This window comes from Alcaligenes ammonioxydans (assembly GCF_019343455.1).
Taxonomy (GTDB): Bacteria; Pseudomonadota; Gammaproteobacteria; order Burkholderiales; family Burkholderiaceae_B; genus Alcaligenes; species Alcaligenes ammonioxydans.
Window position 1 is genome coordinate 3,162,839 of the sequence record NZ_CP049362.1, and the last position, 56,077, is coordinate 3,218,915.

56 protein-coding genes (2 of these 56 cut by a window edge) are annotated in these 56,077 nt (G+C 57.2%); 30 read left to right on the top strand and 26 right to left on the bottom strand.

Annotation, left to right across the window (positions count from 1 at the left end; genetic code table 11):
- Positions 1-587: the 3' portion of an LPS export ABC transporter permease LptG gene (gene lptG, locus FE795_RS14460; RefSeq protein WP_059318252.1), read on the top strand. The gene continues 574 nt to the left of window position 1, outside the view; only the last 587 of its 1,161 coding nucleotides appear in the window; its start codon lies beyond the left edge, outside the window; the stop codon is at positions 585-587.
- Between the two features lie 3 nt (positions 588-590).
- Positions 591-1,427, top strand: coding sequence for a symmetrical bis(5'-nucleosyl)-tetraphosphatase (locus FE795_RS14465; protein WP_003801888.1), 837 nt, complete (start codon positions 591-593; stop codon positions 1,425-1,427).
- On the opposite strand, the gene FE795_RS14470 is transcribed toward FE795_RS14465, so the two are convergent.
- The 4 genes from FE795_RS14470 to FE795_RS14485 form a co-directional block, all read right to left on the bottom strand.
- Entirely contained in the window at positions 1,424-2,197 is a 774-nt protein-coding gene (locus tag FE795_RS14470; RefSeq protein ID WP_219235121.1) for a lysophospholipid acyltransferase family protein, read from the bottom strand. The genes FE795_RS14465 and FE795_RS14470 overlap by 4 nt on opposite strands.
- A 23-nt stretch (positions 2,198-2,220) precedes the next feature.
- Positions 2,221-2,652: a Holliday junction resolvase RuvX gene (gene ruvX / locus FE795_RS14475; protein WP_219235123.1), complete on the bottom strand. Its 432-nt coding sequence runs from the start codon at positions 2,650-2,652 to the stop codon at positions 2,221-2,223.
- On the bottom strand, positions 2,645-3,166 hold the full coding sequence (locus tag FE795_RS14480; protein ID WP_003801891.1) for a YqgE/AlgH family protein: 522 nt from the start codon (positions 3,164-3,166) through the stop codon (positions 2,645-2,647). The genes ruvX and FE795_RS14480 overlap by 8 nt, the downstream gene beginning before the upstream one ends.
- Before the next feature lie 112 nt (positions 3,167-3,278).
- Positions 3,279-3,443, bottom strand: a complete 165-nt coding sequence (locus FE795_RS14485; RefSeq protein ID WP_003801892.1) for a rubredoxin — start codon at positions 3,441-3,443, stop codon at positions 3,279-3,281.
- Positions 3,444-3,583: 140 nt separating this feature from the next.
- Between FE795_RS14485 and FE795_RS14490 the strand changes: the two genes are divergently transcribed.
- Genes FE795_RS14490 through hemL form a run of 3 tightly spaced genes read left to right on the top strand, consistent with a single transcriptional unit; the run spans position 3,584 to position 6,399 of the window.
- Positions 3,584-4,393, top strand: coding sequence for a bifunctional hydroxymethylpyrimidine kinase/phosphomethylpyrimidine kinase (locus FE795_RS14490; RefSeq protein WP_003801893.1), 810 nt, complete (start codon positions 3,584-3,586; stop codon positions 4,391-4,393).
- Entirely contained in the window at positions 4,386-5,072 is a 687-nt protein-coding gene (gene thiE, locus FE795_RS14495; protein ID WP_003801894.1) for a thiamine phosphate synthase, read from the top strand. Before FE795_RS14490 ends, thiE begins: the two co-directional genes overlap by 8 nt.
- Before the next feature lie 43 nt (positions 5,073-5,115).
- Positions 5,116-6,399, top strand: coding sequence for a glutamate-1-semialdehyde 2,1-aminomutase (gene hemL / locus FE795_RS14500; RefSeq protein ID WP_059318251.1), 1,284 nt, complete (start codon positions 5,116-5,118; stop codon positions 6,397-6,399).
- Between the two features lie 53 nt (positions 6,400-6,452).
- Here the strand turns inward: hemL and FE795_RS14505 are convergent, their stop codons facing one another.
- The gene (locus FE795_RS14505; protein WP_059318250.1) at positions 6,453-8,102 is read right to left on the bottom strand and encodes an AMP-binding protein; all 1,650 of its coding nucleotides are present in this window, start codon (positions 8,100-8,102) and stop codon (positions 6,453-6,455) included.
- Between the two features lie 731 nt (positions 8,103-8,833).
- On the opposite strand from FE795_RS14505, the gene FE795_RS14510 reads away from it, so the two are divergent.
- Positions 8,834-9,364 (top strand): MarR family winged helix-turn-helix transcriptional regulator, encoded by a 531-nt coding sequence (locus FE795_RS14510; protein ID WP_003801897.1) that lies wholly within the window; start codon positions 8,834-8,836, stop codon positions 9,362-9,364.
- A gap of 93 nt (positions 9,365-9,457) precedes the next feature.
- Complete coding sequence (argJ, locus tag FE795_RS14515) at positions 9,458-10,684, top strand: bifunctional glutamate N-acetyltransferase/amino-acid acetyltransferase ArgJ (protein ID WP_003801898.1); 1,227 nt, start codon at positions 9,458-9,460, stop codon at positions 10,682-10,684.
- Positions 10,685-10,758: 74 nt separating this feature from the next.
- Here argJ and FE795_RS14520 read toward each other — a convergent pair whose 3' ends face one another.
- Entirely contained in the window at positions 10,759-10,920 is a 162-nt protein-coding gene (locus FE795_RS14520; protein ID WP_003801899.1) for a DUF1328 domain-containing protein, read from the bottom strand.
- Positions 10,921-11,023: 103 nt separating this feature from the next.
- Positions 11,024-11,227: a CsbD family protein gene (locus FE795_RS14525; protein WP_003801900.1), complete on the bottom strand. Its 204-nt coding sequence runs from the start codon at positions 11,225-11,227 to the stop codon at positions 11,024-11,026.
- A gap of 395 nt (positions 11,228-11,622) precedes the next feature.
- Between FE795_RS14525 and rplU the strand changes: the two genes are divergently transcribed.
- The 5 genes from rplU (at position 11,623) to FE795_RS14550 (ending at position 16,292) form a co-directional block, all read left to right on the top strand.
- Positions 11,623-11,934: a 50S ribosomal protein L21 gene (gene rplU / locus FE795_RS14530; protein WP_003801901.1), complete on the top strand. Its 312-nt coding sequence runs from the start codon at positions 11,623-11,625 to the stop codon at positions 11,932-11,934.
- Positions 11,935-11,984: 50 nt separating this feature from the next.
- Positions 11,985-12,245 (top strand): 50S ribosomal protein L27, encoded by a 261-nt coding sequence (rpmA, locus tag FE795_RS14535; protein ID WP_003801903.1) that lies wholly within the window; start codon positions 11,985-11,987, stop codon positions 12,243-12,245.
- Positions 12,246-12,529: 284 nt separating this feature from the next.
- Entirely contained in the window at positions 12,530-13,618 is a 1,089-nt protein-coding gene (gene obgE / locus FE795_RS14540) for a GTPase ObgE (RefSeq protein ID WP_003801905.1), read from the top strand.
- A gap of 133 nt (positions 13,619-13,751) precedes the next feature.
- Positions 13,752-14,909, top strand: coding sequence for a glutamate 5-kinase (gene proB, locus FE795_RS14545; protein ID WP_003801907.1), 1,158 nt, complete (start codon positions 13,752-13,754; stop codon positions 14,907-14,909).
- Positions 14,910-15,038: 129 nt separating this feature from the next.
- Positions 15,039-16,292, top strand: a complete 1,254-nt coding sequence (locus FE795_RS14550) for a D-amino acid dehydrogenase (protein ID WP_131070916.1) — start codon at positions 15,039-15,041, stop codon at positions 16,290-16,292.
- Between the two features lie 72 nt (positions 16,293-16,364).
- On the opposite strand, the gene FE795_RS14555 is transcribed toward FE795_RS14550, so the two are convergent.
- The gene (locus tag FE795_RS14555) at positions 16,365-17,141 is read right to left on the bottom strand and encodes a DNA-binding response regulator (protein ID WP_219235125.1); all 777 of its coding nucleotides are present in this window, start codon (positions 17,139-17,141) and stop codon (positions 16,365-16,367) included.
- A 112-nt stretch (positions 17,142-17,253) separates the two neighbouring features.
- Here FE795_RS14555 and FE795_RS14560 point away from each other — a divergent pair, with 112 nt between their 5' ends.
- The 3 genes from FE795_RS14560 to thiC all read left to right on the top strand — a co-directional run bounded on the left by FE795_RS14560 (position 17,254) and on the right by thiC (position 20,223).
- A complete protein-coding gene (locus FE795_RS14560; protein ID WP_003801914.1) occupies positions 17,254-17,628 on the top strand; it encodes a helix-turn-helix domain-containing protein in 375 nt (124 codons plus the stop codon).
- A 110-nt stretch (positions 17,629-17,738) separates the two neighbouring features.
- The gene (locus FE795_RS14565) at positions 17,739-18,116 is read left to right on the top strand and encodes a helix-turn-helix domain-containing protein (RefSeq protein WP_003801916.1); all 378 of its coding nucleotides are present in this window, start codon (positions 17,739-17,741) and stop codon (positions 18,114-18,116) included.
- Positions 18,117-18,306: 190 nt separating this feature from the next.
- Positions 18,307-20,223, top strand: a complete 1,917-nt coding sequence (gene thiC / locus FE795_RS14570; protein ID WP_131070917.1) for a phosphomethylpyrimidine synthase ThiC — start codon at positions 18,307-18,309, stop codon at positions 20,221-20,223.
- Between the two features lie 1,108 nt (positions 20,224-21,331).
- Here thiC and FE795_RS14575 read toward each other — a convergent pair.
- From FE795_RS14575 to FE795_RS14600, 6 genes are all read right to left on the bottom strand, one after another.
- Entirely contained in the window at positions 21,332-21,910 is a 579-nt protein-coding gene (locus FE795_RS14575) for an OmpA family protein (RefSeq protein WP_003801921.1), read from the bottom strand.
- Positions 21,911-22,176: 266 nt separating this feature from the next.
- On the bottom strand, positions 22,177-23,166 hold the full coding sequence (locus FE795_RS14580) for a Bug family tripartite tricarboxylate transporter substrate binding protein (protein ID WP_003801922.1): 990 nt from the start codon (positions 23,164-23,166) through the stop codon (positions 22,177-22,179).
- A gap of 69 nt (positions 23,167-23,235) precedes the next feature.
- Positions 23,236-23,973 carry an amino acid ABC transporter ATP-binding protein gene (locus FE795_RS14585; protein WP_003801924.1) on the bottom strand — a complete coding sequence of 246 codons (738 nt, stop codon included), beginning with the start codon at positions 23,971-23,973 and terminating at the stop codon, positions 23,236-23,238.
- A 60-nt stretch (positions 23,974-24,033) separates the two neighbouring features.
- The gene (locus FE795_RS14590) at positions 24,034-25,128 is read right to left on the bottom strand and encodes an amino acid ABC transporter permease (protein ID WP_003801926.1); all 1,095 of its coding nucleotides are present in this window, start codon (positions 25,126-25,128) and stop codon (positions 24,034-24,036) included.
- Positions 25,129-26,316 (bottom strand): amino acid ABC transporter permease, encoded by a 1,188-nt coding sequence (locus FE795_RS14595; RefSeq protein ID WP_131070919.1) that lies wholly within the window; start codon positions 26,314-26,316, stop codon positions 25,129-25,131. It abuts the gene before it with no gap.
- Between the two features lie 98 nt (positions 26,317-26,414).
- Positions 26,415-27,431 (bottom strand): amino acid ABC transporter substrate-binding protein, encoded by a 1,017-nt coding sequence (locus tag FE795_RS14600; protein ID WP_003801927.1) that lies wholly within the window; start codon positions 27,429-27,431, stop codon positions 26,415-26,417.
- Positions 27,432-27,651: 220 nt separating this feature from the next.
- On the opposite strand from FE795_RS14600, the gene FE795_RS14605 reads away from it, so the two are divergent.
- Genes FE795_RS14605 through mutY form a run of 3 tightly spaced genes read left to right on the top strand, consistent with a single transcriptional unit; the run spans position 27,652 to position 30,319 of the window.
- Positions 27,652-28,323 (top strand): cell division ATP-binding protein FtsE, encoded by a 672-nt coding sequence (locus tag FE795_RS14605; RefSeq protein WP_003801931.1) that lies wholly within the window; start codon positions 27,652-27,654, stop codon positions 28,321-28,323.
- Complete coding sequence (locus FE795_RS14610; protein WP_059318245.1) at positions 28,320-29,228, top strand: cell division protein FtsX; 909 nt, start codon at positions 28,320-28,322, stop codon at positions 29,226-29,228. The genes FE795_RS14605 and FE795_RS14610 overlap by 4 nt, the downstream gene beginning before the upstream one ends.
- Positions 29,228-30,319, top strand: a complete 1,092-nt coding sequence (mutY, locus tag FE795_RS14615; RefSeq protein ID WP_219235127.1) for an A/G-specific adenine glycosylase — start codon at positions 29,228-29,230, stop codon at positions 30,317-30,319. Before FE795_RS14610 ends, mutY begins: the two co-directional genes overlap by 1 nt.
- A 63-nt stretch (positions 30,320-30,382) precedes the next feature.
- Here the strand turns inward: mutY and rodA are convergent, their stop codons facing one another.
- The 5 genes from rodA to FE795_RS14640 all read right to left on the bottom strand — a co-directional run bounded on the left by rodA (position 30,383) and on the right by FE795_RS14640 (position 35,948).
- A complete protein-coding gene (gene rodA / locus FE795_RS14620; protein ID WP_003801938.1) occupies positions 30,383-31,525 on the bottom strand; it encodes a rod shape-determining protein RodA in 1,143 nt (380 codons plus the stop codon).
- Positions 31,522-33,381: a penicillin-binding protein 2 gene (gene mrdA / locus FE795_RS14625; RefSeq protein WP_003801940.1), complete on the bottom strand. Its 1,860-nt coding sequence runs from the start codon at positions 33,379-33,381 to the stop codon at positions 31,522-31,524. The genes rodA and mrdA overlap by 4 nt, the downstream gene beginning before the upstream one ends.
- A 14-nt stretch (positions 33,382-33,395) precedes the next feature.
- The gene (mreD, locus tag FE795_RS14630) at positions 33,396-33,977 is read right to left on the bottom strand and encodes a rod shape-determining protein MreD (protein ID WP_131070921.1); all 582 of its coding nucleotides are present in this window, start codon (positions 33,975-33,977) and stop codon (positions 33,396-33,398) included.
- The gene (mreC, locus tag FE795_RS14635; RefSeq protein WP_131070922.1) at positions 33,961-34,842 is read right to left on the bottom strand and encodes a rod shape-determining protein MreC; all 882 of its coding nucleotides are present in this window, start codon (positions 34,840-34,842) and stop codon (positions 33,961-33,963) included. Before mreC ends, mreD begins: the two co-directional genes overlap by 17 nt.
- A 62-nt stretch (positions 34,843-34,904) precedes the next feature.
- Positions 34,905-35,948 carry a rod shape-determining protein gene (locus FE795_RS14640; RefSeq protein ID WP_003801946.1) on the bottom strand — a complete coding sequence of 348 codons (1,044 nt, stop codon included), beginning with the start codon at positions 35,946-35,948 and terminating at the stop codon, positions 34,905-34,907.
- A 272-nt stretch (positions 35,949-36,220) separates the two neighbouring features.
- Between FE795_RS14640 and gatC the strand changes: the two genes are divergently transcribed.
- Genes gatC through gatB form a run of 3 tightly spaced genes read left to right on the top strand, consistent with a single transcriptional unit; the run spans position 36,221 to position 39,516 of the window.
- Entirely contained in the window at positions 36,221-36,529 is a 309-nt protein-coding gene (gene gatC, locus FE795_RS14645; protein ID WP_003801948.1) for an Asp-tRNA(Asn)/Glu-tRNA(Gln) amidotransferase subunit GatC, read from the top strand.
- A gap of 9 nt (positions 36,530-36,538) precedes the next feature.
- The gene (gene gatA / locus FE795_RS14650; protein ID WP_219235130.1) at positions 36,539-38,059 is read left to right on the top strand and encodes an Asp-tRNA(Asn)/Glu-tRNA(Gln) amidotransferase subunit GatA; all 1,521 of its coding nucleotides are present in this window, start codon (positions 36,539-36,541) and stop codon (positions 38,057-38,059) included.
- Positions 38,059-39,516, top strand: coding sequence for an Asp-tRNA(Asn)/Glu-tRNA(Gln) amidotransferase subunit GatB (gatB, locus tag FE795_RS14655; RefSeq protein ID WP_003801953.1), 1,458 nt, complete (start codon positions 38,059-38,061; stop codon positions 39,514-39,516). The genes gatA and gatB overlap by 1 nt, the downstream gene beginning before the upstream one ends.
- Positions 39,517-39,607: 91 nt before the next feature.
- On the opposite strand, the gene pyrE is transcribed toward gatB, so the two are convergent.
- The gene (pyrE, locus tag FE795_RS14660; RefSeq protein ID WP_003801955.1) at positions 39,608-40,282 is read right to left on the bottom strand and encodes an orotate phosphoribosyltransferase; all 675 of its coding nucleotides are present in this window, start codon (positions 40,280-40,282) and stop codon (positions 39,608-39,610) included.
- Between the two features lie 52 nt (positions 40,283-40,334).
- Positions 40,335-41,225 (bottom strand): LysR family transcriptional regulator, encoded by an 891-nt coding sequence (locus FE795_RS14665; protein WP_219235131.1) that lies wholly within the window; start codon positions 41,223-41,225, stop codon positions 40,335-40,337.
- 202 nt (positions 41,226-41,427) lie between these two features.
- Here FE795_RS14665 and FE795_RS14670 point away from each other — a divergent pair, with 202 nt between their 5' ends.
- From FE795_RS14670 to FE795_RS14680, 3 genes are all read left to right on the top strand, one after another.
- Positions 41,428-41,829: a DoxX family protein gene (locus FE795_RS14670; protein ID WP_003801958.1), complete on the top strand. Its 402-nt coding sequence runs from the start codon at positions 41,428-41,430 to the stop codon at positions 41,827-41,829.
- 59 nt (positions 41,830-41,888) lie between these two features.
- A complete protein-coding gene (locus FE795_RS14675) occupies positions 41,889-42,689 on the top strand; it encodes a DODA-type extradiol aromatic ring-opening family dioxygenase (protein ID WP_219235133.1) in 801 nt (266 codons plus the stop codon).
- Positions 42,690-42,770: 81 nt separating this feature from the next.
- On the top strand, positions 42,771-43,565 hold the full coding sequence (locus tag FE795_RS14680; protein WP_003801962.1) for an exodeoxyribonuclease III: 795 nt from the start codon (positions 42,771-42,773) through the stop codon (positions 43,563-43,565).
- A gap of 23 nt (positions 43,566-43,588) precedes the next feature.
- Here the strand turns inward: FE795_RS14680 and FE795_RS14685 are convergent, their stop codons facing one another.
- The 3 genes from FE795_RS14685 to FE795_RS14695 all read right to left on the bottom strand — a co-directional run bounded on the left by FE795_RS14685 (position 43,589) and on the right by FE795_RS14695 (position 47,751).
- Positions 43,589-43,918: a c-type cytochrome gene (locus FE795_RS14685; protein ID WP_003801964.1), complete on the bottom strand. Its 330-nt coding sequence runs from the start codon at positions 43,916-43,918 to the stop codon at positions 43,589-43,591.
- A 198-nt stretch (positions 43,919-44,116) separates the two neighbouring features.
- Positions 44,117-45,262 carry a copper-containing nitrite reductase gene (gene nirK / locus FE795_RS14690; protein WP_003801966.1) on the bottom strand — a complete coding sequence of 382 codons (1,146 nt, stop codon included), beginning with the start codon at positions 45,260-45,262 and terminating at the stop codon, positions 44,117-44,119.
- A gap of 206 nt (positions 45,263-45,468) precedes the next feature.
- Entirely contained in the window at positions 45,469-47,751 is a 2,283-nt protein-coding gene (locus FE795_RS14695; protein WP_003801969.1) for a nitric-oxide reductase large subunit, read from the bottom strand.
- A 531-nt stretch (positions 47,752-48,282) separates the two neighbouring features.
- Between FE795_RS14695 and norR the strand changes: the two genes are divergently transcribed.
- Positions 48,283-49,824 (top strand): nitric oxide reductase transcriptional regulator NorR, encoded by a 1,542-nt coding sequence (gene norR, locus FE795_RS14700; RefSeq protein WP_003801971.1) that lies wholly within the window; start codon positions 48,283-48,285, stop codon positions 49,822-49,824.
- Complete coding sequence (locus tag FE795_RS14705) at positions 49,817-50,515, top strand: Crp/Fnr family transcriptional regulator (protein WP_003801973.1); 699 nt, start codon at positions 49,817-49,819, stop codon at positions 50,513-50,515. Before norR ends, FE795_RS14705 begins: the two co-directional genes overlap by 8 nt.
- A 6-nt stretch (positions 50,516-50,521) precedes the next feature.
- On the opposite strand, the gene FE795_RS14710 is transcribed toward FE795_RS14705, so the two are convergent.
- Positions 50,522-51,325 carry a formylglycine-generating enzyme family protein gene (locus FE795_RS14710; RefSeq protein ID WP_003801976.1) on the bottom strand — a complete coding sequence of 268 codons (804 nt, stop codon included), beginning with the start codon at positions 51,323-51,325 and terminating at the stop codon, positions 50,522-50,524.
- Between the two features lie 173 nt (positions 51,326-51,498).
- On the opposite strand from FE795_RS14710, the gene FE795_RS14715 reads away from it, so the two are divergent.
- On the top strand, positions 51,499-51,969 hold the full coding sequence (locus FE795_RS14715; protein WP_131070925.1) for a nuclear transport factor 2 family protein: 471 nt from the start codon (positions 51,499-51,501) through the stop codon (positions 51,967-51,969).
- Between the two features lie 141 nt (positions 51,970-52,110).
- Here FE795_RS14715 and FE795_RS14720 read toward each other — a convergent pair whose 3' ends face one another.
- Positions 52,111-52,767: a TetR/AcrR family transcriptional regulator gene (locus FE795_RS14720; RefSeq protein WP_039943394.1), complete on the bottom strand. Its 657-nt coding sequence runs from the start codon at positions 52,765-52,767 to the stop codon at positions 52,111-52,113.
- 144 nt (positions 52,768-52,911) lie between these two features.
- On the opposite strand from FE795_RS14720, the gene FE795_RS14725 reads away from it, so the two are divergent.
- The 3 genes in view from FE795_RS14725 to FE795_RS14735 are tightly spaced (each overlapping or abutting the next) and all read left to right on the top strand, a layout consistent with a single transcriptional unit that may run on beyond the window.
- The gene (locus FE795_RS14725) at positions 52,912-54,261 is read left to right on the top strand and encodes an NAD(P)/FAD-dependent oxidoreductase (protein WP_219235135.1); all 1,350 of its coding nucleotides are present in this window, start codon (positions 52,912-52,914) and stop codon (positions 54,259-54,261) included.
- On the top strand, positions 54,258-55,010 hold the full coding sequence (locus tag FE795_RS14730) for a DUF1365 domain-containing protein (RefSeq protein WP_009458773.1): 753 nt from the start codon (positions 54,258-54,260) through the stop codon (positions 55,008-55,010). Before FE795_RS14725 ends, FE795_RS14730 begins: the two co-directional genes overlap by 4 nt.
- A protein-coding gene (locus tag FE795_RS14735) for an SAM-dependent methyltransferase (protein WP_131070928.1) crosses the window boundary here: on the top strand, positions 55,007-56,077 show its 5' portion. 201 nt of this gene lie beyond the right edge of the window; 1,071 of the gene's 1,272 nt are visible here — the first part of the coding sequence; its start codon is at positions 55,007-55,009; the stop codon falls past the right edge of the window. The genes FE795_RS14730 and FE795_RS14735 overlap by 4 nt, the downstream gene beginning before the upstream one ends.

The window sequence follows — 56,077 nt, forward strand, 5'->3', positions numbered from 1 at the left end:
AGGCACCGAGCGGGCAATTTCACAAAAACCAGCTGGACTTGCAAGACGTCACCGAAACGCATGTCAGCGAGCAGTCACACACCGTCCTGAGCCAGGACAAAGCCCCTGAGCAAGCGCTGGTGAAAATTGAAAAGCGCCCCACCCTGACGCTGACCACTACGCTAACCCCGGACCGACTGATCGCGCGCGTCGTCACGCCCGAACGCATGTCCATTCTGGATTTGAAGGACTATATTGGTTATCTGGACGCCAACAAACTGCAAACCAAACGTCAGGTTGTAGCGCTGTGGCGCAAAGTTGCCTATCCGTTCACCTTGCTGGTCATGATTACCATTGCCGCACCCATCGGCTTTATGCAGACACGCCATGGCGGTGTGGGCACCAAGGTCTTTACCGGCATTTTACTGGGCGTGGGCTTTTTCATGATCAACCAGCTTGCCTTGAACGTGGCCATGCTCAGCAATCTGGCACCCTGGGTCACCGCTCTGGTACCGAATCTGATCGCCATGGCGCTGGCCTTGAGCGCTCTTATCCTGATGGAAAACCGGCACAACCGGCGACGTCGCAAACCCAGTGCAACACATTAAACCATGTCTTTAGCTACTTCCCCTGCCATCTGGGCAATTGGTGATGTTCAGGGCTGCTGCCGCCCCCTGGACAGCTTGCTCGGCCATCCGGATGTGGCCGCTGACAGCCAGGCCACTTTCTGGTTTGCTGGCGATCTTGTCAACCGTGGCCCCGACTCTCTGGGTGCTCTGCGCCTGATTCGCTCCCTGGGGGAGCGCGCTGTTTGCGTGCTGGGTAACCATGACATTCACTGCCTGGCGGTTGCCGCCGGGGTACGTAAATCCAGCAAGCAAGATACGCTGCAGGACTTGCTGGCTGCGCCCGACGCCCAGGAGCTACTGGACTGGTTGCGCCATCAGCCCCTGGCCCATTACGAACACGGGCATTTGATGGTTCATGCAGGGGTTCATCCAGCCTGGAGTCCCGAGCAGACACTGGAATATGCACAGGAGCTGGAAACATTGTTGCGTGCCGATGACTGGCAGCACACGATCATCGAACTGTTTGGCAACAAACCGGATCGCTGGGAAGCAGGGCTCAAAGGCTACGACCGGCTACGCGCCATTGTCAGCACCCTGACCCGCATGCGCATGTGCGACGCAGCCGGACACATGGATTTCAAGCACAAAGGCGCCCCCGATGCCGAATCAGGCTTGCTGCCCTGGTATGAGTTACCGCAACGTGCCTGCGCTCAGGTGCCCATCATTTTTGGTCATTGGTCTACGCTGGGCTTGTTGAACACCCCTACGCTCATCAGCCTGGATACCGGTTGCGTCTGGGGCCGACAACTCAGTGCAGTCCGCCTGCAAGACCGGCACCTGGTTCAGATTCACTGCCCGGAAAGCAAAAAACCCGGTTAACGCGCTGGGCCGGCGTCAGCAGCCGACTCGTGACAAACCACTGCGCGTATCCGCTCGCGGGCCTGATGGGCCGTTTGTGAGCGCCCCCATTGCGTGCAGGAGAGCGCGGGCATCACATCCAGAAAGTGGCAGTGCACAGACACATGGCGAGCACTGAGCAGGACCCAGATGTTGCCTACCAGGGACTGCTCGCCCACAAAGGCAAAACGCTCACTGCGCCGTCCCTGATGCTCAAACACCAGCGCCACAGGCTGAATATCCACATTCAGGCTGATCGCTGTCTCAAACAAGCTGGCATGAAACGGTCGCACCTCCCACCCCGTGGAGGTGGTGCCTTCGGGAAACAGACCTACCGCGTCGCCCCGTTCGAAACAAACCGCCATTTGCTGGCTAACAATCTGAATGGCCCGACGTTGGCCACGTTCAATGAACACCGTTCCCGCGCCAGCAACCAGCCAACCGATCACGGGCCAGCGACGGATATCACTTTTTGCAATGAAGGAAGTGCAGCGCACGCTGTTGAGCACAAAAATGTCCAACCATGAAATATGGTTGGACACATAAAGCACGGAGCGATCCTGAACCGCCTGACCATGCAGGATGACGCGCACACCGCAAATAGTCATCAACAGGCGGGACATGCGTAGCACCATCAGACGGCGTCCGCCGGAGCGCAAGACGGGAAAAAGCAGGCCAACACTGAACAGGCCGACCACAATCCACACGATCAGAGCGACAGCACGCCAACTAAAACGAAATAAACTAATCAAAAGGCTGCAACCTTGTAGAGAGCTCAAGCCGCAGGCAGGCTATCCAGATATCGCTGCAGGATCACGCACGCTGCCATGGCATCATCATCGTCATTATTGCCCAGCAATTCTTGAGCCTCCATGCTGGAGCCCCGCTCATCGACCAGGTCTACCGCAACGCCATAACGACCGTGCAACTGGTTGGCAAAACGTCGACACCGCAGCGAAGCATACTGTTCGCCACCGTCCAGGGTCAAAGGCAAGCCGACCACAACCCGATCGGGCTGCCATTCCTTGAGTAAAGCCTCAATAGCCGCAAAGCGCTGCTCCCGTGTAACGGGCCGCAAAATCGTATAAGGCCGGGCCTGACGCGTCAAGGTATTGCCCAATGCAACGCCAATTTTTTTCAGGCCATAGTCAAAAGCCAGCAAGGTCTGTGCCGAGCTGGCCGTTGATGGTGTGTCGTGTTCAGGCATGGCCTGCCGCACCTGTCAGAGTAAAAGGACTGATTCCCAACAGGGCCAGGGCGCGATCATACCGCTCCCCAACAGGCGTGGAAAACAAGATTTCATGAGTCGCCTTGATGCTCAGCCAGGCATTATCGGCCATCTCGCTTTCCAGCTGACCGGCGCCCCATCCGGCATAACCCAGGGTCACCAGCATGTGGACCGGTCCCTTTCCCTGTGCCACATCCTGCAAGACATCGCGGGATGTGGTCAGGGTCAGATCGCCCACCCCCAGGCTGGAGGTATAGGTTTTATCCGAGTCATGCAGCACAAAGCCGCGATCCGTCTGTACCGGCCCACCGAAGTACACCGAGGTTCCGGCCAGATCGGCGCGTTTATCCACATCAACCTCGATGCGCGACAACAGCTCAACCAGACTCAGATCTGTTGGTCGATTGATGACCAGGCCCAAAGCACCTTGTTCATTATGTTCACAGACATAAATCACCGTGTCGGCCAAGCTGCCCGATACCACACCGGGCATGGCAAGTAACAGGTGGTGCGTAAGATTAGCGCTTTCTTGGATTAGCGGGGACTGGCTAGTGGCACTCATACACACCTCCCGTCAAAACAAACCACCTTGGAACCTGAAATGATCACACCTGGATCATTTCGAAGTCTTCCTTACGAGCGCCGCATTCGGGACAGACCCAGTTTGGAGGGACATCTTCCCAACGTGTGCCCGGTGCAATGCCTTCTTCAGGCAAACCCGTTTCTTCATCATAAATCCAGCCGCAAATCAGGCACATCCACGTACGCATAGTATTCCTACTGTATTTGTAAACATAGTCCGATCCGCGTGCAAATCGGGGCAATCCATTAAAATGGGGTTCATATTACTAAATTACTCAACCCGTGACATCCAGAGCCTTGTCGGCCCTGCCGGTGTATCCAAGATAAGATGGCTGCTGAAATCAAAAATTCAAGTCCTGCCCTGGCGCTCGTGCTGGCCCCTTATGATCCCAGTGGCGGCGCCCATCTGCCGGCAGATGCTCTCACTGGTGCCCGTCTGGGCTGCCATATCGTCAGTGTGCCCACCGCCTTGCTGGTACGCGACAGCGCGCAGCAGGAAAACATCCAGACGCTGGCCGAGGACATCGCCGATGACCAGGCACGTTGCCTGCTGGAAGACATGAACATTCAGGCCATCAAGTGCGGCCCCGTTTACAGTCCTGAAATCGCCAGCATGGTTGCCGAGCTGTGTTCCGACTACCCGGAGCTGCCTTTGGTCCTGCACCTGAGCGCCATGCCCACTGGCCTGGACGAGCTGGACGCGGACGACGCCCTGGACGCCAGTTTACGCCTGCTTTTACCACTGAGCTCCTTATTGTTGATCGACCACCCCAGCCTGGAGCGCTGGCAGGCCGACGAGCTGTTGGGCGACACGCCCGACGCCGTGGAAACCTTGCTGAACAATGGGGCCAATGCCGTGCTGGTGACGGGCGTACCGGGCACAGCCGGGCAATGGCACACCCGTTTCCAGGGTCATCATGGCCGTCTGGATTACAGCATGCCGCTCGATGGTGGCGTGCGTCAGCAGGATATCGACAGTTTGCTGGCTACAGCCTGCCTGAGCTTTCTGGCCCAGGGTCATGAGCTGGATAACGCGGTAGAATCAGCCTTGTTGCACCTGCAGGAACGTGCCGGTGACACTTTTCAGCCCGGTATGGGCCACCGCCTGTTCAACCCTGTTGCTCCCCAAAATGACTGACGCCACCTCCCTGCGCTTTCCTGCCGGTCTTTACGGCATTACTCCCGAATGGGACGACACAGCCCGCCTGCTGAACGCAGTGCGCGCCGCTCACGAGGGTGGTTTGCAGGTCTTGCAGTTTCGCCGCAAAAACGGCCCGGAACCCATCCGCCAGCAACAACTCAAAGAGTTGGTCAAGCTGTGCCTGTCTTTGGATCTGCCGCTCTTGGTCAACGATCACTGGAGTTGGGCGCAAGAGTTTGATGTGCAAGGCGCGCACCTGGGCAAAAGCGATGGCGACCTGAGGCAGGCACGCCAGGCTCTGGGACCGCAAGCCCTGCTGGGACGCTCGTGCTACAACAGTCTGGACCTGGCGCGCCAGGCTCTGGCTGACGATGCAGACTACATTGCCTTTGGTGCCATGTATCCGTCCAGCGTCAAACCCGAAGCGCCCCCGGCAGAACTGGATACCTTGCGACAAGCACGACAGCTTTGCCAAGAACAAGAACACGAGGGACGGCGTGCCGCCATTGTGGCCATCGGCGGCATCACACCCGAGAAAATGCCCGAACTGCTGCAAGCAGGCGTCGATAGCGTTGCCGTTATCAGCAGCCTGTTTGAGACCAGCGATATACGCGCCACGGCGCAACGCTTTACCGACTACTTTCACGCCCAGGCCCCCTCGCGCTTTATGCGCTGATCTTTTGCCTGGCCCCGACCTTTTACCTCTGGATTTTTGCCTCATGTCCCGTAATTCCGAACTTTTTGAACGTGCCTGCAAAGTCATCCCCGGCGGCGTCAACTCGCCCGTCCGCGCCTTCGGTTCTGTGGGTGGCACACCTTGTTTTATCGAACGCGCCCAAGGCCCTTACATCTGGGATGCAGACGGCCAGCGATACACGGACTACGTGGGTTCCTGGGGCCCGGCCATTCTGGGCCACTCCGATCCGGACGTGATCAAAGCGGTACAGGACGCTGCCGTACACGGCCTGTCCTATGGGGCGCCCACCGAAGGCGAAGTGGTTCTGGCCGAAACGCTGACCAAGATGCTGCCATCCATCGAGCAGGTTCGTCTGGTCAGCTCGGGCACCGAGGCCACCATGAGCGCCATTCGTCTGGCCCGTGGCTTTACCGGCCGCAACACCATCATCAAATTCGAAGGCTGCTACCATGGCCACGCCGACAGCCTGCTGGTCAAAGCCGGCTCCGGCTTGCTGACCTTTGGCAACCCCACCTCCGCCGGCGTGCCGGCCGAGTTTGTCGGTCACACCCTGGTTCTGGACTACAACGATCTGGACGCCGTGCGCGATGCCTTCAAACAGAAAGGCAGCGAAATCGCCTGCGTTATCGTTGAGCCCTTTGCCGGCAATATGAACCTGGTCCGCCCAGCCCCCGGTTTCCTGGAAGGCTTGCGCGAGCTATGTACCGAGTATGGCGCCGTGCTGATTTTTGACGAGGTCATGACAGGCTTTCGCGTGGGCCCGCAAGGCGTACAAGGCCTGACCGGCATTCGTCCTGACCTGACCACACTGGCTAAAGTGATTGGTGGTGGCATGCCCGTAGGCGCTTTTGGTGGTCGCCGCGACATCATGCAATGCGTGGCTCCCGTCGGTGGCGTTTACCAGGCAGGCACCCTATCCGGTAACCCTGTTGCTGTCGCTGCGGGGCTGGCAACCTTGAAGAAACTGGCTCAACCCGGTTTCTATGACACCCTCACAGCCAACACAGCCAACCTGATCCAGGGCCTGAAGACCGCAGCACAAGAAGCAGGCGTTCCTTTTACGGCAGACCATCAGGGCGGCCTGTTCGGCATCTACTTCAGCGAAAACGTTCCTACGTCCCTGGCCGAGGTCTCGGCTGGCGACATCGAACGCTTCAAGCAGTTCTTCCACGCCATGCTGGACAAGGGGGTGTACTTTGCCCCCTCAGCCTTTGAAGCCGGTTTTGTGTCGGTGCAGCATACCGCCGATATTACCGACGCGACGGTGCAAGCCGCCCGTGAGGTCTTTGCCTCCTTCAAGAACTAGTACGCCGGATGCAAAAAAGCGGGCCTGAGCCCGCTTTTTTTTTCCTGAAAGAATCAATGCTGTGCCATTTGGCGCAGCACAAATCGCTGCAACTTCCCTGTCTCGGTCCGAGGCAAAGAAGTCACAAACTCAATCGCGCGTGGGTACTTGTAAGGCGCGGCATTCTCTTTCACAAAATCCTGCAGCTTCTTTTTCAAGTCATCGCTGGGCGTAAAGCCAGGCTTGAGCACGATGAAAGCCTGCACGATCTGGCCCCGTTCTTCATCCGCGGCGCCTACCACTCCACACTCTGCCACCGCCTCATGTTTGAGCAAGGTGCCCTCCACCTCCGGGCCGGCAATGTTGTAGCCCGAAGAAACAATCATGTCGTCGTTACGGGCCTGATAGTAAAGGTAGCCGTCCTCGTCCATCTTGAAGGTATCACCCGGGAAGTTCCAGCCGCCCTGGACAAACTGCTTCTGACGTTCGTCGTTCAAATACTTGCAACCGGTGGGGCCTTTGACCGCCAGGCGTCCCACCGTGCCCACCGGCACCGGATTCAGATCATCATCCAGAATCGTGGCGACATACCCAGGCACCACCTGACCAATGGCACCGGGGCGCACTTTCTCGGGCGGGCTGGATACGTACACGTGAATCATCTCCGTGCCGCCTATGCCATCGGTCATCTCAATGCCGCTGGCCTGCTTCCAGAGCTGGCGGGTTGCATCGGGCAACGCTTCTCCTGCCGATACGGTGGCCCGCAAACTGGCCAGAGAATAACGATCCACCAAACCGGCCATCTGACGATAAAAAGTAGGCGCCGTAAAGCTCATGGTCACCTTAAAGCGGTCAATCATGCCCAGCAGGTCCGAAGGTGTCAGTCGCTCCAGCAAGACGGTAGAGGCCCCCACCCGCAGTGGAAAGCAAAGCAGACCACCCAGACCAAAGGTAAAAGCCAAAGGCGGAGTACCACACACCACGTCATCCGGTGTCAAACGCAATACATGGCGGGAAAAGGTATCGCACATCGCCAGCACATCACGATGAAAATGCATGCAGCCCTTGGGCTGACCGGTCGTGCCGCTGGTGAACGCAATCAGGCACACATCATCAGCCGCCGTATCGCACGCCGTGAAATCCTCAGGTTTGTCAGCCAACAAGGCCTCCAGACCCTGGGCGCTCTCATCGTTAAAGCACAGCAGTTGCTTCAGGACAGGGGTGTAGGAATCATGAGCGGCATCCATGCAATGCTCCAACTCCTGACGCAGACGCTCATCGCACAGAGCGGCATGAATCTGGGCCTTGTCCAAAATGGTCTTGAGCTCCACCGCACGCAGCAAAGGCATGGTGGGGACGGTAACCAGACCCGCCTTGATACTGGCCAGCCAGCAGGCCGCCATCATGGGGTTGTTGGGACCGCGCAGCAATACCCGGTTGCCGGGCACCAGTTTCATGTCCTCAAGCAGAACATGCGCAATACGATTGGTCAGCACGTCCAGCTCTTTGTAGGTCAGACTGCGATTTTCCTCGCCCTGAGCCCACTGTATGGCCACGCGGTCACCATGCCCTGCTGCGACCTGCTCCCCCAACAGCGCCACGGCGCAATTGAAACGAGCGGGGTAGTCCACATCCGGATTTCCCTCCAGCAACATGTCTGGCCACCACTCCATGGGGGGCAGATTGTCGCGTGCAAAGGTATCAAGGTGCGCTGAACGTTCCATCCTTATCTCCTGCGTAGATTACGCCCCACTCAGGCGTAGACCCTGCTGCATCAAAGGCATCGGCCAAAATTGGCAAGGTCTATATTGTTTAGTTCTAAAGGATATTAGCAAAAAAAACCTCTCGACATCAGCCATACCGACTACGGGTTATCCGCAGTAGCGCATCCTCACCCACTATTTAAACCCGTATCCTGACATCGCTCGAGCTCGCTTCGGGCGGCAACCCACGCATAGGAAAATAAATAATAAATTTCGGCTGGTCAAAAACCAATCCATGTACGCCGCACTTTTTTTCAATTAAGAAAAATTTACGGTAGACATTATTTTTGAAACAAAAAAAGTATCAAAAAAAACGGAAAACGGATTATTTTCGTCGGCTACCGTGATGCAAATGTCTTATACTTCAACTAAATAATCACTTGAATTTAGCCAGCTTATAGCCTTGGAGCCGCGTCAAAGCGTCTGCGTAACCGTATTCAAGGCGGTGATCATGAAAGTAAATAACAGACAGAAATTTGCATTTCATTACTCAATGCTTTGTCAACTGGACCTGCGCTTTCAATCAAGTTGATTAATTTAAGCTAAAAACGAATTTACTTTGATCTGTCGCAATGTCAAACTTCGAACCAGCCCCTAAGATACCTTCCAAGCTAACCCAGCTTGCTCATGGCTGCGGTCTGCGTCCTTCAAAGCTAAACATTTTGGACATGCACCATTAAGGCAAGCTATCTATGATCATGAACGATATCCCCGCTTCCGCCGTCGCCGATGCTGCTCCCGACTTGGAAAGCCGTGCCCACAGCGATGACCACTTCGACACCCGTCTGTGGTTACGCTTGATGGCCTGCACCAATCTGGTTGAAGGCGAAATTCGTAGTCGTCTGCGTACCGAACACGCCACTACCCTGCCCCGTTTTGACCTGATGGCTCAATTGCAGCGCCAGCCCGCGGGCATGAAAATGAGCGAACTGTCCCGCCACCTGATGGTCACCAACGGCAATATCACAGGCATTACGGATCAGCTGGAAAAAGAGGGTCTGGTCGAACGCATCAAGGTACTCACCGACCGCCGCAGCTCCCTGATCCGCCTGACGCCCAAAGGCAAGCGCCAGTTCAAGAAAATGGCAGCTTCCCACGAGCAATGGCTGCAGGAGATGTTTGCCAACCTGTCGGACAAGGCGCGCGTCAACCTGTTTGAAGCCTTGGGTGAACTCAAACTGATTACCCGCAACAACGTGGCAATGGCCTCTCGCGAGAACTGACACCCCCACGCGACCAAAGATATGCTCAGGCGGCTCAAAGCAAGTATCATTATTGCTTTGAGCCGCCTTTAACATTGTTTTTCGGATCGCGTCATGGCCGTCAATCTGTTCATCCCCTCTGAATCTGACATTCACCCCGTTGCCGGTGTCAAAATCGGCATTGCCGAAGCCGGTATTCGCAAGGCCAACCGACGCGACCTGACCGTGTTTGAACTGGCCCCTGGCACCAGCGTAGCCGGTGTCTTTACCACCAACCGTTTCCGCGCCGCTCCCGTTCAGGTGTGCGAAGCGCATCTGGCTACCCACGATGGCATCCGCGCCCTGGTAATCAATACCGGCAATGCCAACGCCGGTACCGGTCAGGCAGGTCTGGAAAAAGCCCAGCAAACCTGCAAGGAAACAGCGCGTCTGTTAAATATTCTGCCTCAGCAGGTCCTGCCCTTTTCCACCGGCGTAATTCTGGAGCCGTTGCCCATGGATCGCCTGCTGGGTGCCCTGCCCGCAGCGGTCAGCGATCTGTCGGACAACAACTGGTTCAATGCTGCCCACAGCATCATGACCACCGACACCCAGCCCAAAATCGTGTCTCGCCAAATCCAGCTCTCGGGCAAAACGGTCACCCTGACGGGTATCAGCAAGGGTGCAGGCATGATTCGCCCCAATATGGCCACCATGCTGGGTTATCTGGCCACCGATGCCGGTATTGCTCCCGAATTGTTGCGCGATATGTGCCGTCTGGCGGCAGACCGCTCTTTCAACCGCATTACGGTTGATGGCGACACCTCCACCAACGACTCGTTCATCATCATGGCAACCGGCCAAAGCGGTGTCACAGTAGAGTCGATTGCAGACCCGAACTACAACACCTTGCTGGACGCCCTGGTGGACGCCTCGCGCGAACTGGCCCAGAAAATCGTGCGTGACGCCGAAGGCGCCACCAAGTTCATGACCATTCAGGTTGATGACGCCGGCTCCAGCGAAGAAGCACTGAAAGTGGCTTACGCGATTGCTCACTCGCCTCTGGTTAAAACCGCCTTCTTTGCCTCCGATCCGAACCTGGGCCGCATTCTGTGCGCCATTGGTTACGCAGGCATCACAGATCTGGACGTGAGCAAACTGCGTCTGTGGCTGGGGGATGTGCTGGTAGCGGTGGACGGCGGACGCAACCCCGAGTACCGCGAAGAAGACGGTCAGCGCGTCATGAAGGAAGCCGAAATTCTGGTTCGTGTCTCCCTGGGTCGCGGCCAACATAGCGAGACGGTCTACACCTGCGACTTCTCGCACGAGTACGTCACCATTAACGCCGATTACCGCTCCTGATAAAAAAACCGTCTTCCCCTGACGGGCGAAGACGGCTTGGTGTTTCAGACGGGCCCGCCTCAAGTGGGCCTGCTCTATTTCTTGGCCATGCCCTTGATAAGCGAGAGCACCGCCAGAATCAGGAACACGACAAACAGGATCTTGGCAATCGAAGCAGCACCAGCGGCAATACCTCCAAAACCCAGCACAGCCGCGACAATGGCAACAATAAAAAAGATTACGGCATAGTAAAGCATACGATTCTCCTCATCATCAGTACGTACAGGATCAACACTTTGTCTGGCAGGCCGTGACGGCTTCAATCATCAGGTTCCAGACAAAAAACCGGGCCCCGCCTCACTAGCGGTCGTACTTGTCATAGAAATCTTTTACTTCACGCTCCGCCTCTTCGCGGGTGCGGCCATAGCGCTCTTGGACCAGACCCGCCAATTGGGTGGCGTCGCCTTTCATCTTGGCCCAGTCGTCATCCGTAATTTCCCCCCAGACACTGCGGGCCTTGCCGGCCAGCTGTTTCCATTTGCCTTCGATCGTGTCCTTATTCATACGCTTCCCCTTATCAGGTTCGAAAAATAAATGACTTACGCTCTGTGAACGCAACGCCTCTACCCTAGCGGAAGCCTTCTGGCCCAAAGGCCACAGAATGAGGAAAAGTGTAAGCGTTTGGGGCAAGCGACAATTTTGCGTGAATCGGGGTCCCTGCCCTGCCTGCGCCGGTTCAGTGACAATCCGGCAGGGCCATCTCCCCCCTGACCGAGGAAAGGATTGGATGCAAAATACTGACAGGCGAAGGCCCAAACCATTGACAGTAAAGCCTTTTTATCCTATTATTTTTTGCTTGGCATTTTGCGTGTCAAGATTTTTTTATGTTAGAGGGCATGGCTTTGGCTGAAACTAGCCTTATCCACCATGCCTTTTTGACTCTCTTTAAGGGATTCCCTATGTACGCGGTTATAAAAACCGGCGGTAAGCAATATCGCATTACTGCTGGCCAAAAACTCAAAATAGAACAGATACCGGCAGACATTGGGCAAGAAATTTCGCTTGACCAGGTTCTGTCCGTCGGCGAAGGTGAAGCACTGCAAATCGGTGCTCCTTTCGTTGCTGGCGCTGTGGTCAAAGCTACTGTTCTTGCGCAAGGCCGTCACGACAAGATCAAGATTTTCAAAATGCGCCGTCGCAAGCACTACCGCAAAACGCAAGGCCATCGTCAAAACTACACCGAAATCCGCATCGAAGCGATCAACGCCTAAGTTGTTGCTGAAAGCGAATCTGGTATTTTCTTCATCTAGGAGCTAAAGAAATGGCACAGAAGAAAGGCGGCGGCTCTACGCGGAACGGCCGTGACTCACAGGCCAAACGTCTGGGCGTTAAAGTCTACGGCGGTCAGGTAATTTCGGCTGGCGGCATTATTGTTCGTCAGCGCGGCACTCAGTTTCACCCCGGCGTGAACGTGGGCATTGGCAAAGACCATACCCTGTTCTCTCTGGTTGATGGCAAAGTTAAATTTTCCATCACCGGTGCACTGAACAAGCGTACCGTTTCGGTCGTTGCTGCCGAATAAGCACTCGCTCACCGCGTAGTTGCCACGAAAAGCCCTGCCGCCTTAGGCAGGGCTTTTTTCATGTACGGCCATCGTGCCCCCCTGCCCTCGCGCCTATCCGACCTGGCCAGTCTCCCTACGGCCACAGCAAGAGATTAAAAACCGGTCACTCTCACCGCACATACCGGCAGATAAGCCAATCTCCTATACACTAAGCAATTGGGGTTTTTGTTTAAAATGGTCTGTTCCCAGACCAGCAGCCCATACGGTTCTGCGGCCCCTGGACCTATACAGAACTCATCACCATGAAATTCGTAGACGAAGCGACCATTGAAGTGGTCGCAGGCAAAGGTGGAAACGGCGCTGCCAGTTTCCGCCGAGAAAAATTTATTGAGAAAGGTGGCCCCAACGGCGGCGACGGTGGACGTGGCGGCAGCATTTACGCTGAGGCCGACCGTAACGTCAACACCTTGATCGACTACCGCTACGCCCGCCTGCACCGCGCTCGCAACGGCGAAAACGGCCGTGGGTCCGACCAGTATGGGGCGGGTGGCGAAGACATTACCCTGCGTGTGCCGGTAGGCACCATGATTTTCGACGCCGAAACCGGCGAGCAGCTGTTTGACATGAAGCGCCACGGCGAACGGGTCACGTTGGCCCAAGGCGGAGCCGGCGGTTTGGGCAACCTGCATTTCAAATCCAGCGTGAACCGTGCGCCGCGTCAATTTACCTATGGCAAGGAAGGCGAACACCGCAAGCTGCGCCTGGAGCTCAAGGTGTTGGCCGATGTGGGCCTGCTGGGTATGCCCAATGCCGGCAAATCCACCCTGATTACCCGTATCTCCAACGCCAAGCCACGCATTGCCGATTACCCGTTCACCACTCTGCACCCCAACCTGGGCGTGGTGCGCTCGTCCGAAGCCCACAGCTTTGTAGTGGCGGATATTCCTGGTCTGATCGAAGGTGCGTCTGAAGGAGCTGGCCTGGGCCACTTGTTCCTGCGCCATCTGACCCGCACCCGTATCCTGTTGCACCTGCTCGATGTCTCCAGTCTGGACCCGGACGAGGATATTGTGGCCAAAGTGGCGGCAGAAGCCCGAGCCATTGTGGAAGAACTGCGCCTGTACAGCGAAGAGCTCTACGCCAAGCCACGCTGGCTGGTTCTGAACAAGCTGGACATGGTGTCCGATCCAGAGGATCTGAAAGCCCGCCTGCTCAAAGAGCTCAATTGGGAAGGTCCTGTTTTCGGCATCTCGGCCTTGACCGGTGTGGGCACTCAGGATCTGGTTTACCAGCTGCAAACCTGGCTGGATCAGGAAAGCCGCAAGGAGCATATCGAACAAGATATTGCCGACGGTACGCATATTTACGACGAGAGGTTTGCTCCAGACTGATCGTGCCACACAGACCCAGGGTCTCACCCCTGGGACTGAACCCCAAAATGCCCGGAAGACGCGGTCCATTCAGCCGCCCTACTCCTGGCATTTTCTCTATTTACTCGCCAAGCGATAGATTTCTGAACTCCTCATGCAGCACTCTTCTCATTCTGAATCGGCCGTTGCGCAGTCGCGCCGACTGGTTATTAAAGTAGGTTCCTCCCTGGTCACCAACGAGGGCAAAGGGATTGACCTGGATGCCGTAGAGCAATGGGCGACCCAGATTGCTCAACTGCATGCCCAAGGCAAGCAACTGGTGCTGGTCTCCAGTGGCGCCATTGCCGAGGGCATGGCCCGTCTGGGATGGCCGCGTCGACCGAAGGCCATGAATGAGTTGCAGGCAGCGGCCGCGGTAGGCCAGATGGGTCTGATACAGGCTTATGAAGTGGCCTTTGCCCGCCACGGTGTGCGCACTGCCCAGATTCTGCTGACCCATGAGGATCTGGCAGACCGCCGCCGTTATCTGAATGCACGCAGCACCATCAACACCTTGCTGGACCTGGGCGTGGTCCCCATCGTGAACGAAAACGACACCGTGGTGACCGATGAAATCCGCGTGGGTGACAACGATACCCTGGGCGCGCTGGTCACCAACCTGATCGAAGCCGAGACCCTGATTATCCTGACCGACCAGGCCGGACTGTACAGCGCCGACCCTCGAAGCAACCCCGACGCACAATTCATCTCGCTGGGTCAGGCGGGTGACCCGACGCTGGAGGCGATGGCGGGCGGCTCGGGCAGCAATATCGGCACTGGCGGCATGATTACCAAGATTCTGGCTGCCAAGCGTGCCGCACAAAGCGGCGGCCACACCATCATTGCCTCGGGCCGTGAAAAGCAGGTGCTCTCGCGTCTGGCCCAAGGGGAGCGCATCGGTACGGAACTGCGTGCCACCCTGCCGGTACGCTCGGCCCGGCAGCGCTGGCTGGTCGACCAGTTGCGCGTGCGTGGCCGTGTATCGCTGGACGAAGGCGCGGTACGTGCGCTGGTAGACGGACACAAAAGTCTGCTGCCGGTAGGCGTCACCCATGTCGAGGGCGAATTTGACCGTGGCGATGTCGTCGCTTGCGTGGATAAGCATGGCGTGGAATATGCTCGCGGTCTGATCAACTACTCGTCGGACGATACCCGTCGCATCATGGGTCAGCCCAGTCACCTGATCAATGAGTTGCTGGGCAGCGAACACGATACGGAGCTGATCCACCGTAACAATATGGTGTTTCCGCGCAGCAGTCCGGATCAGGACTAAACCTTGACCCCTACCCTGCCCGCCTGTTGAAATAGACGGATAAAACGTATCGAATTGCGACAGCATGCGCGGTTATACCGCGCCCGATCGCAACACTTTCCCTCTCGGGCGATGCGCCCAAGGAACCGTATGAAGATCCTCGTGCTAGGTGCTGGCGTCGAAGGCGTAACCAGCGCTTATTATCTTGCCCGCCAAGGACACAGCGTCACGGTCATTGACCGCATGGCTGGGCCCGCTCTGGAAACCAGCTTTGCCAATGCCGGCCAACTTTCCTTTGGTTATGCCTGCCCTTGGGCTGCGCCAGGTATCCCACGCAAGGCGATCAAATGGATGTTCGACGAGCATCCTCCCCTGACCATCCGCCCCGATGGGACGCTCACCCAAATCAAATGGCTGCTGGCCATGTGGCGCAACTGCACGGCTGACCGCTACGCCATCAATAAAGAGCGCATGGTGCGCTTGGCCGAATACAGCCGCCATTGCATGGCTGAGCTACGCGCTCAGACCGATATTCAGTTCGAGCATCGGGCCCAAGGCACCTTGCAAGTGTTCCGTACACAACAACAACTGGATAACATCGCCGCCGATATCGAGGTGTTGAAAGAGGCCGGCGTACCTTATCAGTTGCTGTCGGCTTCCGAGCTGCACACCATTGAACCGGCGCTCCGTCACGTCGAGCACAAATTGAGCGGTGGTCTACGTTTCCCTGAGGACGAGACTGGCGACTGCCAGATGTTCACACGTCGATTGAGCGAACTGGCTGAACAGGAAGGGGTGGAGTTCCGTTGGAACCAGACGATTCAGCGCATTCACAGCAACGGCTCGGAAATCAGCGGTGTGCAAAGCTCCGATGGTTTACTGACTGCTGACGCCTATGTGGTGGCGCTGGGCTCCTGGTCGAGCGGTTTGATGAAAAACCTGCAAGCTATCCCGGTTTACCCCCTGAAAGGCTATTCGATTACCGCCACAATTGCAGACGCCTCCCGCGCCCCTCAATCCACCTTGCTGGACGAAAGCTACAAAATTGCTTTGACGCGCTTTGACAATCGCATTCGTGTGGGTGGCATGGCCGAGGTAGTGGGTTTTAACAAGCAGTTGAACCCACGGCGCGAACAAACCCTGCTGATGGTGTTGAACGATCTTTTCCCCGGCAGCTATCACAGCGACGCAGACCTGCATTTCTGGACGGGACTGCGACCCAAGACACCGGACAGCACCCCGATTGTGGGACGCAGCCGTTATCCCAACCTGTTCCTGAACACGGGCCACGGAACGCTGGGATGGACCTTGGCTACCGGCAGCGCGCAACTGCTGGCTGATCTGATCAGCAACAAGGAGCCTGCCATCCGCGCCGATGACCTGTCGGTGCAGCGCTACGCTTAAGCTGCGCTCCTCAATGCATCGTCAAAGGCTCTGAGCGGTATGACCGGCAGAGCCTTTTTCAGTGCTTTTTCTCTAGTCCCGTGCCCCATCGAGCAGTAACTGGCAGTTAGCGGCAAACATATACCCCCAGTTATGAAGTGACCGTATGGGCAGTGTCGTCCCGCCCTGGCTGAACTTGCGCCGCATGCGACTGACCAATACCCCCAAACGATTAATGTGCAGGGCACTGGGCGGATTACTGATCACATCTGTTTTGCTGGCCACAGCACACATCAGCTCGTAATGGCTGGCACGACGATCCTCCCGAGCCAGCAGGCAAACCATGAACGCGCGCTCGGTACTGGTCAGGCTAAACGACATGCCAACTGGCGAGATCAAGGTCCAGCCCTCTTGGTCCAATACCCACTCCTGGGTTGCCGATGGCTCTGGAATAAAGGGGATCTGCATCAGACGCCGTTGCAGACTGTGCAAACTGGCGGCCAACAACTCCAAGGAGGCTTGTTTGGGACAAAACTGATCCCCCCCGCTATGCAAGGCCTGCAACATGGCTGAGTCCGTTGCTTCGGACTGCATCAGGATTCCGATTTGCGGACATAGCATCCGTAAACGCACAGCCGCCGAGCAGATTTCAGCCAAGCCGCCCCCCAACCAGGCAATGCATACCGTACCCGCATGGCGCGTCCGTGTCTGGGCTGACTGCAGCAAGGCCGTCACATCCGGACAGAAAATAAGTCGATAACCACGCTCAGCCAGTGCCTGAATTTTTTGTTCTAGTTCGATTCGATCAGCAATGGCAGTGGCCAGATACAGCACAACAGGACCGCCAGCAAGTTCATTTGCAACCGACATAGTTGATACCTTAACTATAATGACATCTGATGACTATGTCGGACAGTATAAATCACGGCCGTGATTTTATCTAAACACCATCGTGTTCGGCTTTACATCAACAATCTGTTGTGTGAAACATTTCTCCGAACGCCTTCGCCATGCACGCCAACACCGCGGTCTTTCTCAGGCTGGTTTGGCACGTCTGTGCGGATTGAGCCAGAGCGCCATTTCCAATTACGAAAACGGTACTCGTCGAGATGCCCGTGAAATTCTGGATCTGGCCCGCGCGTTGAACGTCAGCGTTTTGTGGTTGCGAAAAGGCGTTGGCAAAATGGAGTTCACGGATGACACCTACCTGCTGTCCGAACCCTTGGATGGCCCTCCGATCGTTTCCTGGCCTTTTCGCCTGTTTTCGGTTGATGAAGTCGTGGCCTTGGCAGAGAGTGAACGAGATTTGCTCGATCGCACCATGCGGCATTTACTGGACGGCATGAAACCGCGTTAGCCCTTGCGCGAGTGGACGAACCTTTAACGTTCGTCGGCCTACCCTTTTTATCACATACGACATATCCATACAAAACCATCGTGCAGGTCGTTCCATGAACAATCTGTACTGTGAAACACTTCTCTGATCGCCTCCGTCACGCCCGCCTGCAACGTGGCTTCTCACAAGCCGAACTGGCTCGTCTGTGCAACCTCAGCCAAAGTGCCATCTCCAATTACGAGAGTGGTACACGACGTGACGCGCGCGAAATCCTGGACCTGGCAAAAGCACTGAATATCAGTGCCCAATGGCTCAAGAGTGGCTTGGGCACGATGGAGTTAAGTCCAGCACATGCTGCCACCTTGCAAGACTCCGGCGAAGGTCCACCCATTGTGACCTGGCCGTTCAACCGCTTTTCCGTAGACGAAATTGTGGCTTTGCCGCCCAAAGAGCGGGATCATCTGGATCAAACCATCCGTCACTTGCTCAACGGCATGAAAAGAAAATAAGCCTTATACGTCCACAAGCAGCCCGAAGCTACCTATACTTGTCAGCACGCAGGGGTACTCGCCGTTTGGCGGGTTGAGATAAACCCTCGTACCAGTACGGATAATGCCGATGCTGGGAGCGTGTGCAGCAGGTGCAATGCCTGCCCTGCACTTCTTCCTATATCGGCTCCACCCTCTTTTTGGAGCTGCAATGACAAGCAAAACCCCTTCTTTTACGGCCACAGCGGCCAGTGTCGACCCGGCTGCAATCCAGCCTTTGCCCAACTCCCGGAAAATTTATCAAACTGGCTCACGGCCTGATCTGCGTGTGCCGTTTCGGGAGATTTCCCTGGCTGATACGCCCAGCCATTTCGGCGCCGAGCCCAACCCTCCCCTTAGCGTGTATGACACCAGCGGTCCCTATACGGACCCCACGGTACAGATCGATATTCGCAAAGGTCTGCCTGCCTTACGCCAAGCCTGGATTTCCGAGCGCGGCGATACGGAGTTGATGGCTGGACTCAACAGTCAGTACGGTCAGGCGCGTCAGGCAGACCCGGAACTGGACAGCCTGCGCTTTGAACTCAAACGTCAGCCACGACGCAGTATTTCGGGTGCCAACGTGACGCAAATGCATTACGCTCGGCGCGGCATCATCACGCCCGAAATGGAGTTCGTCGCTATTCGGGAGAATCTGCGACGCGAGCACTACATTGAGAGTTTGCGCGCCAGTGGGCCACAAGGTGAGGAAATGGCTCGTCGCCTCACCAAAGTACACCCTGGCCAAAATTTCGGTGCCAGCCTGCCCACAACGGTCACGCCTGAGTTTGTACGTGACGAGATCGCGCGTGGGCGCGCCATCTTGCCTGCCAATATCAATCACCCGGAAACCGAGCCCATGATTATCGGTCGAAACTTCCTGGTGAAAATCAACGCCAATATCGGCAACTCGGCCCTGGGTTCCACCATTGGCGAAGAAGTCGAGAAGATGACGTGGGCCATCCGCTGGGGAGCAGACACGATCATGGATCTGTCCACAGGGAAAAACATCCACGAAACGCGCGAGTGGATTATCCGCAACTCACCCGTGCCAGTCGGGACGGTACCCATTTACCAGGCCCTGGAAAAGGTCGGTGGCATCGCCGAGGATCTGAGCTGGGACATTTTCCGCGACACCTTGATTGAGCAGGCTGAGCAAGGCGTGGATTACTTCACGATTCACGCCGGCGTCCGTTTGCCCTTTATACCCATGACGGCCAGCCGCATGACAGGCATTGTGTCGCGGGGAGGCTCCATTATGGCCAAGTGGTGTCTGGCGCATCACCGCGAGAGCTTTCTGTATGAGCATTTCGAAGACATCTGCGAGATCATGAAGCAATATGATGTGGCCTTCTCGCTGGGAGATGGCTTGCGCCCAGGCTCAGGCTACGACGCCAATGATCAGGCTCAGTTCGCTGAACTTCGCACCCTGGGTGAGCTGACCCAGGTCGCCTGGAAGCATGATGTTCAGGTCATGATTGAGGGGCCTGGCCATGTGCCCTTGCATTTGATTCCTGAGAACATGCAGTTGCAGCTGGAGCACTGTCATGAAGCCCCGTTCTACACCCTGGGGCCTTTGGCAACCGACATCGCACCGGGTTACGATCACATCACCTCCGGTTTGGGGGCCGCCATGATTGCGTGGCAAGGCACGGCCATGCTGTGTTATGTGACACCCAAGGAGCATCTGGGTTTACCGAACAAGAAGGATGTCAAGGACGGCATCATCACCTACAAAATCGCCGCCCATGCGGCGGACCTGGCCAAGGGGCATCCTTCAGCAGCGTTCCGCGACAATGCTTTGTCCAAAGCGCGCTTTGAGTTCCGTTGGGACGATCAGTTCAACTTGGGGCTGGACCCGGATACGGCGCGTGAATTCCACGATGAGACTTTGCCGAAAGACTCGATGAAAGTGGCACATTTCTGCTCTATGTGTGGGCCCAAGTTCTGCAGTATGAAGATCTCGCAGGATGTACGGGACTACGCCAAGGCTAATGGCCTGGATGAGCAGTCCGCTGTGGAGCATGGAATGAAGGAAATGTCAGTGCAGTTTGTGCAGCAGGGCAGCAAGCTGTATCAGGAGGCTTGACGCTTTGTTGAGGCCCCGCCTGGGGTGAACATGATCTTTGTTTGATCAGGCCTTGATGGGGTAAAGCCCTGGGTGGATTTTTTCTGCCTGGGGCTTTTTTGCGGGATTCGTTGCTTCATTTGTAGGAACGCGAGGTTTGTCAGGCAAAAGACATCGGTGCAGGAGACGCCCGTTGAGCTTAGCCTCAAGGGGTCCGGGCTGAGTGTTTGCCGGTGCTGCGCGCCGGTGCCCTTGTCGGAAGATAGCTACGGGCGCATCCTGAACTCGCCGGGTACTTGGTCCCCCGGACCAAGCACAAGCTTCCGGCTCAGACAGCAGGATGCTTGCACCCCTACGTTATCTCCCGACCGCGGCAAACCCTCTGACCCGCCCGCCCCCCCCTGAGGCTAAGCTCAACGGGCTCACAATCGTTTTTTTCTGAATAATTCAAACTGCATGCTTGGATGACGTGTGACACTTTCCTGGCCTGCGTCGAATCTCTGACATCTCACCTCAGACCTCTTGCCTCTTGCCTCAGACCCCAGACCTCAGGCTTCAGATCTCAGATTTCAGATTTCAGATCTTAGACCCAGATCCCAGATCCTCAATACATGATTACTTGAATAGCCACGGTATGAGCCATTGGGGGCGGTGGGGACCCGGAGGGGCGATTCAGAGTACGTGCCGCAGGCGGGGGCATGATCCGGGGTGCAAGCACTCTGCTGTTTGAGCGGGACGCTTGTGGTTCGTCCGGGGGACGAACCATCCCGCGAGTTCAGAGTGCGCCCGGATGATGACCTCGACAAGGGGCCCGGTGCGCAGCACCGGCAAGTGCTCAAGCCCCTCCGGGTCCCCACCGCCCCCAAGGGCGTGTTCATTACCGGGTTCTCCTGAATAATCAGCCTTACCACCCAAGCAACGGTGAGGTCATCAGCGACAACAGATAAGCACCCATTGGCAGCTCACAACTCACAGCTAACAACAAGCAACAAACAACAAACAACAAACAACAAACAACAAACAGAGGATGCTGCCCTACAACTCCATTACTCCCCGATCGAGCACAAAAAAAAGCCCGGCTAAAAACCGGGCCTTTTATCAGCACCCCCGAAGGGGTGCAAGCAGAGACTTACTTCTGCGGCGCGTACAGATACAACTCCACGCGACGGTTCATGGCACGGCCTTCTGCCGTCGCATTGTCACCAATAGGCGAGTTCGGACCGCGGCCTTCCACCATCAAACGACCTTGGCCTACCCCTTGCTGATTCAGATAATTGGTCACAGCACTGGCACGGTTGACCGACAAGGTCTGATTGGTCTGTGCCGAACCCGTGCTATCGGTATAACCAATCGCCTTGGCGCGCAACTCAGGATGCTGATTCATGGCACGCGCCACACTATCCAGAACAGGCAGCAAAGCCGGTTTCAGCTGATAGCGACCCGTATCAAACGAGACGCTGCTTGGAATATTGACCCGCAAGCTGCCGTCAGCCATTTCGGTCACATCCACGCCCAGACTGGTAGCGCCGGACTGCTGAACGTCTTTCTTGATACCGGACCAGTTATAGGCCGCGATCCCGCCAGCCAATGCACCAATACCGGCTCCGATCAGGGCCGCCTTGCTGCTATCGCCAATCAAGGCTCCAATACCCGCCCCCACTGCAGCGCCGCCACCGGCTCCAACGGCGGTGCGACCGCCCGTGCTCATATTGTCCATCGTGCCGCACGCGGCCAAGAAGGAAAAAACACCAGCACATGCTGCAACTTTTGCAGAACGAATGAAAATTGTCATTATTGGCTCCGTAATCTCAAATTAAGTACCAGGACCACTTGGATGCCTCCCATACTAGCAAGAGGCATCTCAAGCAGGTACTTCAAAACAGGCTTCACTGCCTTCTTTAACAATTCTTGATCTTGCGAGCGGCCTTCCCGACTTCAGTCACTCATTGCCTGTAGGGCTAAGCCTTTGAAAGCTTAGAATAACTCGGCTCCCGAATCGGCAACGACTTCTTTGTACTTCTTAAGATCATTGCTGACAAGCTCACTGAACTCAGCCATGGTACCAGGCTGCACGTCAGAGCCCATCGTTGCCAGTGCTTCCCGCACGGCCGGATCCATCAAGGCCTTGGCATAAGCGGCATGCAGCTTGTCCAGAACAGGCTGCGGTGTACCGCCTGTTGCAAACACGCCGAACCAGGTACCCAGGTCAAAAGGCTTCACCCCAGCCTGCTCCATGGTGGGCACGTCGGGGAAAAAGCTGGAGCGCTCCAGCGTCGTCACTGCCAAAGGCTGGACAGTCTGCGCCTTGATCAGAGGAGCAGCCGAGGCCAGATTGTCAAACATGAAATGGACTTGGCCTGCCAGCAATGCGGTCTTGGCCGGGTTGGCGCCGGCATAGGGAACATGCACAGAATTGATATCGGCACGCGTATTGAGGACCTCTCCAGCCAGGTGGCCCGCACTGCCATTGCCGCCAGACGCAAAATTCAGTTGGCCGGGGTGCTCTTTGGCGTAAGCAATCAGATCCTGCACGGATGCAATCTTGTTCTGCTCGGCAAACTCCTTATTCACAATCAGGATATTAGGCACCGAGGCAACCAGCGCGATAGGCTCAAAGCTCTTGACCGGATCAAAGGGCACCGTCTTGTACAACCACGGATTGATGGCGTTGATTGCCACCGCTCCCATCATCAGGGTGTAACCGTCTGGAGCGGCCTTGGCCACGATGCTGGCACCAATATTGCCACCCGCGCCGGACTTGTTCTCCACCACGACCGTACCCAGATCACCTTTGACACGTTCGGCCAGCAAGCGCGCCATGCTATCCAGTGGACCACCTGGCGGGTAAGGCACCACAAACTGAATAGGTTTGGAGGGGTAGGAATCCTCTGCCATCACGGCAGGTGCAGCCATGACAGCCGCAACACCAGAGACCGCCAGCAGCCACTTACAGACACGAAACATCACTTTTTTCCTTGAAATTAAAATGCATATGGGCTGCGCAAGGCAGCCCATTCAGAGCAGCCATCGATCTTAATGAATGATCTGGCTGAGGAACTCGCGCGTTCTTTCATTACGTGGCGAGTCAAAGAACTCATCAGGCGTATTTTGCTCGATGATTTCACCCTGATCCATAAAAATGACCCGATCGGCCACTTTACGCGCAAAACCCATCTCGTGGGTCACGCACAACATGGTCATGCCGGTGTGGGCCAGCTCAACCATCACTTCCAGCACCTCCTTGACCATTTCAGGGTCCAGGGCCGAGGTAGGCTCATCGAACAACATGATTTTAGGCTCCATGCACAAGGAGCGGGCTATGGCCACACGCTGCTGTTGCCCGCCCGAAAGCTGACCGGGATACTTGTGGGCCTGCTCCGGAATACGGACCCGCTCCAGATACTTCATGGCCAGTTCCTGAGCCTGTGCCTTGGTTTTACGTCGTACCCATATGGGCCCCAGGGTCAGATTCTCCATCACGGTCAGGTGCGGAAACAGGTTGAAGTGCTGGAACACCATGCCCACATCGCGCCGGATGGCCTCGATCTGGCGAAGATCATTGGTGAGCTCTTCGCCCGCCACGATAATCTGGCCTTGCTGATGCTCCTCCAACCGGTTAATGCACCGGATCAGAGTGGACTTGCCCGAGCCGGACGGTCCGCAAATCACAATGCGCTCGCCCGCAGCCACTTCCAGATTGATATCGCGCAGCACATGAAACTGCCCATACCATTTATTGACGTTCTTTAGCTGAATAATGGCGTCTGCCATGCAAAACTCCTTGTCTGGCCGGCAAAGCATCGGATTTGAGCCAAGGCTTTGCCGCCTGTGTCAGCGTTCATAACCCGTTTGCAAACGTCGCTCCAGGGAACGACTGTAGCGAGAGATGGAGTAGCAGAACACAAAATAAATCAGTGCGATGAACAGATACGCTTCCCGGCTGAACCCGCGCCAGGCCGAATCGGCCAGGGCCACTTTGGCCGCCTGGGTCAGATCGAAAATGCCGATAATGACCACCAGGGAAGTGTCCTTGAACAGGGAAATGAAAATGCCGACCAGCGGCGGAATCACGATCTTGAGTGCCTGGGGCAAGATGATCTGACGCATGGTGCGCCAATAGCTCAAACCCAGGGAGGCAGCCCCCTCGTATTGCCCTTTGGGAATTGCCTGCAAACCGCCACGTACGGTTTCGGCAATATAGGCAGCGGCAAACAAAATGATGGCAATCTGGGCGCGCAGCAACTTGTCGATGTTAAAGCCCTCGGGCATGAACAAAGGCAGCATGACCGAGGACATGAACAAGAGACTGATCAGCGGCACACCGCGAATCAGCTCAATGTAGACCACGCATACAGCCTTGACAGCAGGCAGGCGGGACGTCCTTCCCAAGGCCAGCAACACGCCCAAAGGAAATGCAAACGCGATACCGAAGGTGGCCAGGATCAGGGTCAGCGGCAATCCGCCCCACAGGCTGTTTTCCACATAGCTCAGGCCGAGCACCCCGCCCCACATCAGAATGCCTACCACTGTCAGGCCGGCCAGCCACAACAAAGGTAGCCAGGGCTTCCAGAACCAGCGTATGCAACTGCACACGATCAGCAAGGTCAACAGGATCGTCGCCAGCAAAGGGCGCCACTGCTCGTCATAAGGGTAGATGCCAAACAGGATCAGACGATGCTTTTCCCGAATAAAAGCCCAGCAGGCACCGGCACTGGCACGACAGTCCTGAGCCGTTTGCGCATCGAAGTTGGCCTTGATGAACAGCCAGTCGATCGTGGCGGGCACCGTCAACAAGAGCAGCCAGGCCGACAGGACTGTCAAAATCGCATTTAACGGGGATGAAAACAGATTCTGACGCAGCCAGCCCAAAATACCCGTCTGTAGAGGGGGCGGCCCGCTTACGGTGGATGTAGGCGTATGACTCATTTAGCGCTCCACCAAGGCAATACGGTTGTTGTACCAGTTCATGAAGACCGAGATCGACAAGCTGACCGTCAAATAGGCCGCCATAATGATCAAAATGCCCTCAATCGCCTGCCCGGTCTGGTTCAGGGTGGTATTTACCACAGACACAATATCGGGATAGCCAATGGCAACAGCCAGCGAGCTGTTTTTAGTCAGGTTCAGGTACTGGCTGGTCATGGGAGGCACGATCACACGCAATGCCTGAGGCAGGACGACCAGACGCATCATGCGCGCACGGGACAAGCCCAATGCCTGAGCGGCTTCCCACTGCCCCTTGCCCACGGACTGAATACCCGAGCGCACCACCTCCGCCACAAACGCTGAGGTATAGGTAATCAGACCGGCCAGCAAGGCGGCAAACTCGGGCGACACAGTCACGCCCCCCACAAAGTTGAACCCTTGCAAACGCGGCAGGTCCAGGGCCAGGGGCGTGGGGCTGATGAACAAGGCCAGAGCCGGTATCAAGAACAACAGGAGCACACCCACGCGAAGGGTGGGAAAAGGAACGCCGGTTCGCTCCAGACGACGCCGTGCCCAGTGTGCCATCAGCACCCACAGCACCACGGCAATGCCCAGACCTACGAAGATCCAGTCCATTGCGTCGCCCTGCAAGGTGGGCAGCTTCAACCCCCGGTTCGATAAAAACACGCCAGACATCGGATTCAAGGCCTGCCGCGGCCCGGGCAGGGTTTCGGTAATCAGGGCGTACCAGAAGAACAATTGCAGCAGCAAAGGCACGTTGCGCATCACTTCCACATACGCGCCCGCCAGTCGGGACACCAACCAGTTCTTGGAGAGCCGCGCAATGCCCAGCAAGGTCCCAAAGACAGTGGCGGCAATGATGCCTATGACCGCGACTTTAAGCGTGTTGACCAGGCCAACCAGAATGGCCCGCCCGTAGCTATCGGAGGGCGAGTAGGCCAGGTCCGATTCGCCAATGGCAAAGCCTGCCTCTCGATGCAGAAAATCAAAGCCGGTGGAGATATTGCGAACAGCCAGATTGTGTAAGGTATTGGAGACCAGATACCACACACAAAAGCCCAGCACGCCCAAGATCAGCACCTGATAAATAATGCCGCGCGTAAACGGATCATTCCAGGACAGGCGCCGTCTGGGCGTGGCTGGTGTGGCAGGTTTATTTTGTGCCATAGCGTAAAACCCATGGATGCAGCACTACGCGTAGCCCTGCGAGGTGGCGCGCGTCTGGCCAAAGCCAGACGCAACAACAAACAGTGAAGATCGAAATCTTAACGCACTGGCCAGCCGTACATCACCCCACCATCGCGCCATTGTGCATTCAAACCGCGCTCGAGCTTCAATGGCGTGGATTTACCCAGGTTACGCTCGAAGCTTTCACCGTAATTGCCGACCTGTTTAATAATGTTGTAGGCCCACTTGTTATCCAGCTTCAAGCCTTTGCCCAGCTCGCCGGACACGCCCAGAATACGCTGGACGTTAGGATTGTCACTCTTGGTCTTTTCATCCACATTGGCACTGGTAATGCCATACTCTTCGGCCTCCAGCATCGCATTCAGAGTCCAGCGCACCAAGGTAAACCAGTCGTCGTCGCCCTGGCGTACAAAAGGCCCCAACGGCTCTTTGGAAAAGTCCTCGGGCAAGATGTCGAATTCCTCCGGTGTAGTTTGAGCCGCGCGCACGGCAGCCAACTGGGACTTGTCACTGGTAAAGCCGTCACAACGCCCAGAAGTGAAAGAGCGCATGGCCTCTTCCGGGTTATTGATCACCACAGGGTTGAACTTGATCCCCTGACCGCGGAACCAATCAGCCAGGTTCAGCTCAGTGGTTGTGCCCGGCTGTACGCAAATAGCGGCCCCATCGAGCTCTTTGGCACTTTTCACCCCCAGATTCTTTTTCACCATGACGCCCTGGCTGTCATAGTAGTTAATGCCAGTGCTGACCAAGCCCAAGGTCGTATCGCGCGAGATTGTCGCGGTGGTATTACGAGTCAGAACATCCACTTCACCCGATTGCAAGGCCGTAAAGCGCTGCTGGGTAGTCAAAGGCGTTACCTTGTATTTTTTCGCATCCCCAAACACAGCAGCGGCGATCGCACTGCACATATCCACGTCGATGCCAGACCAGACCCCCTTGCTGTCGGCCAGCGAGAATCCAGCAATACCCGTTGAGACACCACACTGCACAAAGCCTTTCTTCTTTACCGCGTCCAGTGTTTCGCCCGCCTGCGCATTGGCGGCCAGGGCCATCAACGCAACACTACATGCCAAGGTTTTCACTAAGGTCATGGAATATCACCTCCTGTTTACTTTTGGTAAATGGATGCAGATTACAATTGCAGCTAAGCTGTGGTGTCCAATCGTAGAACCAGTCTGTACAAACACAAATCGGGGGTTTCCCTCTGACAGCCTGATAATTGCGTTGACCTACGCCGACATTTTCATGCGGGCTCCCGCCCTCTTTTGCCGGGGGCTTTCCAAGCAGACTCCTCTTTAATTGTGCGTCGCGATGATCGAGTTCCAACACGTTTTTAAATCGTATGGCCGCAGTAAAAATATTCTCGCCGATATTAATTTCCGTATTGATAACGGCGAATTCATTTTTGTGTCGGGCCCGTCGGGAGCAGGGAAATCCACTTTGCTGCGCCTGATCGGTGGTCTGGAGCTGCCCAGTCGGGGCTCTGTCCAGGTCAACGGGCACCGGCTGGATAAACTTCCTGCGCGTGCGCGGCCCTACCTGCGACGTGCGGTGGGCGTAGTGCTGCAAGATACACATTTGCTGCAAGATCGCAGCGCCCTGGCCAATGTACTGCTGCCACTGGCAGTCGTGGGGCTGGAGCCTCGCATCGCCCAGGCACGGGCCCGGGCTGCGATGGAAAAAGTTGGCCTGCGCGGCAAAGAAGATTTGAAGCCGGTGGAAATGTCCGGCGGAGAGCAGCAAAGGCTGGCAATTGCGCGCGCCATTGTGAATCGGCCAGCCATCTTGATCGCTGACGAGCCCACGGCGAATCTGGACGCCGATAATGCCAAACGTATCATGGACGTCTTAATGGACTTTAACCGGGTGGGGGTCACAACCCTGATCGCCTCGCACGATCTGAACCTCATGGCCCGCTACGCCCGTCGTACCCTGTTGATTCAGGATGGTCGCTTTTCCGATCACCCAGGAGTGCTGGCATGAGAACCTGGCTGCGTCACCATCAATATGCCTTTCTGGTCGCACTGCGTCGCCTCAAAGTGCAGCCCTTTTCATCGCTGTCCAATCTGCTGGTCATTGCCTTGACCCTGGCTGTCCCGGTTCTGGGTGCCAGCATCCTGCTGGCCGCCCAACCGGTCGTGCGCGAAATCCCCACCTCGCCCGAAATGACCGTGTTCATGAAACAGAACAGCACCCTGGAGCAGGCTCAGGCCTTCAGCCAGGCATTGGGCAAAGAATTTCAGAGCGAACTGGCCAACATCCGGCTTGTCAGCAAAGAGCAGGCTCTGAAGCAACTGCAAAGCAACCCCAGTTGGACGCAAGCCCTAGACGCGCTACCCAGCAATCCCTTGCCCCACGCTATTGTGCTGACGCTGCATGAAACTCCGGATCTGGTGACGCGCGCCGATTCGCTTGCCCAGGCCCTGCAAGGCCGTGAGGGAGTCGATAGCGTGCTGCTCGACAGTGAGTGGGTGCAACGCCTTGCCGCGATTCTGAGCTTTATCCGCATCGGTTTGTGGATTTTGATGGCCGGCGTCGGCGTGGTGGTCATTGCCACCGTGTTCAATACGGTGCGCCTGCAAGCCCTGAACCAGCGTGAAGAAATTGCCGTGGCCCGCCTCGTGGGGGCAACCGAGGCTTTCGTGCGTCGCCCCTTTTTATATATGGGCGCGCTGACAGGCTTGCTGGCCAGCGCCTTGGCGTGTGGACTGGCCCTGCTGGCGCTAACGCCCCTGAACAAGGCGCTCTCCAGCCTGGCCCAAAGCTACGGCGTGCAATTTACGCTCCGGCTGCCGGAATTTTCTCTTTTACTGACGGCTGCGGTTTTGGTCGCCATTCTGGGCGCACTGGCAGCTCGCTGGTCTGTTACCCGTAGTACCCAATATTGATGTCACTTCCCCAACCCTGCCCCAAAAACCTGGCCGAAAAAGTGGTGGCCTGGCAAAAAACTTCCGGCCGCCACCATCTGCCCTGGCAAAACACGCAAGATCCTTATCGCGTCTGGCTGTCCGAAATCATGCTGCAGCAAACCCAGGTAGCCACGGTGCTGGGCTACTATGCGCGCTTTCTGGAACGCTTCCCCACCGTTCAGGATTTGGCTGCGGCCGAGCAGGACGAGGTCATGCCTTACTGGGCAGGCCTGGGCTACTACGCCCGCGCCCGCAATTTGCACCGCTGTGCCCGCGAGGTCATGGAAAAGTGGGGGGGGCGCTTTCCCGCCACCGCCGCTGATCTGGCCACCCTGCCTGGCATAGGCCGCTCTACTGCCTGCGCCATCGCTGCATTCTGCTTTGGCGAACGCAGCCCCATCATGGACGGTAACGTCAAACGGGTTTTTACACGTTATTTCGGGATCTATGGTCCCACGCAGAAAAAGGCCGTAGAAAATACCTTATGGGCCAAGGCCGATGAGATGGTGGAACTGGCCCCGGCCGATCTGGACATGGCCGCCTACACACAAGGCCTGATGGACCTGGGCTCGCAATGCTGTACCCGCAGCAAGCCCACCTGCAGCCTCTGCCCACTGCAAAGCGACTGCTATGCCCACACCCATCAGGTGCAGTCCGAGCTACCCAGCCCCAAAGAGCGTATCCGCCAGGACGAGCGCTATGCCCATCTATTGATTCTGGAGCTCAATGGTCAGGTTCTGCTGGAGCAGCGACCCGACAAGGGCATCTGGGGTGGTTTGCTCACCCTGCCCCAGTTTGACGATGCCAGCAGCCTGCACGCTGCCGCGCTGCGCTGGTCCGGTAAGAAAGCTGTGGCGCTGGCTTCATTCCAGCACGTGTTCTCGCATTTCAAGCTGCACATCACGCCCTGGCTGCTGCACGTAGATGAGACTCTCCTGGCAGAGCCGACTGCAGGCCAACAATGGCATGATCATGAATCGCTGGAGCAAACAGCCTTGCCGGCCCCTGTCCGCAAGCTGCTGCTCGGTTTGTATCAGGGCAAGAACAGTGAGCAATTGATCTTGAGCTGACAGGGCCCGGGGGCTTGGCTGGCCCCCGGCCAAGTCTGCAACAATAGTCCGCCGTCAACGCCCTTAGGCCGGGCGGGCCGGTTTATCGTTGCTGATACTCATCAACATCCCGCAGGCCACGCCCAGGGTCATCAACGCCGTACCGCCATAACTCAGGAAGGGCAAAGGCACACCCACCACGGGCAAAATCCCCGTCACCATGCCTATGTTTACAAACACATAGACAAATAACATCATGGCCATGGAACCCGCCAGCAAACGACTGAACTGGGTATGCGCTCCTGCGGCAATCGACAGGCCACGCAAAATAAGCAGGGCATACAAGACCAGCAGCATGATGCCGCCGTAAAGCCCGAACTCTTCTGCAAATACAGCAAAAATAAAGTCGGTCGTGCGCTCGGGCACAAAATCCAGATGAGACTGGGTGCCCATCATGTAACCCTTGCCGTACACGCCTCCCGAACCAATCGCAATCATGGATTGGATGGTGTGAAACCCGCGGCCCAAGCGGTCACTGCCCGGATTCAGCAATGTGCAAACCCGGTGTTTCTGATAGTCGTGCAAAACGACCCAATCCAGATCGGGCACGCAAATATAGTCTTCGTAATACAGCAAGGCGCTGATGCCCAGCACCAGTACCACCACGATGGGAACAATCAGCTTGAAGGACAGGCCCGCAAAATAAATCACGCAAAAGCCAGCGGCGAACACCAGCAAAGCCGTTCCCAAATCCGGCTGCCGCACGATCAGCAAAAAAGGGATCATCAGCAAAATGCCGGCCACCAGAAAATCCAGCAGGGTCATTCTGGGCCGCTGGTAACGGTGAAAATACCAGGCCAGCATCAAAGGAACGGAAATCTTGAGCATTTCCGAGGGCTGAATCCGCGCCACCCCCAGGTCCAGCCAACGCGTTGCGCCTTTGCTGGTTTCGCCAAAAAACTCCACACCCAATAGCAACACCACGCCCACGGAATACACCACTGGCGCCAGCTTCATCCACATCGCTGGCGGGATCAGGGCAGCCACCCACATTACCCCAAATGCCAGCAGGAAATTGCGCACCTGATCGGCAAAACGCCAGTCAGTCCCGCCCACTGCCGAATGCATGACCGTCATGCCCAGCGCGGCCATCAAGACCAGCAGGAGCAACAAAGGCCAGTCAAAGGCGGAGACGGCGCGAAGGCCCAGTTGCAAAATCCGCTTCATTGCATCTGCCCTCGCTCCACCAACCAGTAATCAAAAACCTTGCGCACAATAGGCGCAGCCACTGATCCGCCCCAACCCGCATTCTCCACAATCAAGGCAACCGCAATCTTGGGGTTGTCGGCCGGCGCGTAAGACATGAACAAGGCGTGATCACGCAAGCGTTCATCAATGGCGTTGGCGTTGTACTTGGCGCCTCGCAAGCTAAAGACCTGAGCGGTCCCTGTCTTGCCGGCGGCCTGATACGCTGCCCCGGCAAAAGCGCGGCGGGCGGTTCCCAGACGCACGACATCCACCAGCGCGCGCTTGATGACGTCCACATTCGCCTGCTTCAAGGGAATCAGCTTGGCATCAATGCGCACCGGCTGTTCAATTTCCGGATCATGGGGGTTCAGGGTCTGGGTAACCAAATGCGGTGGCCTGACGATGCCATTGCTGGCCAGCACCGCGGTGGCATGAGCAAGCTGCAACACGGTAAAAGAGTTGTAGCCCTGCCCCACTGCCACCGAAATACTTTCTCCGGCATACCAGCGCTGCTGGGCAGGTTTGCGATAGGCCTTACGCTTCCACTCAGTCGACGGCAGTATGCCTTGCCGCTCACCGTCCAGGTCAATCCCGGTCTTTTGTCCAAAGCCGAACTGTTTCATGAAGTCGTGCAGATTGTCGACTCCGATTTCCGGCCCCAGGGAATAAAAATACGTATCCGAGGACACCACGAGCGCACGGTGCATATCGGTAGAACCATACACCGCCCCCCCTGCATTGCGGAAACGCTGCCCGCCAAACTCGAAATAGCCGGGGTCGGAAATACGGTCGCTTGCCTTGCGCTTGCCTGTCTCAAGAGCAGCCAGAGCCACAAAGGGCTTGTACGTAGAGCCGATGGGGTAGGTGCCATACAAGGGACGATTAATCAGTGGGTGATCGGGCGAATCATTCAGTTTGCGCCAGTTCTCCACGTCAATACCGTCAATAAACAAGTTCGGATCAAACGAAGGGGCCGAAACGAAGGCCAACACCTCGCCGGTGCTGGGTTCAATGGCTACCAAAGCACCCCGGCGTCCCGCGAACAGGCCCTCGGCCATTTTCTGCAGGCCGATATCCAAAGACAAACGCAGGCTGGCACCTGGCACCGGGTCCACACGGCTTAAGGTGCGTACGGGCCGACCCGAAGCCGCTACTTCCACTTCCTCGATGCCGGTGCGGCCATGAAGGGTTTTTTCCCAGGTTTTCTCAATGCCCTTTTTGCCGATCACCTGCGTGCCGCGATAGTTGCCCGTTTGACCCGTTTCCTCAAGGCGCTGTTGATCGGCCTCCGAAATGCGCCCCACATAACCCAGCACATGCGCCGCTACCTCGCCCTGCGGATACTCGCGCACCCAGCGAGCCTGCAAGTTCACACCCGGAAACTTGAAGGCATGAGCCGCAAACCAGGCGGCTTCATCATCGCTCAGATTATTACGTAGCAAGATTTCGGAATACCGGCTGTTTTGTGCCACACCCTGCTTGAATCGGCGACGGTCACGGGGGCTTAGCGCCACCAGTTCCCCGACACGATCCAGCATGTCATCGACCGGTTCCGTCAGGCTGGCCGGTACCACCGACAAGGTGTAGTCGCGATAATTGCGGGCCAGAACCTCGCCATTGCGGTCCAGAATCTCGCCACGTCGGGGAGTGATCGGGATGACGGCAATACGGTTCTGATCGGCTCGGGCAGCAAAACCTTCATAGCGCACCACCTGCAAATACCATAGGCGCACGCCCAGCACCCCGAGCAGAACGCAAGCCAGAACAGCCGCAACCAGCGCACGAAACAGAATGCGCTGGCGCAATTGATGCGAGGTTTTTTTGAATTCAAACATGGCCGCCCATCCCGTCAGGACGAACCGGAGTCGGACTCGTCCAGACGCCGCTGCGGCAGGAACAGCACGCTATCGGCCAGGGGCCACAGGGCGGCGGTCAGCAAGGTGCCGCCCGCCCACTGCCAGCCGGACCACTCCCCCACCAGCCAGGCGTGCAGGACGCGCACCAGCAACTGGGCCAACAGCATGACGATTGCCATGTGCAAAAAGTGGGTCCACATGCCGAAATTCAAAATGCGCTTGCGTAACAGCAAGGCGCCGTACACCACCAGAATATAGGTCAGCGCATGCTCGCCCAAGAGGCTGCCATCGTGTACATCAACCAAAATGCCCAGAAAAAACGCCAGGGACATGGGGACACGACGTGGCTCATGGACCGCCCAAAAAGCCAGCACCAGCATGAGCAGGTCCGGTGCAAACGGCAACAGTCGCCAAGGCAACATGGAGCCCAGCCACATCAAAAGAATCGATCCCCAGACCAGCCAGGGGCTGGACGCGCGCGAGAAGGGGCTGCTGTCGATGGGCTGCAGGCTGCTCAGGTTGGACGCCCGGCTTGTGCGGTTGGATGTGTCGGGGGACTCAACGCGGCGCGTCATGGGCTTCGTCCTGTTCAAGCGGGCGCTCGCTCTCGGGCACCAGCAAAATCAGAAAATGGCGGTAGCGCTCAGGATGCGACAAAGGCGTGACCAAGGCCAGGGCAAAGCCCGAGGCGTCATCGCGCTCAATGCTGCTGACGATACCCACGGGCAAGCCGGCAGGAAACAAGCCCCCGATCCCGCTGGTAATCAGGGTGTCGTTGGGCTCCAGATCCACATCGCTGGTCAGGTACCGCACTTCCACCTTGCCGCCCGGATTGCCCCCAAAAGCGATCAGACGCAGGCCGTTGCGCAGCACCTGCACCGGTACCGACACCTTGTCGTCGGTAATCAAGGCCGCCTCTGAGGTAAAGCGCGTGACACGCACCACCTGGCCCACCACCCCGCCCTCATCAATTACCGGCATGCCCGGGCGAATGCCGCTGGAAGAGCCTTTGTTGAAGATCAGATGGCGGGCATACCCGTTGGGCGGCTCATACAGCACTTCCACGGCTACCGACGGTTGCGTCACGGCATCAGCCACCTGCAGTAGACGGCGCAATTGCTCGTTTTCGGCAGACAGCTGGGCGGCATGGGTGGAGAGCTGAGCCAGCTCGATACGCTGGCGTTGCAAGGCTTCTTTTTCGGAACGGGCAGTTGAGGCCGCATCCGTCCAGCTGCTGAAGTAAGTGACCAGATCACGGGGAGCGAGCATGACACGCTGAAAAGGGTACAGAACAGCAGCGACAGCCTGCCGCACCGGTTCGAGCACCGCAAAACGCGCATCCGTAATCAACAAGCCCACCGCCAGCACCAAAAGAGCGGCCAGACGCAGCTCAGCGGATGAGCCGCGCCTAAATAGCCGGATGGAGCCTTGTTCTCGCATTACTCAAACACTCGATCGCTTGCCTTCCACTGGCAGACCACGCCGTGGAGCCCAAGCAAAGATCAATCGTAAATAAATACGGACTCCAGACGCTCCAGATGTTCCAGAGCCTCGCCGCAACCCCGTACCACGCAGGTCAGAGGATCTTCAGCCACCACCACAGGCAGGCCGGTCTCTTCTTGCAACAGACGATCCAGGTCATGAACCAGGGCACCCCCGCCGGTCAGGACAATACCTTTATCGGTAATGTCCGCACCCAGCTCAGGAGGAGTTTGTTCCAGCGCAGTTTTAACCGCAGAGACAATTTGATTCAGGGGGTCGGTCAACGATTCAAGAATCTCGTTGGACGAAACGGTGAAACTACGTGGCACCCCTTCGGACAAATTGCGACCCTTGACTTCAATTTCACGAATTTCGGTGCCGGGGAAAGCAGAGCCAATCTCTTTTTTGATCAGCTCGGCCGTGGGTTCGCCAATCAGCATTCCGTAATTACGGCGGATGTAGTTGATAATCGCTTCGTCGAACTTGTCGCCACCAACACGCACCGAACCCTTGTAAACCATACCGCCCAGGGAGATGACGGCCACTTCGGTGGTACCACCACCAATATCGACCACCATGGAACCGCTGGCATCAGAGACCGCCAGGCCCGCACCGATTGCGGCGGCCATGGGCTCTTCAATCAGATAGACCTTGCTGGCACCGGCACCCAATGCGGATTCTTTGATGGCACGGCGCTCCACCTGGGTCGAACCACACGGCACACACACGATAATGCGCGGGCTGGGGGCAAACATGCTGCGTGGGTGAACCATGCGGATGAACTGCTTGAGCATCTGCTCGGTGACGGTAAAGTCCGCAATCACGCCATCTTTCATGGGCCGGATGGCTTCAATATTGCCAGGCACCCGACCCAGCATTTGCTTGGCCTCCTGCCCGACGGCCTGAATGATTTTTTTACCATTAGGTCCGCCCTCATGGCGGATGGCTACAACGGACGGTTCATCCAGTACGATACCCTTGCCGCGTACATAAATAAGGGTATTGGCCGTACCGAGGTCGATTGCCATATCGCTGGAAAAGTAACTGCGTAGGAATCCGAACATGGGCGCGCAAAGTGTAAAGTGTTTGGGGAAAAAAGGCAGGTAAATTCGGCGCGGAACTCAAGCGTAGAACGACAGGCACAAGAACCAGGCAACGAATTCAAAAATACCTGGGAAGGAAACGGTCAATGATAACTTATAATTGCTCTACATTAGGACTGTTTTAATGGTCAGTTAAGTTCTGTAACCCCCGCATTTGCTGTAAAAGTGCCAAACTGTCCTTAACTGACAGATTTCCGCTTTTTTTTATTACTCATTTTCCAGTACCCACCCACATGTCTATCACTGAACAGGATGTTGCCCGTATAGCGCAACTGGCGCGCCTTGATCTTTCTGCTGAACAAGCCTCCCAGGTCGAGCACGATTTGACGCGCATCCTGGGCCTGATCCAGACTTTGCAAACCGTTGATACTCAAGGCGTTGAGCCAATGGCCCACCCCTTGTCCGCCCGCCAGCAGATCAGTCTGCGCCTGCGCGAGGACAAGGCTCTGCCGTCCGGCACGGTCGAAAGCCGCCAGGCCATGATGCGCAACGCCCCCGCCGAGCAGGATGGCCTGTTTCTGGTGCCCACGGTCATCGAATAAAGCAAAACCATGTCTTTTACCCCTGAATTCGCGACGATTGCAGCGCTACGCCACGCTCTGCACAACAAAACCGTCAGTGCCCGCGAGCTGGCCCAGCATGCGCTGGACAATAGCGCCCGCCAAAAAGCGCTTAACGCCTTTGTTCAGCAGGACCCTGACCTGACTCTGGCCCAGGCCGATGCCGCAGACGCACTGATTGCCCAGGGCAAGGCCGGCCCACTGACCGGCATCCCCATCGCACACAAGGATCTGTTTGTCACCAAGGACTGGCAGACCACCGCCTGCAGCAAAATGCTGCAAGGCTACCTCAGCCCCTTTGACGCTACGGTCGTCACCAAGCTGCAGGCAGCCGGCACAGTCTCCCTGGGCAAACTGAATTGTGACGAGTTCGCCATGGGCTCTCGCAATGAAAGCTCGGTATTTGGCCCGGTGCGCAACCCCTGGGATCATTCCATGGTTCCCGGCGGCTCCTCAGGCGGCTCTGCTGCCGCAGTGGCCGCAGGCCTGGTCGCCGGGGCAACCGCCACCGATACGGGCGGCTCCATTCGCCAGCCCGCCGCCCTGTGCGGCGTCAGCGGCATCAAACCCACCTATGGCACGATTTCGCGCTTTGGCATCATCGCGTACGGCTCCAGCCTGGATCAGGCCGGCCCCATCGCCCGCAACGCGCGCGATTTGCTGGATTTGCTGGAAACCATGTGTGGTTTTGACCCGCAAGACGCCACCAGCCTGGAATTTTGCGACGATCAGCCCAATACTGGAACCCGTATTCGTCAGGAATTTGAACAGCACCAGTCGCAGCAAGACGCGCAAGGCAGCCAGCCCCTGAAAGGCGTGCGCATTGGAGTGCCTGCGCAGTTCTTCGGTCCTGGCCTGGACCCGGCCATCGCCGATGCGATCGAGGCCGCGCTGAAAACCTACGAAAGCCTGGGTGCGGAACGCGTCACGGTGCAACTGCCCTTGACCGAACTGTCGGTTCCCACCTATTACGTCATCAGCCCTGCTGAAGCCTCGACCAACCTGTCGCGCTTTGACGGGGTGCGTTTTGGCCACCGCGCCAGCCAGTACACCGACCTGAACAGCATGATCTCGCGTTCCCGCTCGGAAGGCTTTGGCCCTGAAGTCGTGCGCCGCATTCTGGTCGGCACGTATGTGCTCTCGCACGGCTACTACGACGCTTACTATCTGCAAGCTCAACGCGTGCGCCGCATGATTGTGGACGATTTCCAGAAAGTCTTTGAGCAGTGCGACCTGATTCTGGGCCCTGTCACGCCCGCTCTGGGTCGCAAGCTGGGCGCCACCATAGAGGACCCCACCACCGACTGGCTGGGCGACGTCTATACGCTGGGAGTCAGCCTGGCTGGCCTGCCTGCCATGTCCGTTCCCTGCGGCTTCAGTCAGGGCGAACGCCCCTTACCCATCGGCCTGCAGATCATTGGCAACTACTTCCGTGAAGGCCAGTTGCTGGCCTTTGCCGACCGCTTCCAGCAAGTCACCGACTGGCATCAACGTCAACCAGGACAACAATAATGGAATGGGAAATTGTGATCGGGCTGGAAACCCACACCCAGCTCTCGACCGAATCCAAAATCTTCTCCAGCAGCAGCACCCGTTTTGGTGCGTTGCCCAATACACAAGCCAATGAAGTGGACATGGCGTTGCCCGGCGCCTTGCCCGTCTTTAACCGTGGCGCAGCTGAACGGGCGATTCGCCTGGGCCTGGCCGTGGGCGGACGCATTGCGCGACGCTCCGTATTCGAGCGTAAAAACTATTTCTACCCGGACCTGCCCAAGAACTATCAGATCAGCCAGATGGAAATCCCGGTGGTCAGTGGCGGCACCATCAGCTTCATGCTGGACGGCGAAGAAAAGACCATTAATCTGACTCGCGCCCATCTGGAAGAGGACGCCGGCAAATCCCTGCACGAAAACTTCCGGGGCCCCCACGGCGAATCCAGTACCGGGATCGACCTGAACCGCGCCGGGACCCCGCTGCTGGAAATCGTGTCCGAACCCGAAATGCGCTCGGCCGCCGAAGCGGTGGGCTACGCCCGCGCCTTGCACAGCCTGGTGGTCTGGCTGGGCATTTGCGATGGCAATATGCAAGAAGGCTCGTTCCGCGTGGACGCCAACGTGTCAGTCCGTCCCAAAGGCCAGAAAGAATTTGGCACCCGTTGTGAGCTGAAGAACATCAACTCCTTCCGTTTTCTGGAGCGTGCCATTCAATACGAAGCACGCCGCCAGATCGAACTGATCGAGGACGGTGGCAAGGTCATCCAGGAAACCCGCCTGTACGACTCCGACCGCGACGAAACCCGCAGCATGCGCAGCAAGGAAGATGCCCACGATTACCGCTACTTCCCCGACCCGGATCTTCCCCCCCTGTTTATCAGCGAAGAGTGGATCGAGCAGGTTCGTCAGGACATGCCCGAGCTGCCAGCACAAAAACTGGCCCGCTTCGAGCAGGAGTTTGAGCTGAGTCGCTACGACGCCTCGCAACTGACCGTGGACCGTGCAACCGCCGACTTTTTTGAGGCAATTTTGCAAGCAGGCGCCAAGAGCAATGCCAAACTGGCTGCCAACTGGATTCTGGGCGAGCTGTCCGCCGCCTTGAACCGCGAGGAAATTGGCATTGAACAATCCAAAGTCAGCCCGGCCCAACTGGCCCAGTTAATTGCCCGTATTGCCGACGGCACCATCTCCAACAAGATTGCCCGCGACGTGTTTGCCGCGCAATGGGATGGCGAACTCAATGGCGATGTGGATGCCATCATCGAAGCACGCGGCCTCAAGCAGATCAACGATGTGGGCGCTATTGCCGCCATGGTCGATGAGGTGCTGGCCGCCAATCCGAGCATCGTTGAGCAGCACCGTGCCGGCAAACCCAAAGCCTTCAATGCCCTGGTCGGTCAGGTCATGAAAGTGGCCAAGGGCAAAGCTAATCCGCAGCAGATCAATGAAATGCTCAAGCAAAAGCTGGATGCCTGAATCTGGATGCAGTGCTGAGCGGATACAAAAACACCAGGCCCAGGCCTGGTGTTTTTTTTGTGCAGTACCGACACAAACCTGCGTGTGACGATCAGACGCCGTAACGATCCCGGTAGGCCTTGACCTGAGGAGCATGAGCGGCCAGCGTGGTGTCATCTGCCAGCACCGCCATGATGTCCGCCAAAGACGCAATGCTGATGACTGGAATACCGTAGGTCTGCTCTACTTCCTGAACTGCCGAATGAGCGGACAGTTCCTGATCATTGCCCGCCCGCTCCATGCGATCCAGTGCGATCAAGACAGCAGCAGGTTGCGCACCAGCCGCCTTGATGATCTGCATGGATTCACGCACCGAGGTGCCGGCAGTAATAACGTCATCAATAATCACCACCTTGCCTTGCAAAGGAGCGCCTACCAGGGTGCCGCCTTCACCGTGATCTTTGGCCTCTTTGCGGTTAAAGGCAAAGGGCACGTCACGCTCACCGATTTGAGGGTGCTCGGCAAGGGCGATGGACGTAGCCGCTGCCAATGGAATGCCTTTGTAGGCGGGGCCAAACAACATGTCAAAGGACACGCCCGAATCGAGCAGGGCCTGGGCATAAAAGCGGGCCAGTTGCCCCACGCTGCGTCCGGTATTGAACAGGCCGGCATTAAAAAAGTAAGGGCTCAAGCGTCCAGACTTGACCTTGAACTCCCCAAAGCGCAGCACTCCCTGTTCCAGGGAAAAGCGCACGAAATTGCGACGATTATCGTTATTGGCCGACATGACAGAGTATGAAAAAGATAGAGACAAAAGCATTTTAGCGTGTTGTGAGCCATCACTTGGCAGGTTCGGCCAGTTCTTCGAGCAAGAAGTCGATAAAACTGCGCACTTTAGGCGTCAAATAGCGCCGGCTGGCATAGACTGCATGCAGTTGTTGCAGCTCTTCACGGTAATCGGGCAAGAGACGAACCAGGCGACCGGACTCCAGGTCGTCCATCACCAGCCATTGCGGCAAGTAAGCCAAACCTGCCCCACCCAAAGCGCAGTAATAGGTCAGATTCGTATTGTCAGAACGCATAAAAGGATTCAGACGTAAGGACTCCGGCCCGTCCGGCCCCAAAAACTCGAAACTGGGCTGCTGCAAGTAACTGGGACTGATGGCAGGCAAACGCATCACGTCCGCGCAGTTACGGGGCATGCCGTATCGGGCCACAAACGCAGGGCTGGCCACTAGATGAAAAGGGGTGGGACAAATCAGGCGGGCGATCTGATGGGGGGCCGGTTCGCGCATGACGCGCAAGGCCAGGTCAAATCCTTCCGCCACCAGATCCACCTTGTGATTGCTCAAGCTCAGCTCCAGCGTCACCTCAGGAAAGCGTGTTTGGTAATCCTGTAGCAATTGCGCCACTTTGCGGTTTGCAAACCACACTGGGGCAGTCAGCCGCAGCACTCCTTGCGGCTGATGCGCGGAGCCCGACAAGGCTTGTTGCCCGCGCTCCAGCGTGTCCAGTGCCTGCAAACAATAATCGAAGTAAGTCTGCCCCAGCTCGGTCAGACTCAAACGACGACTACTGCGATGAAGCAGCCGGGCGCCCAACTGTTTTTCCAGGTTGGCCAGGTGCTTGCTAACCATCGGCGCTGACATGCCCAGACGCTGAGCCGCTGCCGCAAAACTGCCCGCGGCGACGATTTCACGAAACACCCGCAGGCTCTGAATAGTATCCATGCTTTCCTAATAAGAAAGTATCTAATGAAAATAGGGCTGTTTATTTCCTGATAGTAATTGATTAAGCTTGAACGAGCGCTAACCCGATGCCTGTCTGGGCCTTGAATGGGCGGGACCAGCTTCAGGCTGAGATCGAATCTCAGGCACTCCCCGGGCCAGGTGCTTTTTTTACCGCTACCGTCAACTTTCCAAAGGAAAACACATGAACGCCCTTACTTCCAGCTGGACTCCTCGCATCCTTAGCCTGCTGCGCATCGTCACAGGCTATTTACTGCTGACACACGGTACTGCCAAGATCTTGGGCGTCCCCCAAGTGGATATGTTTGCCAACCTGCAAATCGCCTCTCTGTATGGCGTGGCAGGCATCCTGGAGCTGATTCTGGGCGGCTTGCTGGTGCTTGGGCTGTTTTCCCGCTTTGCAGCCTTTGTCGCATCCGGCCTGTGCGCGTTTGCTTACTTCATTGGTCACGCCAGCGCCAGCACCTTTGCCACTCCAATCCTGAACGGCGGTGAAGCAGCGGTTCTGTTCTGCTTTGTCTTTCTGTATCTGGCCTTTGCCGGCCCAGGCCCCTGGAGCATCGACGCAGGTCGCAGCGCCGACTGATTACCCTAACCAAGCCCTTACCCCACCCTGCCCCTCCAGGGCAGGGGTCGGAGATCATCATGACGATGCCTACCTATTTCATTTCGCACGGCGGCGGCCCTTGGCCCTGGATGCCCGAGGCGCAAACCATGTACGCCCCACTGCGTGCTGCCTTGCAGGATATTCCGCGCCAATTGGGACGCAACCCAAAAGCGATCCTGATGGTCTCCGCGCACTGGGAGGCACAGCAGGAAAACCTGCTGGTTGCTGCCGCTCCCCAGCCCAGCATGGTGTACGACTACTACGGTTTTCCATCGCACACTTACGAGATTCACTATCCGGCACCGGGCGATCCGGCGTTGGCTCAGCAAGTCTGTAATTTGCTTGAGGCCGCTGGCCTGCCCACCCGCCTGGACAGGGAGCGTGGCTTTGACCACGGCGCTTTCGTACCCGCGTATATCATCTACCCGCAAGCCAAAGTGCCGATGGTGCAACTGTCCATTCACGCCAACTACGACCCGGCCCTGCACTACGCCATGGGCGAAGCCCTGGCTGCTTTGCGGGACGAAGATGTGCTGATTATCGGCAGCGGCCTGAGCTATCACAACCTGCGCAATATGGGACCAGGCGGGGTCGAACCGTCCGCCCGGTTTGATGCCTGGCTGGACCAGAGCCTGAGCCTGCGTGACCCCGCTGCCCGCCGTCAAGCTTTGATGGACTGGGAGCAGGCGCCTGCAGCCCGTATTGCCCACCCGCGTGAGGATCATCTGGTGCCGCTCATGGTCGCCGTCGGTGCGGCTCAAGGGGATGCGGCTTACCGCTTTCACCATGAGACCCAGGCTTTTGGCGGGCTGACTGTATCCAGCTACCGTTTCGGCTGAACCCGGTAACAAGCTCTGACGGCCACTGACATGCTGACAGTTTACGGGTTAAAGTGCTGACGCTATAAGGAGAATTGCCACGTGTTACGCGTCACCTCGTTAAACGTCAACGGTATTCGGGCTGCTTTTCGTAAAGGGCTGCCCGCCTGGCTGCAAGCCCAGAAACCCCATATTGTCTGCATGCAGGAAATCAAGATCAGCGAACCGGATCTGACACCCGATCTGACCCATCCCGGGCAGTATCACGGACACTTTCACCATGCCCAGAAAAAAGGTTACAGCGGCGTCGGTCTGTATTTGAGCCACCAAGCAGAAGCCGTGGCCCAGGGCATGGCCTGCGACGAGTTTGATGCCGAAGGCCGTATCATCCGCGCCGACTGGAACACGCTCAGCGTCATCAGCGCCTATCTGCCCTCAGGCTCATCGGGCGATGAGCGCCAAACGGCCAAGTACCGCTTTCTGGATCATTTTGAACAGTGGATAGCGGGCCTGATGCAAGAGCACCGCGAAACAGGCCGTGAGTTCATTATTTGTGGTGACTGGAATATCGCGCACCACGAAGCCGATTTGAAAAACTGGAAAGGCAATCTGAAAAACAGCGGTTTTCTGCCTGAAGAGCGCGCTTGGATGAGCAAAGTGCTGGGCGAGCTTGCCTGGGTGGATGTTTATCGCAGCCTGCACCCCGATACCACGGACGAATGCTACACCTGGTGGAGCAATCGTGGTCAGGCCTGGGCCAAAAACGTAGGGTGGCGCATTGATTATCAAATTGCCACCCCAGGTATTGCCGCCAAGGCGCGCAGTGCAACGATCTATAAAGAAGAACGTTTCAGCGACCACGCCCCCCTGACGATCGATTACGACTGGAGCTTGTAAATGCCCCAGACAAGGCCGATGCCCTAACTGGCTTTTTCAATCATGTAGCGCACCACACTGCGCAATTGTTCATCAGTGGCTTTAGGAGCCGCACCGCGGGGGGGCATGGCGCCCTTGCCATTGATGACCACCTCCATCAAGGCGTCTTCACCTTTGGCGATCAAGGGCTCCCAACGAGCCTTGTCACCCAGACGGGGGGCATTGGCCATACCGGATGCGTGACAGACCATACACGAGGACTTGTACAGTTTCAGAGCCTCGTCGGAGTCGGCGTGGGCTGCAGGCGCGGCAGCCAGCAAAAGCAAAGCGGCCATGGCGGAGTACATCATGGTGGCGGGGCTATCGGTTCTCATGGGTTTACCCTTTAAACAGTCGGCATGAACGCATGCCCGGCTGATACGTCGTGTTTTGAACAGGGTAGCTTCGGCCCTTGGCCTGCCACCCTGCTGCCTGCTTGATTACTGCACTAGCTGTTGACTACCAAAAATCCCGAGCGAAATTGCTTTGTACACCAGAATCTCAATTCCGCACATCGGGCCCGCCTGCCTGTCTTAGGCTTTGATCGGGCCAGGAGGGCTGACTTGCTTCATCAAGTCATCGTTCCACTCGCCTTCGACCAGCACGTGACCGGCTGCGCCCAGCTCCATCGCCTCGATCAGGTTGTGGTTCACATAGGCGTACACACCGGGCTGCTTGAAGGTGTAGAGTGCCACACCAGCAGAACCACCACGAATGAACCAGGTCTCCAGGTTCTTGGCAGGTGGGTCATCAAACTTGCCCAACTCCCAGACCCAGTCGCCGTGACCGCCAATCAGGTGAGGACGGGTGTCGCGGTTGGCTTGCGAGTGGATGAACAGCACGGTTTCACCGACCTTGGCTTTCATGGCGCCGTCGCCCATCAGGGCCCCCACCTTGCCGTTGAACACCACATGGCTGGGAATCAGGCCGCGCATGGTTTCCAGCGTATCGCCGTAGCTTTCAGCCGAGGAACCATATTTTTTGAAATTGCCCTTTTCGTCGCGGGGAATGTAGAGGTCAAATTCACCAATCGTGTAAACACGGTCGTAATGCAAGGCGTTGCCTGCCGGGTCCTTCAAGCCGTCGCGTGGCAATACCATGACCGTGCCATGCATGCCCTGGACCACGTGCCAGGCTACCGAGCCCTCGGGAGCGCAGTGGTACACAAAGGTACCGGTGCGATCCGCCTTGAAGCGCAAGGTGGCTTGTTCGCCAGGGTTCACGTTGGTCAGCTTGGCACCGCCCAGCGCACCAGTCGAGGCGTGAAAGTCGATGTTGTGCGGCATGGTGTTGGTGGCCGGATTCACCAGCGTGAGTTCCAGGTAGTCGCCTTCATGAACCACCATGGTAGGACCGGGCATGGAGTCATCGAACATCATGGCGTGCATGGTGGTCCCATCCCGATCGACCTCGATCTCGCGCTCGGAAATGGTCATGCGAAATTCCACGACACGTGGCTCGGGGCCGACTTTTTGCTCGTGCTTGTGGACCATGGGAGGCGCAACCAGATCCACCTTGACCCGTTCCAGCTTGGCGATCTGATCTTCCGTACGCGCTGCCAGCCAAGGCGCATTCTTTTTGGGGGCGGCTGTTTCGCGGGCTTGTACTTGCGCCGCCAACAAAGTGGTTCCTGCGGCGACACCTAGGCCAGCACTTTTCAAGAAATGACGACGTTCCATACTACCTCCGGTTTGATCCAGGCGTAATGCCTGCTGATTAAATGTTTTTCAGATCTAACAGTTACTGAATGTATTGGACCGCAAACAGACTTCGCACTCTTTGCTGCAGCGCAAGCATCTCGTAGAAGCAACAAAAAAACCGCCCGAAGGCGGTTTTTTTCTTAGACGGAATCTCACAGAAGAACAGAGTCCATCCTGGCAAAGGATCAGGATGCCTTTACTGCGCCTGCAGCATGCGCTGCGGCACTGCGACGGCCAGCCATGATACGTACCAGAACTTGCTGGAATACGAGCAGAGCACCGGCAATGAACACAACGTCACCCAAGGTGCGCCACCAGCGCAGGGACTGCAAAATCGGCTGCTGCATGAACGCTTCGCTACGTGCGTACCACATGCCCTCGGAGATGCTGGCCCAGGCCTGGATAATCCCGGCAGGCAGCAAGCTTACGAACATCATCAGAACCAGCCCCCCGTTCAATGTCCAGAACCCCCAACTCATCAGACGATCGTTGTAGCGAACCTCTGGCGAGATATAGCGCACCACCAGCAGAACAAAGCCCAGCGACAGGAAACCATACACCCCGAACAAGGCAGCGTGGGCATGCAACGGTGTGGTGTTCAGACCCTGGATGTAGTAGAGCGAGATCGGCGGATTGATCAGGAAGCCAAATACACCGGCACCGAGCATGTTCCAAAATGCCACGGCCACAAAGAACATGACGGGCCAACGCAGATCGTTCATCCAGCTTGCCTGCTTTTGCATCTTCCAGTTGTGGAAGGCCTCATAACCCAGCATGATCAAAGGCACCACTTCCAACGCGCTAAAGGATGCGCCAATCGCCATAATAGGCGTGGTCGTGCCGGAGAAATACAGGTGATGCAAGGTTCCGGGCACACCGCCTACCAGAAACAAGGATGCAGCAGCCAGTCCGGCAATCGTGGCGCTACGTTTGGAGACCAGGCCCAGGGTCAAGAAGATAAAGCCCATGGCAACGGTGGCAAAGACTTCAAAGAAACCCTCTACCCACAGGTGAACCACCCACCAGCGCCAGTATTCCATGATGGTGATGTTGGTATGTTCACCGTAGAACAGGCCCGTACCGTAAAAGAGGCCAATTGCCACGGTGGAAATGGTCAAGAGCACCAGCAGATGATTGTCGCCCTTGTCACGGCGCAGCGCTGGCCACATGCCACGCAACATCAGCAAGAGCCAGAAAGCCAGACCGATGAACTTGATGATTTGCCAGAAACGACCCAGGTCCAGGTACTCGTAGCCCTGGTGGCCGAACCAGAAGTTCAGTTCAGGAGGCAGGATATTCTTGATGGCAAGGAAGTTGCCGGCAAACGAGCCAATGAAAAGCACGACCAGGGCACCGAACAGCACATCTACGCCCAGGCGTTGATACTTGGGGTCCTCGCCACCGTTAATCAACGGCACCAGAAACAGACCGGCGGTTAAAAAGCCGCTGGCAATCCACAGCAGCGCAGCTTGAATATGCCAGGTGCGGGTCAAGGAGTAAGGGAACCACTGCGATACGTCTATGCCGTAAAACATCTGGCCTTCAACGGTGTAGTGTGCGGTAAACCCACCTAGAAACACCTGAATGACAAACAGGGCGACGGTCAAAAAGGCGTATTTTTTCAGCGCACGCTGCGAAGGCGTCAGACGAAACGCCAGCACCGGGTCTGTCGCGGGTGCAACCGGCGCGGCCTCCTCTTTGTGGGTGAAGGCCCAGATCCAGACCAGCAGGCCGATGCCGGCCAGCAGTAAAACAATACTGACAATGGACCAGACGATATTGGCCGTGGATGGATGGTTGTCCACCAAGGGCTCGTGCGGCCAGTTATTGGTATAGCTGACGGTCGTGCCGGGACGCTCGGTAACCGTCGCCCAGGACAGCCAGAAGAAAAAGCGGGTCATGTCCTGACGGCGCTGCAGCTCCGGCAAGGTGTTGTCCTTCATGGCAAAGCTTTCACGACTGGACTTGAGCTCAGGGGCGTCGCCAAACAGATCAATATAGTACTGAGCCGTCGTGTCGATGGCCTTGGCACGCCGCTCGCTGATCTGCAGCACACCCGTGGCCTCATCAATGCGGTTGGGACGATATTCGTCCTGCAATTCCTGACGCAAGGTAGCCTGCTGACTGCTGGTGAGCTGGTCGTAATTGAGCGAATAGGTTTGCTGCGCGGCCAGATCCAGCCAGGCCAGCGCTTCGCGGTGCAACCAGTCTGCGCTCCAGTCCGGAGCCTGGTAGGCTCCGTGACCCCAGATTGATCCCAATTGCATTCCGCCCGTGCTCTGCCAGGCAGACTGGCCGCGATGTATCTGTTCCTGTGATGTAAATTCACGTCCATCCGGGGTAAGGACCTTGACGGGCATCGGAGGTGCTTGACGATACACCTCCACCCCAGTCCAACCGAGAATGGCAAAGGTCACCATGGTGACTGCCACCAGGGACCACCATAGTTTCTTGTAGCTACTACGCATGTTGTTCTCCGTCTCGCTGATGTGTCAAACGACCTGTTCTCCCCCGGTCCTGGCCGGACCTGGGCAGGGGGTCATAAGCGGAGTGGGCACTGCCCCATCGCGATGAGTGACTGCCTGAAAAAGAATCCAGCCCGGTCTCCCGTTGCGCCATGGGCACTGCCGGGGTGCGGAACTGTTTAAGAAGACTGGCCACGGAGGCGCTGCCTGGCTGTTGCAAGCGAGCCAGAACGGCAGCATCTCCTACTGAATCCGGCGTCTCTAAGGACCCGCCAAGGAATCGATGTCTAAAAAAAACCGGCCTGTTTGCATCGTCCGGGCCGCCAAGCGGTGGACGAACCGGAGCACAAGCCGTGTAGCGATGTTCTGCTAAGTCGGGGGTCATGTCATCGTCCTTAAAAATGTATGACAAAACACTTAAAGCAAAGACCGTGCCAACTTAAAAACGATATGGATCAATGGTTCGCTTCCAAACCAGGTATAAACTACCCTAAGAAAACCGGGTATTTTTCACCATAAGGGTATTTTTCACCCATGCTAGATCTCATGATTGCCGATTTGGCCACTGAAATTCCAGGGCCGCTACGCCTGCAGCGCATGGTTCATCTGCTGGCGCGACATTTCGGCTGTGATGCCGCCGGTTTGCTGAAGCTGGACGACACCGTATTGCGCATTGTGGCGGCCAGCGGTCTGGGTCATGACACCTTGGGCCGGCATTTTGTCATTGCCGATCATCCCCGGCTGACACGCATTTTGCATACCCCTGGCCTGACGCGCTTTGAGCCCAACTGCGGTCTGCCCGACCCCTACGATGGCCTGCTGGATGACAAGCTGGGTCAGCCGCTGCCGGTCCATGATTGCGTGGGAATCCCCCTGCAGATCCAAGGTGCGGCCTGGGGGATTCTGACCCTGGATGCCTTGCGCCCCGGAACCTTTTCTGCCTCCACGCTGGTGGAACTAAAACACTGGTGCATGGTGCTGGAAAGCGCCATCCGCATCAGCGAACTGGAAGAGGAAAATCGCAGTCTGCGCATGCTCTCTACCCTGCCCCCTGATTATTTGTCGCGCCACAACTCGACTTCCATCATTGGCAACAGCAAGGCGCTTTTGGAGGTCATCCAGCTGCTGGACACGGTTGCCACCTCCGAACTGCCGGTTCTCTTGCTAGGCGAGACAGGCGTGGGCAAAGAGCTGTTTGCACAGCGCCTGCATCAACGCTCGGCTCGCCACCACTCCCCCCTGATTTACGTGAACTGCGCCGCTCTGCCCGATTCGTTAGCGGAGAGCGAACTTTTCGGCCATGTCAAAGGCGCTTTCTCGGGGGCGCACGAACATCGCGCCGGACGCTTCGAGGCCGCGCAGGGCGGCACCCTGTTTCTGGACGAAATCGGAGAGTTGTCTTTGACGATTCAGGCCAAGTTGCTGCGTACGTTGCAAAATGGCGAAATCCAGCGCCTGGGGGCCGACCACCCCATTAAACTGAATGTGCGGCTTGTTGCGGCCACTAACCGGGACCTGAGTCAGCAGATTGCACAAGGCGGTTTCCGGGCCGACCTGTACCACCGCCTGTCCGTTTTTCCCCTGACAATTCCGGCCTTGCGCGAACGCCATCAAGACATTCTGCTGCTGGCCGGTCATTTTCTGGAAATGAATCGCTCCCGACTGGGCTTGCGTGGCATTCGCCTCTCGCCCGACGCGGAAGCCGCTTTACTGGCTTATCATTGGCCAGGCAATGTTCGCGAATTGGAACATCTGATCAGCCGTGCCACCATCCGCCTGCTGGTCGATACGCCAGACCGTAACCAAATATTTACGCTTAGCGCCGATAATCTCAATTTGTTACCTTCTACCCTGGAGCCTGTGGCAGCGGCCACGCAATCTCTGGGAGTGCCACACCCCTCCTTGCGTCAGTCCGTTGAACAATTGCAAGGACGCTTGATCCGGCAGGCTCTGCAGGACAACGACGGTAACTGGAGCCAGGCTGCCCGACAGCTTGGCATGGACCCCAGCAATCTGCATAAGCTGGCCAGCAAACTAGGGCTTAAAACCCGCTCAGAAAGCTTAAGTGATGACTGACATTTCCTACCCCTCCTTGTTAGCCAGCCTGCCCCTGTTCTCTGACCTGGACGCGGCCAGCATCGACCAGCTCTGGCAAGAAGGACGGCTGATCCACTATGACAAGGACAGCCAGGTCTTTCGCCAGGAGCAAAGCAGCGATCATTTTTTTGTGCTGCTGCAGGGCCTGATCAAGGTCGTACGCACCATGCCCAATGGCTCCCAGTTACTGGTCCGTTTCGCCCTGCCCGGCGATGTGATTGGCATTGCCCCCGCCCTGCGGCGACGCAACTACCCGGCCACTGCCATCAGCGTCACGAGCAGCGCCGCCCTGGCCTGGCCAGAAAAGTCCTGGGACAGCCTGACCCAACGCTTTCCTTGCCTGCTCAGCTCGGCGCAGGACACAGTTGCCCAACGTCTGAGCGACGCGGACGACCGCCTACTGGAAATTCACAGTCTGGAAGTGGAGCAGCGACTGGCCCACAGTTTGCTGCGCCTGATTCGCCAGGTGGGCCAAAGCGGTGCGCAGGGGACATCCCTGAGCATTCCCGTGACCCGACAGGACCTGGCCGATCTGGCTGGGACCACCCTGTATACGGCCAGCCGTGTCGTCAGTAGCTGGGATCATCAGGGCTTGATCCTGGCAGGGCGCAAGCAGATAACGATTGCCGACCTGGACAAATTTGCCCGAGCCGTTCTGGAACGCGGCTAAGCGCCCTTAGTCCTCCGTGACAAGACGCAGACCCAGATAGCGCGGGGGCACGCCGACCGAACATGCCCCGGTTTTGGGGTCACGGATGAAGTCGGGCATCACCGCGATATGCTCTCCTCCCAAGGTGCGAACGCCGCAGTTTTCCAGACGGGATTCCGCGCGGGGCATGCTGATGCGGTGAACGCGCACATGACAGGTATTGGTCCATTCGGCCACCTGTCCCCCGGCATCAAACACGCCATAGGCATTGGCAGTTCCCTGGCCCAGGGGCGCCAACGGCACCTCCTGCTCCTGCTTGCGCTTATAGCTGTCCTGATATTCCTGGAGCCACAAGGCGGCCTGCTCGTTCTCATCCAGCCCGCCCTGGGCCGATTCAGGCACTTTCTGGTCTGCGAAGTAACTCCATTCCAGATAATCCGGCAAGCGGAACTGCTTGCCGGTGCGCTCGCTGAGCCAAGCCGCATAATCCTGCCCGTCCTGCCAGCTCACCCCCACAACCGGCCGATCTTTGGCCTGTCCCCGGCCCACCGCATCCGCGGCCTTGCACCGCTCGGCACGAACACATTGATCGTAGTCGTACTGGCTGACTTGATACTTCATGACTTTCAAGCTGGGAGCCGGGGCATACATCACGGTATCGGACGCAATCAGGCGCCCATCGAGCAAGTACTCACCAGCCTGCATGACTTCGCGCGCCGGACCGGCCACTTCCACCAACTCTGGCAAGGCGGCTGAATTGTTGGGCTCGCCAGCCGAGCATCCGGCCAAGATGGCCGCTAACAGCACGGTTCCCACTACACGGCTTTGCATTGTGAACTCCCAAGAGACAGCCACCATTGAAACGTAGCCAGTGGTTCATGTCCTTGCGCCAAGGCAAACAGCGTCCTTAAGGCATCAAAATTCTCCGCTCACCCGTTCCTGCCCCTTCCTTGAGCCTTATACTGCTGGTCTCCCATCGCTCCTTGAACCCTCAGGCCAAAAAAATGAATGCTGACTTGACTACAGGTTCCGAAGATATGGCGGCGGCAGTGCGCCGTCTTGTCCATCTTTATCAAGGGCTGACGCCAGACCGGCTATCCGAGCTGGAGGTCTGTTATGCGCCTGACGCCCATTTCAAGGACCCCTTCAATGAGGTAGAGGGCGTTGCGGCCATCCGCGGCATCTTCGAGCACATGTTTACGGCGTTGCACTCGCCACGCTTTGTCATTACGCAGCAGATCGTCCAGGACCAACGAGCCTTTCTGGAATGGGAGTTCCGCTTCCGCATCAAACGTTGGAAGCCGGATCTTGAACACTGCATCAGGGGAGCGTCAGCGCTGTCCTTTGACGGACAAGGTCGGGTGACCCATCATCGCGATTATTGGGATGCGGCAGAGGAGCTTTATGAAAAACTGCCCTTGCTGGGTTTATTGATGCGCTGGCTGCGACGCACGATGTCCACATCGGAAAAGTAGCCCCCCTCACACTCCGTACCCAACACCGGCAGGGTGCGCAGCCTCGGCGCACCGTGTAGTCAGGCATCCACCAATGAAACAAGAGCAGCGTCGAGGCCACGGGGTCCGGCAGGGGGTGCCGGACGGATTCCGGAGACTGTCTTACTGTGCCAAGGACGTACGGCCCGCGCCTGCCAGACCATCAAAGGTGGTGCTGCTCACCCATTCAATGATCTGCTCGTGGGTGTACTGCCCCGACTCTTTAAGAAGGCTCACCACAGGGTCACATGCACGCGCAAACAAGGTGTAGAGCACCAGCTCGACTGGCAGACCCGATTGCAGGCTGCCTGCCGTCTGCGCCTCGATAATCCAGGTGCTCAGACGATTACTCAAGGCAATCAGGCGATCCATGTACTCATCATTTGACTGGAGCGAGGCGCTAAGGCTTGAGTTCTGCGCGGGCAGCGACGGCATTTCCCCTTGCAATTGGGTATCCATCGTCCAGCGCACCACGGATTTGAGCTGATCAATCGCCGTAATGGCTTGGCCTGCTTCAGCAGCATCCTGAGCCTGTTTGCGCAGCTCATCCACAAAAGCCAGGGCGCGATCGAGCACGCCCACCATCGCCGCAGCAGCCAATTCCTCCTTGGATGTAAACAGCTTATATAAGCTGGCCTTGGCCATGCCTGCCTCGGCGGCGACTTGGTCGACCGTCATGGCATCGTAGCCTTTGGTCGCCAAAAGACGGTTAACAGCGGTCACGATGGCTTCTACGCGTACGCGCTGGATTTGTTCTTTGATTGAGGATCGAGCGTTCATGAGATCTATTTTAGGACGAATGAGATCATCTTGCATACCAAATAGTGCAAAAATATTATTTAAGGTTTATAGTTTGAACTAATGAGTTCACCGTTTGATCTTTCCGGTTCATAACCCCCCTGCGCAACACCCCAAGGAGCTGCCATGCGTCGTATCGCTGTCATCGGTTCGGGCATATCCGGCTTGGCCGCTGCCTATCGTCTTGCTCACTCCCAAGACACGCATCGCGTCTGTCTGATTGAAGCCAACTCTTATTTCGGCGGACATGCCAATACGGTCGAGCTCAGCCTGGATGGTATTAGCCACGGGGTCGATACCGGTTTTTTGGTGTTCAACCACCGCACCTATCCCCTGCTCACAAAGCTGTTCAAGGAGCTGGAGGTAGAAACCGCTCCCTCGGAGATGTCCTTCTCCGTGCAGATTCCCCACCCTGATGGCAGACCGGGGCTGGAATGGAGCGGTAGCTCTTTAGGCAGCGTGTTTGCACAGCGCAGAAACTTGATCAGCCCACGCTTCATTGGCATGTTGCTGGAAATTTTGCGCTTCAATCGTCTGACAACGGATATCGCCCAGCGCCAGCTTGAGTCACAACTCAATACGCCCATAGAAACCTTTCTGGATCTGCATGGCTTTGGCAGCACATTTCGCAACAACTACCTGTTGCCCATGATTGGCAGCATCTGGTCTTGTCCGACCGATCAAATGCTCCGCTTCCCCGTCGCTACCCTGATTCGCTTTTGTCACAATCACGGGCTGATCCAGATCACCAACCGTCCCCAGTGGCACACCGTTCGCGGTGGCTCTCAACGCTACGTACGCCGCATCATTGGGCGACTGCAAGAGGACGGCCGCCACGAAATCCGATTGAACACCCCTGTGTTCAGCCTTAAACGTGAAGCACAAAGCGTCATGGTAGAAATGCCTCACGGTACCGAGCAGTTCGATGCTGTCGTGCTGGCCTGCCATAGTGATCAGGCATTGCGCCTGCTGGGCCAGGACGCAACCCAGACAGAGCGTGCCGTGCTGGGCAGCATTCGTTATCAAGCCAATGAAGCCGTATTGCACACCGACACTGCCGTCTTGCCACAGCGCCAGGCCGCCTGGGCGGCCTGGAATTATGAACGCGCCAGCTCGGCGGCTTCCGAGGAAACCGGAGTGTGCCTGCATTACCTCATCAACCGCCTGCAGCCACTGCCTTGGCAGCAAGCCGTCGTGGTCTCGCTCAATCCGGCCCGTCCCATAGCAGCGGACAAGGTACATGCGCGCATTACGTACAGCCACCCAGTCTTTGACCATGCCGCCATCCTGGCACAACAACAGCTTGAAAAGTTGCAGGGCCAACGCCGGACCTGGTTCTGCGGTGCCTGGTGCGGCTACGGATTTCACGAGGACGGTTTGCGTTCGGGTCTGAGCGCCGCTGACCAGGTTTTGCTGTCCCTGAACCGTGCAGCGCAGGCGGCCCACACTGAGCTCAGGCAGGAGGAAACCGTATGAACGCCTCCGCTCTCATTGGCTTTGGTCATATCTGGCATCGGCGGCTGCGGCCAGTCGAGCACGCCTTTCATTACCCTGGTTATTTCCTGCTGCTTCCCATGCGTAGCCTGCGGGAACACCCAGTCCCCGTCCTGCGCCGCAACCAACGCGGCTGGATCAGCTTTCATGACAGCGATCATGGCAATGGCGGTAATGACGCTCTGGCCTGGTTTGAATCTCTGTTAGAGCAGGAAGGTATTGAGGATGCGGATGGCGAGATCTGGCTGCATACCTTTCCGCGCGTCCTGGGCTATGTCTTCAAGCCCGTGAGCTTCTGGTACGCCCATCGAGCCGACGGTTCGCTGGCGGCGATTCTGGCCGAAGTCAACAACACCTTCGGTGAGCGTCATGCCTATCTCCTGGCAGGGCCGCATCTGGGCTGGGATTGCGAACAAGTTGCCAGCAAGCAATTTCATGTGTCCCCATTTTGCGAAACCCACGGCGAATATCGCTTTCGATTCTCGCGCAATGAAACTACCAACCTGGCGCTTGTCGATCTGTACGACGACGCAGGCCCCCTGTTACGCACAGGTGTTCAAGGAACGCTACACCCCCTGAATGCGGCTACCGTACGCAGGGCATTTTTTGGCACGCCGCTGATGACCCTAGGGGTCATTGTTCGCATCCATTGGCAAGCACTGCGCCTGTGGGCGAAGCGGCTTCCCTTCCATCGCAAACCACCAGCGCCCAAGCGCTCTGTCACACGATGAATACAAGCACCGCCACTCTCTTGAGCAAGTCCGCAAAAGCAAGCAGCGACTTGTCACCTCACGCGAACCGCGTCCTGAAGCTCTTGACGCACCTGCCTCATGGCCAGTTGGAGCTTCAGTTGCCCGATGGGCAAGTGCGGCATTTTCCCAAGCAAAATGCAGTGGAACCCGACGCCCGCTGCGCAATCGGGCAGTGGGAGGCGCTGGACCGCATCCTGAGCTCGGGCGACATTGGCTTTGCCGAAGGCTATATAGAAGGTCAATGGGACACCGATGACCTAAGCGGCTTGCTGCGTCTGTGCATCCGCAACCGCGATCACCTGGAACAACTGGTGTACGGTCACTGGTGGGCTCGACTGGGCTTCAGACTGCGCCATATGCTTCACCGCAACACGCGGGCGGGCAGCGCTAAAAACATTCATGCTCACTACGATCTGGGCAACGACTTTTATCGACTCTGGCTGGACCCAAGCATGAGCTACAGCGCTGCCTGGTTCGAAGGTCTTGACGGCTCGGCCTTGCACAAGGCTGATCTGGAGCAGGCTCAACGCGCAAAAACCAGACGGGCGCTGCGTGAGACAGGACTGCAGCCGGGGCAACGACTGCTGGAAATTGGCTGTGGCTGGGGAGCGCTTGCCCAGACAGCGGCCACGGAGTTCGGCGCGCAGGTGACAGGTGTCACCTTGTCACGCGAACAGCTTGACTGGGGCATGCAGCGCATAAACGAAGCCGGCCTGCAGGAACAGGTTGATCTGCGTTATCAGGACTACCGGGATCTGGCGAAAGAACACGCGGCGCAGCCCTTTGACGCCATTGTGTCCATTGAAATGTTCGAAGCTGTCGGGCACGAATACTGGCGCACCTACTTCAAGACTTTGCATGATTGCCTCAAACCGGGCGGCTATGCCTGCGTGCAGTCCATCACCCTGCGCGAAGACCTTTTTGCCCGTTATTTGCACTCCTCCGACTTTATCCAGCAATTCATTTTTCCCGGAGGGCTGCTGCCCAGTGTCACGGCCTTCGAGCGTGAAGCCCAGCGAGCCGGCCTGACCGTGGTCCGAACAATG

Bases quoted from the DNA above. Each gene is read 5' to 3' on its own strand.
- FE795_RS14465 (WP_003801888.1), top strand. From the start codon at position 591: ATGTCTTTAGCTACTTCCCCTGCCATCTGGGCAATTGGTGATGTTCAG.
- ruvX (WP_219235123.1), bottom strand. From the start codon at position 2,652: ATGCCTGAACACGACACACCATCAACGGCCAGCTCGGCACAGACCTTG.
- FE795_RS14480 (WP_003801891.1), bottom strand. From the start codon at position 3,166: ATGCCCGGTGTGGTATCGGGCAGCTTGGCCGACACGGTGATTTATGTC.
- FE795_RS14485 (WP_003801892.1), bottom strand. From the start codon at position 3,443: ATGCGTACGTGGATGTGCCTGATTTGCGGCTGGATTTATGATGAAGAA.
- FE795_RS14490 (WP_003801893.1), top strand. From the start codon at position 3,584: ATGGCTGCTGAAATCAAAAATTCAAGTCCTGCCCTGGCGCTCGTGCTG.
- thiE (WP_003801894.1), top strand. From the start codon at position 4,386: ATGACTGACGCCACCTCCCTGCGCTTTCCTGCCGGTCTTTACGGCATT.
- hemL (WP_059318251.1), top strand. From the start codon at position 5,116: ATGTCCCGTAATTCCGAACTTTTTGAACGTGCCTGCAAAGTCATCCCC.
- FE795_RS14505 (WP_059318250.1), bottom strand. From the start codon at position 8,102: ATGGAACGTTCAGCGCACCTTGATACCTTTGCACGCGACAATCTGCCC.
- FE795_RS14510 (WP_003801897.1), top strand. From the start codon at position 8,834: ATGATCATGAACGATATCCCCGCTTCCGCCGTCGCCGATGCTGCTCCC.
- argJ (WP_003801898.1), top strand. From the start codon at position 9,458: ATGGCCGTCAATCTGTTCATCCCCTCTGAATCTGACATTCACCCCGTT.
- FE795_RS14520 (WP_003801899.1), bottom strand. From the start codon at position 10,920: ATGCTTTACTATGCCGTAATCTTTTTTATTGTTGCCATTGTCGCGGCT.
- FE795_RS14525 (WP_003801900.1), bottom strand. From the start codon at position 11,227: ATGAATAAGGACACGATCGAAGGCAAATGGAAACAGCTGGCCGGCAAG.
- rplU (WP_003801901.1), top strand. From the start codon at position 11,623: ATGTACGCGGTTATAAAAACCGGCGGTAAGCAATATCGCATTACTGCT.
- rpmA (WP_003801903.1), top strand. From the start codon at position 11,985: ATGGCACAGAAGAAAGGCGGCGGCTCTACGCGGAACGGCCGTGACTCA.
- obgE (WP_003801905.1), top strand. From the start codon at position 12,530: ATGAAATTCGTAGACGAAGCGACCATTGAAGTGGTCGCAGGCAAAGGT.
- proB (WP_003801907.1), top strand. From the start codon at position 13,752: ATGCAGCACTCTTCTCATTCTGAATCGGCCGTTGCGCAGTCGCGCCGA.
- FE795_RS14550 (WP_131070916.1), top strand. From the start codon at position 15,039: ATGAAGATCCTCGTGCTAGGTGCTGGCGTCGAAGGCGTAACCAGCGCT.
- FE795_RS14555 (WP_219235125.1), bottom strand. From the start codon at position 17,141: ATGTCGGTTGCAAATGAACTTGCTGGCGGTCCTGTTGTGCTGTATCTG.
- thiC (WP_131070917.1), top strand. From the start codon at position 18,307: ATGACAAGCAAAACCCCTTCTTTTACGGCCACAGCGGCCAGTGTCGAC.
- FE795_RS14575 (WP_003801921.1), bottom strand. From the start codon at position 21,910: ATGAGCACGGGCGGTCGCACCGCCGTTGGAGCCGGTGGCGGCGCTGCA.
- FE795_RS14580 (WP_003801922.1), bottom strand. From the start codon at position 23,166: ATGTTTCGTGTCTGTAAGTGGCTGCTGGCGGTCTCTGGTGTTGCGGCT.
- FE795_RS14585 (WP_003801924.1), bottom strand. From the start codon at position 23,973: ATGGCAGACGCCATTATTCAGCTAAAGAACGTCAATAAATGGTATGGG.
- FE795_RS14590 (WP_003801926.1), bottom strand. From the start codon at position 25,128: ATGAGTCATACGCCTACATCCACCGTAAGCGGGCCGCCCCCTCTACAG.
- FE795_RS14595 (WP_131070919.1), bottom strand. From the start codon at position 26,316: ATGGCACAAAATAAACCTGCCACACCAGCCACGCCCAGACGGCGCCTG.
- FE795_RS14600 (WP_003801927.1), bottom strand. From the start codon at position 27,431: ATGACCTTAGTGAAAACCTTGGCATGTAGTGTTGCGTTGATGGCCCTG.
- FE795_RS14605 (WP_003801931.1), top strand. From the start codon at position 27,652: ATGATCGAGTTCCAACACGTTTTTAAATCGTATGGCCGCAGTAAAAAT.
- FE795_RS14610 (WP_059318245.1), top strand. From the start codon at position 28,320: ATGAGAACCTGGCTGCGTCACCATCAATATGCCTTTCTGGTCGCACTG.
- mutY (WP_219235127.1), top strand. From the start codon at position 29,228: ATGTCACTTCCCCAACCCTGCCCCAAAAACCTGGCCGAAAAAGTGGTG.
- rodA (WP_003801938.1), bottom strand. From the start codon at position 31,525: ATGAAGCGGATTTTGCAACTGGGCCTTCGCGCCGTCTCCGCCTTTGAC.
- mrdA (WP_003801940.1), bottom strand. From the start codon at position 33,381: ATGTTTGAATTCAAAAAAACCTCGCATCAATTGCGCCAGCGCATTCTG.
- mreD (WP_131070921.1), bottom strand. From the start codon at position 33,977: ATGACGCGCCGCGTTGAGTCCCCCGACACATCCAACCGCACAAGCCGG.
- mreC (WP_131070922.1), bottom strand. From the start codon at position 34,842: ATGCGAGAACAAGGCTCCATCCGGCTATTTAGGCGCGGCTCATCCGCT.
- FE795_RS14640 (WP_003801946.1), bottom strand. From the start codon at position 35,948: ATGTTCGGATTCCTACGCAGTTACTTTTCCAGCGATATGGCAATCGAC.
- gatC (WP_003801948.1), top strand. From the start codon at position 36,221: ATGTCTATCACTGAACAGGATGTTGCCCGTATAGCGCAACTGGCGCGC.
- gatA (WP_219235130.1), top strand. From the start codon at position 36,539: ATGTCTTTTACCCCTGAATTCGCGACGATTGCAGCGCTACGCCACGCT.
- gatB (WP_003801953.1), top strand. From the start codon at position 38,059: ATGGAATGGGAAATTGTGATCGGGCTGGAAACCCACACCCAGCTCTCG.
- pyrE (WP_003801955.1), bottom strand. From the start codon at position 40,282: ATGTCGGCCAATAACGATAATCGTCGCAATTTCGTGCGCTTTTCCCTG.
- FE795_RS14665 (WP_219235131.1), bottom strand. From the start codon at position 41,225: ATGGATACTATTCAGAGCCTGCGGGTGTTTCGTGAAATCGTCGCCGCG.
- FE795_RS14670 (WP_003801958.1), top strand. From the start codon at position 41,428: ATGAACGCCCTTACTTCCAGCTGGACTCCTCGCATCCTTAGCCTGCTG.
- FE795_RS14675 (WP_219235133.1), top strand. From the start codon at position 41,889: ATGACGATGCCTACCTATTTCATTTCGCACGGCGGCGGCCCTTGGCCC.
- FE795_RS14685 (WP_003801964.1), bottom strand. From the start codon at position 43,918: ATGAGAACCGATAGCCCCGCCACCATGATGTACTCCGCCATGGCCGCT.
- nirK (WP_003801966.1), bottom strand. From the start codon at position 45,262: ATGGAACGTCGTCATTTCTTGAAAAGTGCTGGCCTAGGTGTCGCCGCA.
- FE795_RS14695 (WP_003801969.1), bottom strand. From the start codon at position 47,751: ATGCGTAGTAGCTACAAGAAACTATGGTGGTCCCTGGTGGCAGTCACC.
- norR (WP_003801971.1), top strand. From the start codon at position 48,283: ATGCTAGATCTCATGATTGCCGATTTGGCCACTGAAATTCCAGGGCCG.
- FE795_RS14705 (WP_003801973.1), top strand. From the start codon at position 49,817: ATGACTGACATTTCCTACCCCTCCTTGTTAGCCAGCCTGCCCCTGTTC.
- FE795_RS14710 (WP_003801976.1), bottom strand. From the start codon at position 51,325: ATGCAAAGCCGTGTAGTGGGAACCGTGCTGTTAGCGGCCATCTTGGCC.
- FE795_RS14715 (WP_131070925.1), top strand. From the start codon at position 51,499: ATGAATGCTGACTTGACTACAGGTTCCGAAGATATGGCGGCGGCAGTG.
- FE795_RS14720 (WP_039943394.1), bottom strand. From the start codon at position 52,767: ATGAACGCTCGATCCTCAATCAAAGAACAAATCCAGCGCGTACGCGTA.
- FE795_RS14725 (WP_219235135.1), top strand. From the start codon at position 52,912: ATGCGTCGTATCGCTGTCATCGGTTCGGGCATATCCGGCTTGGCCGCT.
- FE795_RS14730 (WP_009458773.1), top strand. From the start codon at position 54,258: ATGAACGCCTCCGCTCTCATTGGCTTTGGTCATATCTGGCATCGGCGG.